This is a genomic window from Roseovarius sp. MMSF_3298, from assembly GCF_030733705.1.
Taxonomy (GTDB): Bacteria; Pseudomonadota; Alphaproteobacteria; order Rhodobacterales; family Rhodobacteraceae; genus Roseovarius; species Roseovarius confluentis.
Genome location: NZ_JASHIN010000015.1, coordinates 1 through 55,505 on the forward strand (window position 1 = coordinate 1; position 55,505 = coordinate 55,505).

General features: G+C 65.1%; 58 protein-coding genes (1 of these 58 running past the window's edge). 33 read left to right on the top strand and 25 right to left on the bottom strand.

From position 1 onward, the window contains the following. A partial coding sequence (locus tag RBB18_RS14020) for an AMP-binding protein (RefSeq protein WP_306111174.1) occupies positions 1-728 on the bottom strand: 728 nt, incomplete at its 3' end. A 579-nt stretch (positions 729-1,307) separates the two neighbouring features. Here RBB18_RS14020 and RBB18_RS14025 point away from each other — a divergent pair. Both RBB18_RS14025 and RBB18_RS14030 read left to right on the top strand, forming a co-directional pair. Continuing rightward, positions 1,308-2,624 (top strand): FAD-binding oxidoreductase, encoded by a 1,317-nt coding sequence (locus RBB18_RS14025; RefSeq protein WP_306111175.1) that lies wholly within the window; start codon positions 1,308-1,310, stop codon positions 2,622-2,624. Between the two features lie 116 nt (positions 2,625-2,740). Further along, positions 2,741-3,091, top strand: coding sequence for a hypothetical protein (locus RBB18_RS14030; protein ID WP_306111176.1), 351 nt, complete (start codon positions 2,741-2,743; stop codon positions 3,089-3,091). Positions 3,092-3,115: 24 nt separating this feature from the next. Here the strand turns inward: RBB18_RS14030 and RBB18_RS14035 are convergent, their stop codons facing one another. The 4 genes from RBB18_RS14035 to RBB18_RS14050 form a co-directional block, all read right to left on the bottom strand. Beyond that, entirely contained in the window at positions 3,116-4,018 is a 903-nt protein-coding gene (locus tag RBB18_RS14035; protein WP_306111177.1) for a DMT family transporter, read from the bottom strand. 125 nt (positions 4,019-4,143) lie between these two features. Next, entirely contained in the window at positions 4,144-4,374 is a 231-nt protein-coding gene (locus RBB18_RS14040) for a hypothetical protein (RefSeq protein ID WP_103765018.1), read from the bottom strand. Between the two features lie 13 nt (positions 4,375-4,387). Continuing rightward, positions 4,388-5,824, bottom strand: a complete 1,437-nt coding sequence (locus RBB18_RS14045) for an ammonium transporter (RefSeq protein ID WP_274594587.1) — start codon at positions 5,822-5,824, stop codon at positions 4,388-4,390. 358 nt (positions 5,825-6,182) lie between these two features. Then, positions 6,183-6,467 carry a cupin domain-containing protein gene (locus RBB18_RS14050; protein ID WP_274594588.1) on the bottom strand — a complete coding sequence of 95 codons (285 nt, stop codon included), beginning with the start codon at positions 6,465-6,467 and terminating at the stop codon, positions 6,183-6,185. A gap of 96 nt (positions 6,468-6,563) precedes the next feature. On the opposite strand from RBB18_RS14050, the gene RBB18_RS14055 reads away from it, so the two are divergent. From RBB18_RS14055 to RBB18_RS14080, 6 genes are all read left to right on the top strand, one after another. Continuing rightward, positions 6,564-7,784 carry a Coenzyme F420 hydrogenase/dehydrogenase, beta subunit C-terminal domain gene (locus RBB18_RS14055; RefSeq protein WP_306111178.1) on the top strand — a complete coding sequence of 407 codons (1,221 nt, stop codon included), beginning with the start codon at positions 6,564-6,566 and terminating at the stop codon, positions 7,782-7,784. Further along, positions 7,781-8,626: an ADP-ribosylglycohydrolase family protein gene (locus RBB18_RS14060; protein ID WP_274594590.1), complete on the top strand. Its 846-nt coding sequence runs from the start codon at positions 7,781-7,783 to the stop codon at positions 8,624-8,626. The genes RBB18_RS14055 and RBB18_RS14060 overlap by 4 nt, the downstream gene beginning before the upstream one ends. Before the next feature lie 15 nt (positions 8,627-8,641). Further along, positions 8,642-9,028 carry a carboxymuconolactone decarboxylase family protein gene (locus tag RBB18_RS14065; protein ID WP_057793788.1) on the top strand — a complete coding sequence of 129 codons (387 nt, stop codon included), beginning with the start codon at positions 8,642-8,644 and terminating at the stop codon, positions 9,026-9,028. Between the two features lie 470 nt (positions 9,029-9,498). After that, complete coding sequence (locus tag RBB18_RS14070; protein ID WP_306111179.1) at positions 9,499-10,611, top strand: porin; 1,113 nt, start codon at positions 9,499-9,501, stop codon at positions 10,609-10,611. Positions 10,612-10,715: 104 nt separating this feature from the next. After that, entirely contained in the window at positions 10,716-11,549 is an 834-nt protein-coding gene (locus RBB18_RS14075) for a sulfotransferase domain-containing protein (protein WP_306111180.1), read from the top strand. Beyond that, positions 11,542-12,408: a sulfotransferase domain-containing protein gene (locus RBB18_RS14080; RefSeq protein ID WP_274594593.1), complete on the top strand. Its 867-nt coding sequence runs from the start codon at positions 11,542-11,544 to the stop codon at positions 12,406-12,408. The genes RBB18_RS14075 and RBB18_RS14080 overlap by 8 nt, the downstream gene beginning before the upstream one ends. Positions 12,409-12,490: 82 nt before the next feature. Here the strand turns inward: RBB18_RS14080 and RBB18_RS14085 are convergent, their stop codons facing one another. Continuing rightward, positions 12,491-13,087, bottom strand: coding sequence for a YceI family protein (locus tag RBB18_RS14085; RefSeq protein ID WP_306111181.1), 597 nt, complete (start codon positions 13,085-13,087; stop codon positions 12,491-12,493). An 83-nt stretch (positions 13,088-13,170) separates the two neighbouring features. Between RBB18_RS14085 and RBB18_RS14090 the strand changes: the two genes are divergently transcribed. From RBB18_RS14090 to RBB18_RS14135, 10 genes are all read left to right on the top strand, one after another. Next, complete coding sequence (locus RBB18_RS14090; RefSeq protein ID WP_103765032.1) at positions 13,171-13,914, top strand: endonuclease/exonuclease/phosphatase family protein; 744 nt, start codon at positions 13,171-13,173, stop codon at positions 13,912-13,914. Between the two features lie 79 nt (positions 13,915-13,993). Further along, positions 13,994-14,719: a CDP-alcohol phosphatidyltransferase family protein gene (locus RBB18_RS14095; protein ID WP_306111182.1), complete on the top strand. Its 726-nt coding sequence runs from the start codon at positions 13,994-13,996 to the stop codon at positions 14,717-14,719. Positions 14,720-14,727: 8 nt separating this feature from the next. After that, a complete protein-coding gene (locus tag RBB18_RS14100; protein WP_306111183.1) occupies positions 14,728-16,329 on the top strand; it encodes a sulfatase-like hydrolase/transferase in 1,602 nt (533 codons plus the stop codon). Continuing rightward, entirely contained in the window at positions 16,326-17,225 is a 900-nt protein-coding gene (locus RBB18_RS14105) for a lysylphosphatidylglycerol synthase transmembrane domain-containing protein (RefSeq protein ID WP_274594597.1), read from the top strand. Before RBB18_RS14100 ends, RBB18_RS14105 begins: the two co-directional genes overlap by 4 nt. Further along, complete coding sequence (locus tag RBB18_RS14110) at positions 17,222-18,274, top strand: glycosyltransferase family 4 protein (RefSeq protein WP_306111184.1); 1,053 nt, start codon at positions 17,222-17,224, stop codon at positions 18,272-18,274. The genes RBB18_RS14105 and RBB18_RS14110 overlap by 4 nt, the downstream gene beginning before the upstream one ends. 63 nt (positions 18,275-18,337) lie before the next feature. Then, positions 18,338-18,733, top strand: coding sequence for a 6-carboxytetrahydropterin synthase (locus RBB18_RS14115; RefSeq protein ID WP_274594599.1), 396 nt, complete (start codon positions 18,338-18,340; stop codon positions 18,731-18,733). Further along, positions 18,717-19,517 carry a methyltransferase domain-containing protein gene (locus RBB18_RS14120; RefSeq protein ID WP_306111185.1) on the top strand — a complete coding sequence of 267 codons (801 nt, stop codon included), beginning with the start codon at positions 18,717-18,719 and terminating at the stop codon, positions 19,515-19,517. The genes RBB18_RS14115 and RBB18_RS14120 overlap by 17 nt, the downstream gene beginning before the upstream one ends. 12 nt (positions 19,518-19,529) lie before the next feature. Beyond that, positions 19,530-20,354: a RibD family protein gene (locus RBB18_RS14125; protein WP_306111186.1), complete on the top strand. Its 825-nt coding sequence runs from the start codon at positions 19,530-19,532 to the stop codon at positions 20,352-20,354. Between the two features lie 53 nt (positions 20,355-20,407). After that, complete coding sequence (gene ribA, locus RBB18_RS14130) at positions 20,408-21,523, top strand: GTP cyclohydrolase II (protein ID WP_306111187.1); 1,116 nt, start codon at positions 20,408-20,410, stop codon at positions 21,521-21,523. Positions 21,524-21,531: 8 nt separating this feature from the next. Continuing rightward, entirely contained in the window at positions 21,532-22,497 is a 966-nt protein-coding gene (locus RBB18_RS14135) for a zinc-binding alcohol dehydrogenase (protein WP_306111188.1), read from the top strand. A gap of 10 nt (positions 22,498-22,507) precedes the next feature. Here RBB18_RS14135 and RBB18_RS14140 read toward each other — a convergent pair whose 3' ends face one another. Genes RBB18_RS14140 through RBB18_RS14150 form a run of 3 tightly spaced genes read right to left on the bottom strand, consistent with a single transcriptional unit; the run spans position 22,508 to position 24,587 of the window. Then, a complete protein-coding gene (locus RBB18_RS14140; RefSeq protein WP_103765029.1) occupies positions 22,508-23,296 on the bottom strand; it encodes a metal ABC transporter permease in 789 nt (262 codons plus the stop codon). Beyond that, on the bottom strand, positions 23,296-24,072 hold the full coding sequence (locus RBB18_RS14145) for an ATP-binding cassette domain-containing protein (RefSeq protein ID WP_103765005.1): 777 nt from the start codon (positions 24,070-24,072) through the stop codon (positions 23,296-23,298). The genes RBB18_RS14140 and RBB18_RS14145 overlap by 1 nt, the downstream gene beginning before the upstream one ends. Beyond that, on the bottom strand, positions 24,069-24,587 hold the full coding sequence (locus tag RBB18_RS14150; RefSeq protein ID WP_103765004.1) for a Fur family transcriptional regulator: 519 nt from the start codon (positions 24,585-24,587) through the stop codon (positions 24,069-24,071). Before RBB18_RS14150 ends, RBB18_RS14145 begins: the two co-directional genes overlap by 4 nt. A gap of 56 nt (positions 24,588-24,643) precedes the next feature. Between RBB18_RS14150 and RBB18_RS14155 the strand changes: the two genes are divergently transcribed. After that, on the top strand, positions 24,644-25,723 hold the full coding sequence (locus RBB18_RS14155) for a zinc ABC transporter substrate-binding protein (RefSeq protein ID WP_306111189.1): 1,080 nt from the start codon (positions 24,644-24,646) through the stop codon (positions 25,721-25,723). Between the two features lie 6 nt (positions 25,724-25,729). Here RBB18_RS14155 and RBB18_RS14160 read toward each other — a convergent pair whose 3' ends face one another. Together RBB18_RS14160 and RBB18_RS14165 are read right to left on the bottom strand one after the other, a co-directional pair. Next, positions 25,730-26,431 (bottom strand): GntR family transcriptional regulator, encoded by a 702-nt coding sequence (locus RBB18_RS14160; protein ID WP_306111190.1) that lies wholly within the window; start codon positions 26,429-26,431, stop codon positions 25,730-25,732. Beyond that, a complete protein-coding gene (locus tag RBB18_RS14165; protein WP_306111191.1) occupies positions 26,428-27,792 on the bottom strand; it encodes a formimidoylglutamate deiminase in 1,365 nt (454 codons plus the stop codon). Before RBB18_RS14165 ends, RBB18_RS14160 begins: the two co-directional genes overlap by 4 nt. 72 nt (positions 27,793-27,864) lie before the next feature. Here RBB18_RS14165 and hutI point away from each other — a divergent pair, with 72 nt between their 5' ends. From hutI to RBB18_RS14200, 7 genes are all read left to right on the top strand, one after another. Further along, entirely contained in the window at positions 27,865-29,067 is a 1,203-nt protein-coding gene (gene hutI, locus RBB18_RS14170) for an imidazolonepropionase (RefSeq protein WP_371931657.1), read from the top strand. After that, on the top strand, positions 29,064-30,584 hold the full coding sequence (gene hutH / locus RBB18_RS14175; protein WP_306111192.1) for a histidine ammonia-lyase: 1,521 nt from the start codon (positions 29,064-29,066) through the stop codon (positions 30,582-30,584). The genes hutI and hutH overlap by 4 nt, the downstream gene beginning before the upstream one ends. Next, positions 30,581-31,369 carry an N-formylglutamate deformylase gene (hutG, locus tag RBB18_RS14180; protein ID WP_306111193.1) on the top strand — a complete coding sequence of 263 codons (789 nt, stop codon included), beginning with the start codon at positions 30,581-30,583 and terminating at the stop codon, positions 31,367-31,369. The genes hutH and hutG overlap by 4 nt, the downstream gene beginning before the upstream one ends. Next, positions 31,366-33,039, top strand: coding sequence for a urocanate hydratase (gene hutU / locus RBB18_RS14185; RefSeq protein WP_274594608.1), 1,674 nt, complete (start codon positions 31,366-31,368; stop codon positions 33,037-33,039). Before hutG ends, hutU begins: the two co-directional genes overlap by 4 nt. 233 nt (positions 33,040-33,272) lie before the next feature. Then, a complete protein-coding gene (locus RBB18_RS14190; protein ID WP_103765028.1) occupies positions 33,273-34,358 on the top strand; it encodes a TRAP transporter substrate-binding protein in 1,086 nt (361 codons plus the stop codon). Between the two features lie 62 nt (positions 34,359-34,420). Next, positions 34,421-34,918 carry a TRAP transporter small permease subunit gene (locus RBB18_RS14195; RefSeq protein WP_103764996.1) on the top strand — a complete coding sequence of 166 codons (498 nt, stop codon included), beginning with the start codon at positions 34,421-34,423 and terminating at the stop codon, positions 34,916-34,918. Then, positions 34,915-36,465 carry a TRAP transporter large permease subunit gene (locus tag RBB18_RS14200; protein WP_306111194.1) on the top strand — a complete coding sequence of 517 codons (1,551 nt, stop codon included), beginning with the start codon at positions 34,915-34,917 and terminating at the stop codon, positions 36,463-36,465. Before RBB18_RS14195 ends, RBB18_RS14200 begins: the two co-directional genes overlap by 4 nt. Positions 36,466-36,684: 219 nt before the next feature. Here the strand turns inward: RBB18_RS14200 and RBB18_RS14205 are convergent, their stop codons facing one another. The 11 genes from RBB18_RS14205 to RBB18_RS14255 all read right to left on the bottom strand — a co-directional run bounded on the left by RBB18_RS14205 (position 36,685) and on the right by RBB18_RS14255 (position 43,669). Continuing rightward, positions 36,685-37,155: a Dps family protein gene (locus RBB18_RS14205; protein ID WP_103764995.1), complete on the bottom strand. Its 471-nt coding sequence runs from the start codon at positions 37,153-37,155 to the stop codon at positions 36,685-36,687. Positions 37,156-37,274: 119 nt separating this feature from the next. Then, positions 37,275-37,697, bottom strand: a complete 423-nt coding sequence (locus RBB18_RS14210; RefSeq protein WP_274594610.1) for a hypothetical protein — start codon at positions 37,695-37,697, stop codon at positions 37,275-37,277. A gap of 67 nt (positions 37,698-37,764) precedes the next feature. After that, positions 37,765-38,025 carry a DUF1289 domain-containing protein gene (locus RBB18_RS14215; protein WP_274594611.1) on the bottom strand — a complete coding sequence of 87 codons (261 nt, stop codon included), beginning with the start codon at positions 38,023-38,025 and terminating at the stop codon, positions 37,765-37,767. A gap of 49 nt (positions 38,026-38,074) precedes the next feature. Next, positions 38,075-38,242 (bottom strand): hemin uptake protein HemP, encoded by a 168-nt coding sequence (hemP, locus tag RBB18_RS14220; RefSeq protein WP_103764992.1) that lies wholly within the window; start codon positions 38,240-38,242, stop codon positions 38,075-38,077. A 168-nt stretch (positions 38,243-38,410) separates the two neighbouring features. Then, positions 38,411-38,779, bottom strand: a complete 369-nt coding sequence (locus tag RBB18_RS14225) for a glyoxalase superfamily protein (RefSeq protein WP_306111195.1) — start codon at positions 38,777-38,779, stop codon at positions 38,411-38,413. Next, positions 38,776-39,102 (bottom strand): antibiotic biosynthesis monooxygenase, encoded by a 327-nt coding sequence (locus RBB18_RS14230; RefSeq protein ID WP_103764990.1) that lies wholly within the window; start codon positions 39,100-39,102, stop codon positions 38,776-38,778. The genes RBB18_RS14225 and RBB18_RS14230 overlap by 4 nt, the downstream gene beginning before the upstream one ends. Before the next feature lie 10 nt (positions 39,103-39,112). Further along, a complete protein-coding gene (locus tag RBB18_RS14235; RefSeq protein ID WP_306111196.1) occupies positions 39,113-39,862 on the bottom strand; it encodes a ChaN family lipoprotein in 750 nt (249 codons plus the stop codon). Positions 39,863-39,873: 11 nt separating this feature from the next. Further along, positions 39,874-40,656 carry a heme ABC transporter ATP-binding protein gene (locus tag RBB18_RS14240; RefSeq protein ID WP_306111197.1) on the bottom strand — a complete coding sequence of 261 codons (783 nt, stop codon included), beginning with the start codon at positions 40,654-40,656 and terminating at the stop codon, positions 39,874-39,876. Beyond that, positions 40,653-41,720: an iron ABC transporter permease gene (locus RBB18_RS14245; RefSeq protein WP_306111198.1), complete on the bottom strand. Its 1,068-nt coding sequence runs from the start codon at positions 41,718-41,720 to the stop codon at positions 40,653-40,655. The genes RBB18_RS14240 and RBB18_RS14245 overlap by 4 nt, the downstream gene beginning before the upstream one ends. 3 nt (positions 41,721-41,723) lie before the next feature. Beyond that, entirely contained in the window at positions 41,724-42,617 is an 894-nt protein-coding gene (locus RBB18_RS14250) for a hemin ABC transporter substrate-binding protein (protein WP_371931660.1), read from the bottom strand. Then, positions 42,617-43,669, bottom strand: a complete 1,053-nt coding sequence (locus tag RBB18_RS14255) for a hemin-degrading factor (protein ID WP_306111199.1) — start codon at positions 43,667-43,669, stop codon at positions 42,617-42,619. Before RBB18_RS14255 ends, RBB18_RS14250 begins: the two co-directional genes overlap by 1 nt. A 202-nt stretch (positions 43,670-43,871) precedes the next feature. On the opposite strand from RBB18_RS14255, the gene RBB18_RS14260 reads away from it, so the two are divergent. After that, positions 43,872-45,917 carry a TonB-dependent receptor domain-containing protein gene (locus RBB18_RS14260; RefSeq protein ID WP_103765024.1) on the top strand — a complete coding sequence of 682 codons (2,046 nt, stop codon included), beginning with the start codon at positions 43,872-43,874 and terminating at the stop codon, positions 45,915-45,917. 191 nt (positions 45,918-46,108) lie between these two features. Here the strand turns inward: RBB18_RS14260 and RBB18_RS14265 are convergent, their stop codons facing one another. Both RBB18_RS14265 and RBB18_RS14270 read right to left on the bottom strand, forming a co-directional pair. After that, on the bottom strand, positions 46,109-47,554 hold the full coding sequence (locus tag RBB18_RS14265) for an FAD-binding oxidoreductase (RefSeq protein WP_306111200.1): 1,446 nt from the start codon (positions 47,552-47,554) through the stop codon (positions 46,109-46,111). Positions 47,555-47,645: 91 nt separating this feature from the next. Continuing rightward, positions 47,646-48,551: a LysR family transcriptional regulator gene (locus tag RBB18_RS14270; RefSeq protein WP_103764985.1), complete on the bottom strand. Its 906-nt coding sequence runs from the start codon at positions 48,549-48,551 to the stop codon at positions 47,646-47,648. 142 nt (positions 48,552-48,693) lie between these two features. On the opposite strand from RBB18_RS14270, the gene comD reads away from it, so the two are divergent. The 6 genes from comD (at position 48,694) to RBB18_RS14300 (ending at position 53,980) form a co-directional block, all read left to right on the top strand. Next, a complete protein-coding gene (comD, locus tag RBB18_RS14275) occupies positions 48,694-49,191 on the top strand; it encodes a sulfopyruvate decarboxylase subunit alpha (protein ID WP_103764984.1) in 498 nt (165 codons plus the stop codon). 1 nt (position 49,192) lies between these two features. Further along, positions 49,193-49,756, top strand: coding sequence for a sulfopyruvate decarboxylase subunit beta (gene comE, locus RBB18_RS14280; protein WP_103764983.1), 564 nt, complete (start codon positions 49,193-49,195; stop codon positions 49,754-49,756). A gap of 46 nt (positions 49,757-49,802) precedes the next feature. Further along, a complete protein-coding gene (locus tag RBB18_RS14285; RefSeq protein WP_103764982.1) occupies positions 49,803-50,759 on the top strand; it encodes a tripartite tricarboxylate transporter substrate binding protein in 957 nt (318 codons plus the stop codon). Between the two features lie 26 nt (positions 50,760-50,785). Beyond that, the gene (locus RBB18_RS14290) at positions 50,786-52,288 is read left to right on the top strand and encodes a tripartite tricarboxylate transporter permease (protein WP_306111201.1); all 1,503 of its coding nucleotides are present in this window, start codon (positions 50,786-50,788) and stop codon (positions 52,286-52,288) included. Next, a complete protein-coding gene (locus RBB18_RS14295; RefSeq protein ID WP_103764980.1) occupies positions 52,288-52,743 on the top strand; it encodes a tripartite tricarboxylate transporter TctB family protein in 456 nt (151 codons plus the stop codon). Before RBB18_RS14290 ends, RBB18_RS14295 begins: the two co-directional genes overlap by 1 nt. A 73-nt stretch (positions 52,744-52,816) precedes the next feature. Then, positions 52,817-53,980 (top strand): mandelate racemase/muconate lactonizing enzyme family protein, encoded by a 1,164-nt coding sequence (locus tag RBB18_RS14300; RefSeq protein ID WP_103764979.1) that lies wholly within the window; start codon positions 52,817-52,819, stop codon positions 53,978-53,980. A 414-nt stretch (positions 53,981-54,394) separates the two neighbouring features. On the opposite strand, the gene RBB18_RS14305 is transcribed toward RBB18_RS14300, so the two are convergent. Continuing rightward, on the bottom strand, positions 54,395-55,505 hold the 3' portion of the coding sequence (locus RBB18_RS14305; protein ID WP_103764978.1) for an AMP-binding protein. It continues 389 nt past the right edge of the window; 1,111 of the gene's 1,500 nt are visible here — the last part of the coding sequence; its start codon lies off the right edge, out of view; its stop codon occupies positions 54,395-54,397.

Consider the following 55,505-nt stretch of genomic DNA (forward strand, 5'->3'; position numbering starts at 1 on the left):
TCGTGGAGCCAGAAGTCGAGGTCGCGGCGCCAGGCGATGGGATCGCCGGTGCGCTTGACGACGAGGCATTTGACGTCCGTGGTGTCGTGCAGGAGCGCCTGGTTGACGTTGTCCTTGAGCTTGGTCACGCGGCCGCCGCGCGGGGCGGTGTCGGCGGTGATGACGAGCTTGGCGTCGCAGCCGTTGACGCGCGCGCCAAGGGCGTCGGGGGAAAAGCCGGCGAAGACGATGGAATGGATGGCGCCGATGCGCGCGCAGGCGAGCATGGCATAGGCCGCCTCGGGGATCATCGGAAGGTAGAGCACGACGCGGTCGCCCTTTCCGACGCCGAGGTTTTTCAGCACGTTCGCCATCTTGCAGGTCTCGGCATGCAGCTGGCGGTAGGTGATGTGCTGGGCGTCCTCGGAGGGGTCGTCGGGTTCCCAGATGATGGCGGTCTGGTCGGCGCGGTCCTTCAAGTGGCGGTCGATGCAGTTGGCGGCGACGTTGAGCGTGCCATCCTCGAACCACTTGATGGAGACGTTCCCGTAGGTGTAATCGACATCTTTCACTTTCGAGTAAGGCTTGATCCAGTCGATGCGCTTGCCCTGCGCGCCCCAGAAGGCCTCGGGGTCCTTGATCGAGGCGGCGTACATCTCGTCGTACTTCGCCGCGTCGACATGGGCATTCGCCGCGAAATCGGCACTGGGCGGGTACGTGGACGCACCTGTTTCCGGTTGATTTGTCATATGTCTCCTCCTCCGCACGGAATGGTCCTCGACTTCGAGGCATATATCAATTCGCGCATTGGCGGCGTTATAAAACCTTTAGTAAAATTTTACACTTAGCCGTTGGGATCATTGACTTTTATTTGTAAATACTTTCCCCATCGCATCCGGCAGCTAGTAAAGTTATTTACGAATGCAAAAATTTCCCAGTGATTCCCGCGCTCTAGTATTCCGCGACTCTCGGCGAATGTATGCCGGTGTGTGCAGAAAGCGGCCGGGACAGGCGCAAAGGGGGCCTGTGACATGTTGTCAGGGCAACGACGGAGCGGTGCCGACAGAGGGGTGAATCACGCGTCCTGCGGCGCGGCGGGGCGGAAGACCGCGTGTTTCAGGCCAAGGCAGGTGGCGGCCAGCGCCAGGATGGGTTCCTGACGGCCGGGCGGCCGTCGCGCACCAGGGTTCCGATGGCGGGGCTGCTGCTTCTGAAGGTCGTGCGCCGAGGTTTCGGGCGCGTTCGGCAATGGGGTGCGCGCTGTCGGCAACGAGGCTTGACCGCAGGCCGCGTGCGGGCAATCTGGGCGCGGCAACAGGAGCGTGATCATGACGCAGTGGACAGGAGAGGCGGAACCGGGCCGCCCGTGGTGGTGGGAGGCGGTGGCGCCGGAGGCCACGCAGGACGCTTTGCCGAAGCATTGCGACGTGCTGGTGATCGGTGCGGGCTACACCGGGTTGTCGGCGGCGATTGCCGCCCATGACAGCGGTGCCAGGGTCGCGGTGGTCGAGGCGGGCGTGCCGGGAGAAGGCGCATCGAGCCGCAATGGCGGGATGGTGGGCGCGCATCCGCGGCTGAGCTGGGACAAGATGGCGGCAGCATTCGGAGCTGATGTGGCGGACGCGCTTTTGGCCGAGGCGGCCCCTGCGCTGGACTGGGCGCGGGAGTTCATCAAGCACGAGAAGATCGACTGTGACTTTCAGCAGACCGGGCGCGTACAGCTGGCCTATACGGCGTCGCATTTCGAAGGACAGAAGCGGCTGGCGGCAAAGGTGCGTGACAAGAGCCGGGTGAAGGTCGAGCTGCTGGAGCGCGAGGGGCTGGGGCGCGAAATCGACACCGGGATTTATCACGGCGGTATCCTGTTTCCCGAGCATGGCGCGCTGCATCCGGCGAAGTATCATCGCGGAATGCTGGAGGCGGTGCGGCGGCGCGGGGTGCCGGTGGTCAGCCATGCCCGCGTCGAGGCGATGGAGCGCGACGGCACCCGGCATGTGGCGCGCACGCCCAAGGGGCGCATCCGGGCCGACAAGGTGGTGTTGGCGACCAATGGATATACCACGCGGCCTTTCGGCTGGCACGTGAAGCGGGTGTTCCCGCTGCCCAGTTTCATCATCGCCACCGAGGAATTGCCGGAGAACCTGATCGGGCACCTGGCGCCGGGGCGGCGGATGATGGTCGAGACGCGGGCGCGGCACAGTTACTTCCGCATTTCGCCGGACGGCAAGCGAATCCTGTTCGGCGGACGAGCCGCGATGCGGGACGTGCCGCTGGCGGTCGCGGCGGAGCGGCAGAGGCAGACGATGGTGGAGGTCTGGCCGGAACTGGCCGAGGCCAAACTGAGCCATGTCTGGAGCGGCTATACCGGGTTCAGTTTCGCGCAGATGCCGCATGTGGGAGCGCGCGACGGCATCAGTTTCGCCATGGGCTTCAGCGGGTCGGGCACGGTGATGGCGCCTTACCTGGGGGCCAAGGCGGGATGGCTGGCGGTAGGCGACGCGCGGTCCGAGACGGCCTATGCGAAAACGCACCTGCCGCGGCATATGCTGCACCTGTTCGACAAGCCGCATTTCCTGAAGGCGGCGGATGTGGTTTATCGCCACTGGGTCGACCGGGTGGAGGCATGGCAGGCACGGCGTGGGTAGGGACCCGGCACCTGCCCTGGGCGTCGGCGGAATTCCGCCGTACAGGCTATACGCTAGTAGCCTCACTCGATCCGGAGGCGTAGCCTTTCCGCAAAAGTGGGCAGGGCAGAATATCGATGAAAAGCAGAGGGATGCCCTTTGGTCGTGCGGTCACGGTAATGGCCGCCGCGATCGGTGTGGCCGGCACAGGAGCGGCGGCGGCCACGGACCAGGAAGACGGTGGATGGACGGCCCGGAAGTGCAGCCTTTACGAAGTGTCGGTGCGTGATGCGATCAGCTTGCAAGGGTCAGAGGGGCTGCGGATGGAGTTCCTGACCGAGAATCAGGTTTTCATCGACGAAGGCTGTACCGCAAAGGCCGAAATCTGTCCGATGACCGACGAGGAATGGCGGTTGGCCGAGACGCTTCTGAAGATGACGGTGAACGAGGGAATGGCGAGCACCTTCGTACCGTTCGGCTGTCCCTGACACGGTGGGGCTGCGCTGCGCGACTCAGGTGTCGCGGGCGCGCACCAGCATCAGGAGGCCGATGGTCACCAGCGCGATGCCGGTCCATTCCAGCGGGCCGGGGATTTCCGACAGGACCGGAATGGCGAGCAGGGCCGCCGAGGCCGGAACTGCGGCGGAAAAGCCCGCGGTGTGCGTGGGGCCAAGGTGATTGGCTGCCAGCGCAAAGCACACCATGGCCAGGAGGCCGGGGCCAAGCCCCTGGTAGGCGGCCTGGAAGAGGATCGTGCCGGTCTCGGCCTGCGCCAAACCCGAGGGCAGGAAGAAGTACCAAAGTGGCAGGAAGCCCAAGGCGTTCGGAATGTTGATCGTCACCAGTGCCTGTCGCGGGGTGAGCCGCCAGCGGCGCACGCCGAAGATATAGATCGACTGGATCGCCGCGGCGGTCAGGAAGAACACGATGCCGAGCGCCGCGCCCTCGCCGGTGGACCGCAGGCCTGTGACTGCGACCAGCACGGCGCCCACGGTCACGATCACCAGGCTGACGATTTGCAGGCGGTTGGGCAGGGTGCCGGTGAAGGCGGTCACCAGCAGCACGGTGAAGAAGGGCAGCGCCCCATTGGTGAAAACCCCGGCATAGGCCGCCGACGTGTAGCGCAGGCCCATGTAGACCAGCATTGCGTAAAGGGCCCCCGACCCGCAGAGCACGATCAGCACGATTGGAACCGGGCCGAGGTGCCGGGGCCACCACGCCCAGGCGAAGGGCGCCAACAGGACCCCTGTCACCATGAACCGCAGCGCGGTGATGTCGCCGGGGGTTAGCGCCGTCTGCACGCCCGCGCGGGAAAAAACGATGAAACCCGACCAGATCACCAGCAGGCCCAGGGCCGCGGCAAGCCCGATCGAGCGGTTCTGGACGTCTTCGGGCATGGGGGTCTGGACGGTCATGGCGCGATCAGTGGCAGAGGGCCGCAGGCGTGTCCATAGCGGCAGATGCAAGGCCGGTATTCCCCGAGGCGTGAAACAAAGAACGCCGGCCCGAAGACCGGCGTTCAAGGCGCGCGGAAGAGGTCTTACTCCCGCGCCTCGTCCTCGAATACCCGCGCTATGCGTTCTTGACTGTGGGCCGCCGCCTCGTCGGCGTCGAGTTCACGGCGTTCGATCCTGGCTTGCAGGACGTGGAACGCCAACCAGAACAGGAGGCCGACGATCACGAGTATCATCTCGGTGCCGACCATGGGATAGATCGGGCCGATCTGGGACAGGTCGGCGCCTGCCCAGGTTTCTACAGCTGTCGTTGACATTTCGTGACCCTCCTCAAGTCAGCAGGCCAAGGCGCTTGGCCTCGGCGATGTCGGCTTCGGACACCTCTATGGCGTCCATTTCCTCGGCGATCTCCTCGGACATGTCGAGCCCGACGAGTTCGACCGCGGGCGGGACGCGCAACATGCCCATGCCCATCAGGATCTTGGACACGATGAAAGCGGGCAGAAAGCCCAGCACGCCGAACATGATGATCGCACCTGCGAACTGACCCCAGGGCGTGATGACCGCGACGGTTTCATGATAGGCCGCCGTCGCCGGATGGCCCCAGAGCATGAAGCCGCAGATCACCAGGCCGATGAAGCCCGCATAGCCGTGCACGGCCACCGCGCCCACCGGATCGTCGATCTTGAAGCGGCGCTCGACCCAGAAGTGAAGTTTGTACGCGCAGGCCGCCCCCACGGCGCCGATCAGCATCGCCTGGATCGGGTGGTAGAGGTCGTTGCCCGCGGAAGCGGTAATAACGCCGGCAAGGCCCGCCGAGTATGTCCAGAACGCCTCGCCCTTGGACACCACGTAGCCTGCCAGCAGGCCGCCCGACAGCGACATCAGGAAGTTGAACACGATGGCCGACAGGGTTGTGGGGGTGAGATAGATCGTCGTGGCCGTGAAGTTCACCACGCCTTCGGCACCGCCCAGCGTGCCATGGTCGATGATCGGCACGTTGCAGGCCACGTAGAAGCCCCAGAAGCCGCAATAGATCAGGAAGAGCCCGATCGTCACCAGCCACTTGTTGTGCGGGTTGATGTTGCGCGGTGTTCCGTCGGGAGAGAACTTGCCGATCCGCGGTCCCAGCACGACGATCACGCCGAGGGCAAAGCCACCCGCAATGGCGTGGATCACGCCCGAGGCATAGGCATCGTGATAGCCCAGCTGGGTGACCATCCAGCCGTCGGGGTGCCAGCCCCAGGCCGCGTCGATGATCCATGTGCCCGAGCCGATGACCACGGCCAAAATCCAGAAGGCGGTGGGCCGGATGCGTTCGATTGTGGCGCCCGATACGATCGAGGCCGCGGTCCAGCTGAACAGCAGGAAGGCCGCCCAGAACACACCGTTCAGGCGGTTCCAGAAGCCGTTGCCCAGTTCGGCGCCGTAGCCCTGCGCGCTTTCGAGCGCCGGTCCGGGGCCGCCCAGATGGGTGCCCATCAGTTCGGACCATGGCACGGCATTGTCGGATTGCGTGATGCCGCCGGTGATGCCGGGACCGTTGGGGAAGGCGAAGTAGATCCACCATCCGAAGAAGAAGAAGGTGATGGTCACCAGCGGCATGAGCATGGTGTTCTTCATAACGGTATGCATGTGGTTCTTGTGGCGGCTGGCGCCGACCTCGTACATGCAGAAGCCCACGTGGATCAGGAACATGAGTGGCACGGTCACCCAATAATAGAACTCGGTGAAGATCACCGTCAGTGCACCGATATCGGTATCCAATTTACTGTCCTCCCAGTGTGGTGCGACCCGTAAGGCGACAGGAGGATGGCGCCGACCGGGTGCACCTATTTTCATTTGCCGGCCGCTCTTGCGCGGGGCCGGTGTCCGGGTGGAGCTTTCCTTGAGACTGCCCGGATAAGGGCAGAATGCTTAATTGTTAGGCTGTTTGCCAATAATAAATTAACTCAGTGAATAAAAAATTCCCACTAAGAAATAAATTCTGCCGAATTGTCGCGGGGTTGCAGCAAAGGCTCTGGACAGCGGAGCACGGCGGACGCTCCGACGGGTGTCGTGTTTGGGTCAAGTTTTGTCGGATTCCATCGCCTTGCGAAGAATCGGGCGCCCGCGCGCTGCATAATCATTTGAGCTCCACCTCGACAAAGCTCATCAGGGCGGGGCCGGCGTTGATGACGTTGTGTTCCACGCCCTGTGCGCGGGCATAGGCGGTCCCGGCGGGCACGGTCACCTCGCGCGTCTGTCCATCGGGCTCCTCAAGGCGCATGTGGCAGTCGGTGATCGCGGTGATGACATAGTCGTGGTCATGGATGTGCCAGCCGGTCTGCTGATCCGGGGCGAAGTCGAACCGGGTGACACGGGTACGGGCGTCGTCGATGAGCACGGTTGCCGTGCAGGTCATGGTCATGGAGCGTCCCTTGTACTGGAAGCCGGACACGGGGGCTTGCGCGTGGCGGCAGGCCCCGTCACCAATATGATACGCCCCGAGCGAAAGGAAGACGGGATGACGGATGCACGACAGGCAAAGAGCGTGAGCGAGGTCGTGGAGTCCGGCCTGTGCATCGGCTGCGGTCTGTGTGAAGCGCTCGCCACGACGCGATGGGTCATGGTTATGAACCGGCACGGACGCTTGCGGCCTGCGCCGGTGTCCGCCGAGGATCCGGACGCCGACGCGGAAATCCTGGCCGCCTGTCCCGGCGTGGTTGCCGAGGCGCAGGCGCGAGGTGACCGGGCAGATCCGGTCTGGGGCAGCTATACGCATATGGGCGAGGCATGGGCCGGGGACCCGGACATCCGGTTTCGCGCGGCGACTGGCGGGGTGCTGACGGCGCTGGGCGTGCACCTTTTACGCACGGGCAAGGCCGCGTTTGTCCTGCATTGCGCCGCGGACCCGGAGCGGCCGATGCGGTCGCGCTGGGTGATGTCCGAGACGCCCGAGCAGGTCGCGGCACGCGCCGGGTCGCGCTATGGCCCGACAGATACGCTGGCAGGGCTGGAGGCGGCGCTGGCGCGGGGAGAGCCCTTTGCCATCATCGCCAAGCCCTGCGATGCGGGGGCTGTGCGGGCCCGGGCCAAGGCGGATGCGCGGCTGGACAGCCTGCTGGTAGCCGTCCTTGTGATGGTCTGCGGCGGGGCATCGGACATGGGCAAGTCGCAGGTGGTGCTGGACGAGTTGGGCGTGGCGGAGGATGACCTGACGCTTTTTCGCTATCGCGGGCATGGCAACCCGGGGCCGACCCGGATCGAGACGCGGGACGGACGGCATTTCGAGAAGACCTATAATGAGATGTGGGCGGACGAGGCGGGCTGGCGCATCCAGAGCCGCTGCAAGCTGTGCCCCGATGCGATCGGCGAGGCGGCGGATGTGGCGGCGGCCGATATCTGGCCCGATGCCGAGCCCGAGGGGGAAGACGAGGGGTTCAACGGCGTGATCGTGCGTTCGGCCGAGGGCCAGGCGCTGTTCGATGCCGCCGTCGCGGCCGGAGACCTTGTGTGCGGCGCCGATCTTGCGCCGCGTGACTATGACGGGTTTCAGCCGCACCAGGTGCACCGCAAGCGGGCGATGGCCGCGCGGTTGCGGGGATTGGCGGCGGCGGGGCGGCCCATTTATGCCCACGCGGGCCTGAGACTGGAGGCGCTGGATTCCAAGGACCCGGATGAAGAGGCGGGTGCCTTGCGCCGCGCCAGGATTGGCCGGTTCGATGACGAGGTTCCCGAAATATGATGCAGAAACCCTTTAGCGAAGACGAGGCCATCGGGATGCTGGTGGGGCTGGCCGTGGGCGACGCGGTGGGCACCACGCTGGAGTTCCGCGCGCGCGGAAGTTTCGAGCCGATCTCGGACATGGTGGGCGGCGGGCCGTTCAACCTGGCGCCCGGCAAGTGGACCGACGACACCTCGATGGCGATGTGCCTGGCGCAGATGTTGCGCTCGGCCAATGGCTGGGACGCCGAGGATGCGATGAGGCGCTTCGTGAACTGGCGCGACAACGGGTACCTGTCGTCGACGCGGGTGTGTTTCGATATCGGCAACCAGACCGACGCCGCGCTGACCCGGTTTCAGCAGACCGGCAACCCCTATGCCGGGCCGGTTGAGGATGAATATAGCGGCAATGGTGGACTCATGCGGCTGGCGCCGGTGGTGATCGCCTATGGCGCATCAAAGGAAAGCGCCATGGCGGTGGCGCAGCTGCAAAGCCGGCTGACCCATGCCAGCCCCCTTTGCCAGAGAGCGGCGGCGAATATGGCGGAGTTCCTTGTGACCGGGGATGTCGGTCTTTTGCCGCGCCCCGAGGCGCCGCCGGAGGAGGCCAGCGGTTACGTGGTGCACACGTTGCACGCGGCCTTCTGGGCGCTGACGCAGGGCGACACGTTTCGCGACGTGATTCTGGCCGGGGTGAACCTGGGCGGGGATGCTGACACGGTGGGCGCCGTGGTGGGGCAGCTGGCCGGGCGCATTTACGGATATGGCGGCATTCCCGAAGAATGGCGCGCCCGGCTATACGACCATGACAAGATCAGGACCGCGGCGGAGGACCTTTATGCCCTGCGCCCGATCGACATCTAATAGAGAGGAAAACTCATGAGCCTGTTCGACGAAGACCTGTTCCTGAAAGGGCTGGAGCAGCGCAAGGCCACGCTGGGGGCCGAATACGTGGAAAAGAACCTGGCGGCGGCGGATGAGTTCACCCGCCCGTTCCAGGAAGCGATGACGGCCTGGTGCTGGGGATTCGGCTGGGGCGACGAGGTGATCGACGCCAAGACGCGCAGCATGATGAACCTGAGCATGATCGGGGCGCTGGGCAAGATGAACGAGTTCGAGATCCATTGCCGCGGCGCGCTGAACAACGGCGTCACGAAAGAAGAGATTCGGGCGATCGTGCACGTTGTGGCGATTTACTGCGGGGTGCCGCAGGGGCTGGAATGCTTCCGTCACGCGCGCAAGGTGCTGGAGGAGCGCGGGCTCTGACGGGGCAGCCGCCGATCCAAACGCGGGAGCCGCGCGTCGTGCCGGACGTGCCGTCGGGTTATGGCGCGGCGTTGGTCACCGTCGCGCCCGCTCAGGGCCAGCCGGGGGATGGGACGGCCGGTTGCCTGAAAATAGTGTGACGGAAATGTCGCGGGCCCGCGACGACTCGCATTGCGCGTCGCGACGCGAGTCGCCTGAAGGTGCTGGCAGGGCCCGTGCGCCCGCTGCAAACCGCAGCCTGCGGTTGTAGGAAACCCTTAAAAACCGGGGGATATTTCGTTTTTCAGCGCGATTGCCCCGGCCCGTGGGAGATCTGTGTGTGAAATACGTCACAGAGCGTCCAACAACACGGCGCAAGGGGGGCGGTTCGTTGACAGTGAGGGGGCATTTACAGCATTCATCCTCCCAAGCCGTGTCCTGGATCGGGGGCGGTGGAACTTGTAACTTTCCTGCTTTAAGGAGGGATAACCTTGAAAAAGCAACTTCTCTGCACCAGCGCAATCGCCCTCGGCGTCGCTGCTGCCCCTGCCTCGGCCCAGGACTGGAACCTGGATTGGGGTGGTTTCTTCCAACAGCACGTGGCTTACACTGAAGTCAGCGGCAGCAACTTTGCTGCTCAGTTCGGTGCAGGCGGTGATCTGGACGGCATCCAGATGTTCACGAACGCTGAAATCATCTTCACCCCGAACATCACGCTGGACAACGGCATGACCTTCGGCGTGAACGTCCAGCTCGAAGCCCTGAACTCGGGCAACGCACAAATCGACGAATCGTACATGTCGATCTCGAGCGACACGTTTGGCCGCATCGACGCCGGTTACGAAAACTCGGCCGGTTACAAGATGATGGTTGGCGCACCGCAAGTCGGCTCCATGGCGATCAACTCGCCGTCCGCTTCGGCCTTCATCCCGTTCGTGACCGGTGGCGGCGCACCCGGCGCGTTCCGTCAGGCTGCTCTGTCCTCCTACACTGAGGTTGCAGGCAACAACGACATCGCACGGATCACCTACTACACGCCGAGCTTCAGCGGCTTCACGGCAGGTATTTCGTACGCTCCGGGCACAACCGGCAACGTTGCGGGCATCCTCGCTAACCGTGGCGGTCCTCTTGCTACTGCCGTTACCGACATCTTCGACCTTGGTGTGAACTACAGCCAGTCCTTCGGCACCACCGACATCACTGTGGCCGCCCGTTGGGGTACCGGCGACAGCAACGTTGTAGGTATTTCGGATCCCGAAACCTGGGGTGTCGGCTTCCAAGTCGGCTTCAGCGGCTTCACCTTCGGTGCATCCTACGCTGAAAACGACAACGGCGCTGCAACTGGTGACCAACAAGGTTACAGCGTTGGTGTGGCATACGACGCCGCAGGTCCCTGGACCTTTGGCCTCGAAGCCTACATCGGTGAAGTCGACAACGGCGCAGCACCCGACGGCGAATACGAGTACTACAAACTCGCCGCCAACCGGGACCTGGGACCGGGCGTCAGCTGGACCACCTACCTGCTTCAGGGTCAAACCCAGAACGCAGCTGGTGCAGACATCGACGGTACCGCAATCGGCACCGCGATCAACCTGAGCTTCTAAGCTTAGCTTGAACGACTTTGAACGGCGGGGGAGTGTACTCTCCCGCCGTTTTCTTTTAGGGAACGGGACACCGTTCCCTTTTTGATGTGCCTCGAAGGATGGACATGAAACGAAGTATTGTCTGGCTGGCCTCTTACCCGAAATCCGGAAATACGTGGATGCGGATTTTCCTGGCCAACTATCTTTCCGATGCGAAGAAACCGTTGGAAATCAACCAGATCCAGCGTTTTGGATTTGGGGATTCCAAGCCGAATCGATACATGGCGGCGGCAGGCCGAAAGATTGACATTACCGATCCCGAAGCAACGCTGCGCGTGCGTGATCGGGTCCTCCAGGGGATCGTGGCAAATAATGCGGATGTGAATTTCGTCAAAACGCACAACTGTCGCAACAAGGCGTTTGGTGTTGAGCTTATCCCGGCGCGCTATACCAGGCAGGCGATCTACATTCTGCGCAATCCTTTGGATATGGTTTTGTCCTACGCGCGCCATTACGGCTTGACACACGAGGAAACCGTTGAGGCCATCGGCCGGAAAGACAGTGCCAACCAGGCCGATGCGACAACCACCTGGCAGTTCCTGGGCAGTTGGAGCGATCACGTCAAGGACTGGACGCAAGGCGGTGCGTTCCCGGTTCTGGCGCTGCGCTACGAGGACCTGCTGGACGACCCACAGACGCATTTCGCCAAGACGCTGGAGTTCATGGGCGTGCCGGTGGTCCCCGACAGGCTGGACCGCGCGGTCCGCTTTGCCAGTTTTGATGAGCTGAAAAAGCAGGAAGACAAATCGGGCTTCCAGGAAAAGTCGCGCCATTCCGAACGGTTTTTTGCCAAGGGTCAGGCAGGGCAGTGGAAGGATGACCTGGATCCCGCTTTGGTCGCGAAGGTCCGGCGGGACCACAAGCGGATGATGAAGAAATACGGGTATTACAGTGTCTGACCTGAGACGGATCATCTGGCTGGCCTCGTTTCCGAAATCGGGCAATACGTGGCTGCGCAGCCTTTTGGCGCATTATTTCATGCCGCCGGGAATGGCGCCTGATATCAATAACTTGCGCCAGTTCACCACTGCCGATATTCGGCAGGATTTCTTTGACGCCGCCAACGGAGCGCCGTTCCGGGGCAAGAGCGTGGACGATTGGCTGAAGGTGCGCACCAAGGCGCTGCACATGATCGCGGGGGCCAAGCCGGGCAAGCATTTCGTCAAGACCCATTGCACGCCGATCCGGGTGGGCCCGGTGGACCTGATTCCGCCAGAGGTCACGGCGGGAGCGCTTTACATCATGCGCAATCCGTTCGACGTGGCGCCGTCCTTTGCCCGGCATACCTCCGTTTCGCTGGACGAGGCGATTGCGAAGATGTGCGACCCGGACAACGTGATGGGCACCGAAAGCGGCATTCTGGATGCGCTGGGGCGCTGGGACGATCACGTAAACCGGTGGGCCACGGTGCCGGGAATGCCGCGGCATTTGATCCGGTACGAAGACCTGCTGGACAAGCCGGCCAAGAGCATGGAGCGGTTGCTGGATTTCCTGAGCGTCAAGCCGGACCGGCCGAAGTTGGCCAAGGCGATCAAGGCCACCAGTTTCGAGGCGATGAAGAAACAGGAAGAAAAGCACGGTTTCACGGAGCGGCCCGAGGGCATGAAAAGCTTCTTCGCCAAGGGCAAGGCCGGCGGGTGGAAGGACGATTTGACGCCGGCGCAGGTGGGCCGTATCCGCGAGGCTTTCGCGCCGGTGCTGGAACGCTGGTATCCCGAGATGATGGACGAAACAGCTCAATTCGCCGCCTCGGCCTGACGCCGCCCGCATCAGGAGCGGGTGGCAACGCCATGTCAGATAACGAAATTTCGCGCTCGCGGCCTTTGGGCCGCCCGCCGTGTCAGTCCATCCGCATCGCTTCGGTTTCGATCCTGATGTCGACCGTATCGCCCACCAAGCCGTTCTCGACCCCGTAGGTCATGCCGAATTCGCTGCGCTGGATGCTGGTCTGCATCGACAGGCCCAATACGAAACGCTCGTGGCCGAACGGATACTCGGCGGCCTTGTTGAGCGTGACATTCAACGTCACCGGGCGGGTTTCGCCCAGGATCGTCAATTCGCCCTCGACGGTGCCTTCGGTGTCGGAGGTGGCGGTGCCGCCATTTGCGGTGAAGGTGATCTCGGGGTGGTTGGAGACGTCGAGGAAATCCGCCTTGCGGACATGCTCGTTACGGCCTTCGTGAAAGGTGTCGACACTGGTGGAGGCGATGGTGACGCTGACCTCGCCCAGTTCCCGGGTTTCGCTGTCGTAGTCGAAGCTGCCCTCGACGCCGGGAAAGATGCCCAGGGTTTTGGCATAGCCGACATGGTCGACGGTGAAAAAGACGGTAGTGTGGCTGGCATCGAGCTCGTACTGGGCCATTTCCGCTTGGGCGGTGACCGGAACGGCGGCGAGCGTGATCGCGGCCAAAGCGCAAGTCGGGAATTGAAGTCGCATGAGGTCTCCTGTCATTGAAAGAATATGAAAGGTTATCACGGAAAGGTAACGCAACAGGTGAGCCCAGCAAGATGGAAATGCCGATGAGCGGCCCGCGCCTGAGGTGTGCCAGCTGGAATGTGCACCGTGCGAAGGGCACCGATGGGCGTGTCGATCCCGGCCGGGTGCGTGCGGCCATCGCGTCGGCGCTGGCGCCCGGGGGGCTGGATGTGCTCGCGTTGCAGGAGGCGGACGCGGAGTGCCGCCCGCACGGGCGTATCCTGGATGTGGCGGGAATTTCAGCCGATACCGGTCTGATCTGGCAGCATGAGCGGCCCGAACTGCGCTGGGGTGCGCAGAGCGACGGGTTCCTGGGGACGATCCTGTTCCTGGCCCCCCGTCTGGAGGTCGGGTTTCGCGACGTCATCGACCTGCCGGGGCATTGTCATCGCGGCGCGGTGGTGGTTGAGGCGCGCGCGGAAGCGGTGCCGGTGCGGATCATGTCGATGCACCTGTCGCTGTCGCAGCCGTTGCGGGTGGTGCAGATGCGCATTATCGGCCAATACCTGCGCCGCAGGCCCGAGATGCAGACGATCCTGCTGGGCGATTTCAACGAATGGCGGCCCTGGGGCGGGCTGATGTTCAACGCGCGGCTTCTGGGGCGGCGCTTTCATGGTCCGGCGCGGCGCAGCTTTCCCTCGACCCGGCCATTGTTGCCGCTGGACCGGATCCTGACGGACAGGGCGGGGGCGCTGTCGGATATCGAGGTGGTCGACACGGGCCCGGTACGTGCGGCGTCCGATCACCTGCCGGTACGCGGTGACGTGCGTCTGCCGCGGCAGGGCTAAACCTCCGGCGTTGAACGATTTGTGATCTGGTCGCCGGTTCCGTGCGTTCTATCTAGTGCGGAACGCGCAAGGATACTAAATGGTCGACATAACCCAGCAGAAACGAACCGCGATGCCGTCGGCGCGACCGCCGATGGCGGAGGTCGTTGTAATCGCGGCAGTGCTTGCGCTTGCGCTGGCCGCGTTCGGCGCAGCGGTGCTGCCGTCACCGGGCTGGGCGATGGCGATGTTCGGGCTCTCCGTGGCGCTGGTGGTGCCGGGGGTTTGGCGCAGCTATCCGCACGCGGTGTTCGGCCTGTGCAACACCGTCACGCTGGGGCGTGCCGCGCTGCTGTCGTTGTTGGCCGGGGCGTTGTTCGATGCCGGGGCCGTGTCGCCGTGGCTGGTGTTCTGGGTCGGATTGACCATTCTGTCGCTGGACGGGGTGGACGGCTGGCTGGCGCGGCGGTCGCAGCTGAAATCCGACTTCGGGGCGCGGTTCGACATGGAAGTGGACGCGGCGCTGGGCGCGGTACTGGCAATGTGGCTGCTGCTGACGGGCAGGACGGGGGCGGAGATCCTGGTGCTGGGGTTCATGCGTTATGCGTTCGTGCTGGCCGGACTGATGTGGCCCGCGCTGCGTCGGGAGCTGCCCGAGTCGATGCGCCGCAAGACGATTTGCGTCGTGCAGATCGGCACGCTGATCGCATTGGCCTGCCCGCTCTTCCCGGCGGCGCTTGTGCCATGGGTCGCGGGACTGGCATCGGCGCTGCTGGTGCTGTCGTTTGGCATCGACACGGCATGGCTGGTGCGGCACAGTCGATGATCCGAACCGTGACCCTGTTCGCTTCGGCGGGCGTGATGCTCGTCGTGCTGGCGCTGCCCAATCATCCGGGGCAGATGAATTACAACGGGCTGGTCCATTGGCCGATCGAGTTGTCGGTGCTGCTGTTCGCGATGCTGGCGCTGGGGCGGACCCGCGGCGTGGCGTCGGGCTTGGCGCTGGTGCTTGTGTCGGTGACCTTGCTGAAGCTGGCGGACCTGGCGAGTTTCGCGGCCTACAACCGGGCCTTCAACCCTGTGTCGGACCTGTTCCTGGTCGAGGCGGGGGTCGGTTTGCTGAGTGACAGCGTGGGAGCGGCGAGCGCTTATTTCGTGGTAGCGAGCTGCGTCGTGGCGACCGGGTTCCTGTACATGCTGTTGCGCGGCGGGCTGAAGGCGTGGGAGCGCGTGGCGTTGCCCGGACCGGCGCGGGTCGTGGCGCTGGCGGCGGCATTGGCCACGGGCGGCTGGGCGGTGGCGGATACCGGGCACCACCTGGGCTATTGGACGTTCGAGAAAAGCCCGCCGGGATCGGCCCGGACCACCCGCGTGGCCGTGGCCCGGATTGGCGACGTCCGCGAGACGGTGGCGGATCTCGAGCGGTTCCGGCAGGCGGCGCAGGTCGATCCGATGCGCGATATTGTCGGCGCGTTCGACCGTCTGGAGGGGCGCGACATCCTTCTCATATGGATCGAAAGTTATGGCCGCGCCAGCATCGACAACCCGGAATATGCCCCGACGCATCTGGACACTCTGCGCCGCGCCGAACGGCAGATCGCCGGGGCGGGGCTTGAGATGAAAAGCGGGTGGGTGACCTCGCCCACGGCGGGCGGGCAAAGCTGGCTGGCGCATGGGGCGCTCGGCAGCGGGCTTTGGACTGCGGACAATGCGCGCTACAGGGCGATGATCGCAAGCGGGCAGAAATGGCTGTTTCACCTGGCCGCCGAGGCGGGCTATCGCACGGCGGCTGTGATGCCGGCGATCACGATGGCCTGGCCGGAAAGCGCGGCGATGGGATTCGAGCATGTGTTCGAGGCCAAGGACATTCCCTACGCGGGCGAGCCGTTCAACTGGGTCACGATGCCCGACCAGTTCACGCTGGCCGCCTATGACGCCCTTTTGCCCGACGATCCCCGCCCGGATTTCATCCAGGTCGCTCTGATCTCGTCGCACGCGCCGTGGACGCCGGTGCCGGAGATGCTGCCATGGGACGAGATCGGAAACGGGACGGAATTCAACGAGATGGCGGCACGGGGCCCGACGCCCCGCGACCTCTGGAAGGACCGGGATGCGGTGCGCGACGCCTATCGCCGGTCGGTGGACTATTCCCTGAACGCGGTTTTTTCCCACGTGGCGCGGCTGGGCGCGGACGCGCCGCTGGTGATCGTGGCGGGTGACCACCAGGCGGCGGGTCTCATAGCGGGCAGCGACAACCGCGATGTGCCGGTGCATATGATCGCGCCGCCCGGCGTGCTGTCGTTGATCGACGGCTGGGGCTGGACCGGGGGCATGATCCCGGCACGCGAGCTTGAGGCGCAGCGCATGGACGGGTTCCGCAACGCATTCATCCGCGCGTTCTCGTCGGTCGAGCAGGTGGCGGAGGTTGCGCCATGAAGGTGTGGGCGATCAAGCTTCTGGCCTCGGCGGCGCTGATGGCGGCAATGTTGTGGTGGACCGACACCGCCGAAGTGGGCGCCCGGCTGGCGCGGGCCGACTGGCCTTGGCTGGCGGTGAGCCTTGTGGCGCTGACGCTGGCCACGCTGTCGATGGCGCGCCGCTGGCAATTGACGGCGCAGGCGCTGGAGATACCGATCGGGTTCGGCGCGGCGGTGCGGGAATATTACCTGGCGCAGCTGATCAATTCGGTCTTGCCGGGTGGCGTGCTGGGCGATGTGGGCCGCGCGGTACGGGTGCGGCGGCAGGCCGACCTTGCGCGGGCCGGGCAATCGGTGGCGGCAGAGCGGCTGATGGGGCAGGTGGCGATGTTCGCGCTGTTGGCGCTGGGGCTGATCGGGGCGGTGCTGGTGCCGGGTGGAATCGCCTGGCCCGGCGGGGTGTGGGCGCTGCTGGCGGCCCTACCGGTTCTGGGTGCGGTGGTCGTGTGGGTGACGCGCCGGTTCGAGGCGACGCGGTCCTTTCCCGGGCTGGTGTGGCGGCTGATCGGGCACGGGCCAATCTTGATGCACGCGCTTTTGGGGGCAGTGTTGCTGATCGGCGGGCTTTATGCGGCGGCGCGGGCGACCGGGTCGGTCATTCCGCCGGAAGGCCTGTTGACGGTGCTGCCGCTGGTGTTCTGCGCGATGCTGGTGCCGCTGTCGGTCGCGGGCTGGGGCTGGCGCGAGGGGGCCGCGGCGGCGCTGTTTCCGGTCATCGGGCTGGACGCGAATGCGGGCGTGGCGATGGGGATTTGCTATGGCGCGATAATGCTGGTGTCGGCCCTGCCGGGCCTTGCGTTCCTGTGGGTGCCGGGGACCGTGCACGCGGCGCCGGAAGGAGCGGGCCCGTCATGAGCCGCGCGGTGTTTGCCATTCCCGGAGACAAGGACCAGCGCACCGGCGGGTACGTCTATGACGCGACGGTGTTGGAGCGGCTGAACGCGCTGGGGCACGAGACGGCGCATTTGGAATTGCCGGACAGTTTCCCCGCGCCGTCGGACGCGGACATGCAGGCCACGTTCGATGCGCTGGCGGCTGTGCCGCGCGGGCGGCCGATCATCGTGGACGGGCTGGCGCTGGGGGCGATGGACCCCGCGCGAATGGACCGGGTCGAGGCGCCGGTGGTGGGCATGGTGCACCATCCGCTGGGTTTGGAAAGTGGGCTGGAGGCCGGGCACGCGCGGGCGCTGTTGCGCAACGAGGCCGCGGTGCTGGGTCGGGTGGCGCATGTCATCGTGCCGAGTGAGCATATCGCGGCGACCGTTGTGCGGGATCTTGGCGTCGCGCGTGACAAGGTCACGGTCGCGCATCCGGGCTTCGAGCGGCCCGCGGACGGGACGCGGCCCGCCGCAAAGAAGGCGCATCCGCCGCTGATCCTGTCGGTGGGCCTGTTGGCGCGGCGCAAGGGGCATGACGTGTTGCTGGAGGCGCTGGGCCGGCTGACCGGGCTGGACTGGCAGGCCGAGATCGTGGGCAAGGCGCATGACGCGCTCACCGCGCGGGCTTTGGAGGCACAGGCCGCGAAGCTGGGGTTGCAGGACCGCGTGAGTTTTGCCGGAGAGATCGGCGCGGAGGCCTTGCAGGCCGCCTATGCCCGCGCCAGCCTGTTTGCGCTGGCCACGCGGTATGAAGGCTATGGCATGGTCCTGAGCGAGGCGATGCTGCACGGTTTGCCCGTGGTGTCGTGCCGGGTGGGTGCGGTGCCCGAGACGGTCGGAGAGGCCGCAGTGCTGGTGGCGCCGGATGATCCCGACGCGCTGGCCGGGGCAATCGAACGCCTGCTGACGGACCCCGGCTCGTCGGAGCGGTATGCCGCCGCCGCGCGGCAGCGCGCGAAGGCCCTGACCGACTGGGATCATACCGCCCGCATTTTCGCCGGCGTTCTGGAACGGATCACCTCATGAGCCGGTTGACCCATCGGATAAACGCGGGGTTTGCCCCGCATCACCCCAAGAAATGGAAGTGTTATGTTCGCTGTTGAAGTTCGTGATCACATCATGATCGCACATTCCCTGCCATCGCCTGTCTTCGGACCGGCACAGGGCCTGCACGGCGCGACCTTTGTCGTCGATGCCGCCTTTTACACCGAAGATCTAGACGAGAATGGTCTGGTCGTGGATATCGGGCTGGCGACCGAGGCCTTGAACGCCGCGCTGGAGCCGTTGAAATACGGTAACCTGGACGACAAGCCCGAGTTCGCGGGCAAGATCACCACGACCGAGTTCCTGTGCCATCACATCTGGGCGCAGTTGCGGGACCACACGAAAACCGAAGGGCTGGGCGATGGCGGGCGCGTGAAACGCATCCGCGTCCAGCTTCATGAAAGCCATGTGGCGCGTGGGTGGTATGAATCAGATATCTGACACCCAGTTCCAGGCCGACTGGCTGAGCCTGCGCGAGGCGGCGGATCACGCCGCGCGGGATGCCGCTCTTCTGGCGCGGGCGGCGCAATGCGTGCCGCCGGGTATGCGGGTGCTGGACCTTGGCAGCGGCACCGGATCGACCGCGCGGGCCTTTAACGGGGCAGGGTATGACAGGGTGCAGTGGTGTTTTCTCGATACGGACGAGGCGCATTTGCAGGTGGCCAAGGCGCGCCATCCCATGGCCGATTGCGTGATGGGCAGCGTGACCGATGTGGAGGCCCTGCCATTGGAACATGTGGGGCTGGTGACGGCCTCGGCCCTCTTGGACCTGATGAGCACGGCCTGGGTCGATGCGCTGGCGGCCCGGCTGGGGCAGGCGGGTATCCCGTTCTACGCCGCGCTGAGTTTTGACGGCCGGATGCGGTGGGAGCCGCCCATCGCGGCGGATGCGGACGTGACCGAGGCGTTCAACCGCCACCAGCGGGGCGACAAGGGCGGTCAGGCCGCGATGGGCCCCGATGCCGCGGCACTGACCGCGAAACGGTTCGAGGCGCGCGGCTTCGCGGTGACTTTGGCCGGGAGCGACTGGGTGCTGGGACCGGACGATGCCGCCTTGCAGGATGAATTCGTGGCCGGCGTCGCCCGGGCGGCCGCGGAGGCCGGGGAGGCGCAGGCAGAAAGCTGGGCCGGCGTCCGACGCAAGGCGGCGGGGCATACCGCGTTGCGGGTGGGGCACAAGGACCTGCTGGCGGTGCCCGCGGGACACGAGGCCACAGCAGGATGATCGGAGATGAGCATGGAACTGATTGATGTCACCCCCAGGGCCTGGGCCCGTATCCTGGCCGCGCGCAACGACGAGGCCTGTCTGTGCTGCGGCGACTGGAGTTCCGGCGAACGCGCCGCGCTGACGCTGTATGGCGGCATGACGCGCACGGTGTCGGGGCAAAGCGTGATCGCCCAGATCGGGCAGTCGCTTGATGGGCGTGTCGCCACGGAGTCGGGCGATGCGCAGGATATCTCTGGCAAGGACGGGCTGGCGCATCTTCACCGGCTGCGGGCACTGGCGGACGCGGTGGTGATCGGCGTGAAGACGGCGCTGCACGACAACCCGCGCCTGACGGTGCGCCTGGCCAAGGGGCGCAATCCGGCGCGGGTGGTGATCGATCCCAATGGCCGCTTGCCCAACGATGCCGGCCTGCTGCGCGACGCAAGCGCCCGGCGGATCGTGATCCAGGCGGTGGACAAGCCCCGGCCCGATGACGTGGAGGTGATCCGCCTGCCGCGCGGCGAATGGATTTCGCCGGCGCAGATCCTGGCCGCGCTGCGGGGGCTGGGCCTTGACCACGTGCTGATCGAGGGCGGCGGGATCACCATCGCGCAGTTCCTGGAGGCGGGGTTGCTGACGCGGTTGCACGTGGCCGTGGCGCCGCTGTTGATCGGGGCCGGGCCGACGGGGCTGAAAACTTCGCCGGTGCCGTGCCTGGCCGAAGCGTTGCGACCCAAGACCGAGGTGTATGGCCTGGGGTCGGACGTGCTGTTCGATTGTGCGCTGGCGCCCGAGCCCCCGGCGCAGGTGCTGTGGCCGCATCGCGTGCGGGAACGCCCCGCACTGCGGCACTGAGTGAAGCCTGCCCAATGCCAGATACCCTGTCCGTTCATCCGAAAGAGTCCCCAATGTCCCGAGTTGCCGAAAGCCTTCTTCCCAATGTCGCCGAACGTCTGAGCCGGGTGCAGTCCGACCTGCGGATGGGTCTGCCATGCCTTCTGACGGATGGACCGGACCGCGCCGTGGCGGTGGCGGTCGAGACGCTGAGCCAGGCGCGGCTGGACGGGTTGCGGGAGCTTTTCGGCGTGCCGGAGCTGGTTCTGACCAGCAACCGGGCGCGGGCCGCGATGGCGCCGGTCCAAAGCGCGGATATTTCGGACCTGCCGGTTCGGATCTGCCCGCCGAAGCACGCCGACATGGGCTGGTTCCTGCGGCTCGCCGATGCCGGGCAGGATGCTGCGGGGCCGGTGGCGCCACTGCACCGGATCCGCGACCGGGAGGTGCGTCTGCACGGGCTAGCGCTGAGCCTGGTGAAGTCGTCCGAATTGCTGCCTGCCGCGCTGATCTTCGGGCTGGCCGGGAATGCGCCACTGCCGGAGGGGCTGAGCATGGCGGCGGTGGAACATTCCGACGCGCTGGAGCACTTCGCGCAGACACCGGCGCTGTCGCCGGTGGCGGTGGCCGGCCTGCCGGTGGAGGCGCATGACGCCGGAAAGCTGCACGTATTCCGCGACCCAGATGGCCGGACCGAGCATTACGCCTTCGAGATCGGCACGCCCGATCCCGCGCGCCCGGTGCTGGCGCGGCTGCATTCGGCGTGCTTTACCGGGGACGTGCTGGGCAGTCTGAAATGCGATTGCGGTCCGCAACTTCGCGCGGCGATGCTGCGGATGGGCGAGGAGGGCGCGGGCCTGCTGCTTTACCTCAACCAGGAAGGGCGCGGGATCGGGCTAGCCAACAAGATGCGGGTCTATGACCTGCAATCGCGGGGGCTGGACACGGTGGACGCGAACCATGCGCTGGGGTTCGAGGATGACGAGCGGGATTTCCGCGTGGCGGCGGTGATGCTGCGCAACCTCGGGTTCGGGGCGGTGCGGCTGCTGACCAACAATCCCGCCAAGGTGCACACGTTCCGGGCGCAGGGCATCGAGGTGGTCGAGCAATTGCCGCTGAGGGTGGGCAAGAACATTCACAACAGCGGCTACCTCGCGGTGAAGGCGCTGAAATCCGGGCACGCGTTGTGAGGGAAGACGTGGCGCAGGCCCTGTGGATCACCGGCCCGGGTGCGGTCGAGATACGCGAGACGGAGTTCGGTGCCGGGTCGGGTATGGTCGAGGTTGAAACGCTCTACACGGGGATCAGCCGGGGTACGGAACGGCTGGTCTGGAGCGGCGGTGTGCCGGAGAGCGAGCACGAGACGATGAAGGCGCCGTTCCAAGAGGGGGAGTTCAGCTTTCCGGTGAAATATGGCTATGCCGCCGTGGGCCGCGTGGCGGGCGGAGAGCGCGAGGGCGAGACCGTGTTTGCCCTGCACCCGCATCAGGATCGGTTCGCCGTGCCGCAGGAAGCCGCCGTGCCGGTCCCGGCGCCTGTGCCGCCCAAGCGCGCCGTGCTGGCCGCCAACATGGAAACCGCCCTGAATATCGTCTGGGACGCGGGCGTTTTCGCCGGGGACAGGATAACGGTGGTTGGCGCAGGTATCGTCGGGGCGTTGGCCGGATACCTGTGCGCGCGGATGCCGGGCACGGAAGTGTGCCTTGTGGATGTTGATGAGCAAAAGGCTGCACTGGCAGAGGCCATGGGCTGCGAGTTCGCGGCACCGCGGCAAGCGGCGGGCGAGCGTGACGTGGTGATCCACGCCTCGGCCAGTTCGGACGGTCTGGCGACCGCGATCGGGCTGGCGGGGATGGAGGCGACGATCGTCGAGGCCAGCTGGTTCGGGACGCATCGTCCGGAGGTGCCGCTGGGCGGGGCGTTTCACCAGCGCCGCCTGCGGATCGTCGGCAGCCAGGTGGGACAGGTGCCGCCGGGCCGGCGCGCGCGGTGGAATTATCGTCGGCGACTGGAGAAGGCGTTGAGTCTGCTGGCGGACCCTGCGCTGGACGTGCTGATTTCGGGCGAGACGCCGTTCGACGGGCTTGCGACGGAGTACGGCGCGATCCTCGAGGATTCGGCGACGCTGTGTCACCGGGTCCGGTACGGGCCGGTGCGGGCTTGAGACGCCGAGATCAGGCGCGCAGGCCGCGCAGACCGCTGGTGAACGCGAAGAGGATTGCCGCAACGCAGACGATGGACGGCCCGGCGGGCGTATCCAGCACGTAGGCCGATTGCAGCCCCGCCACGGCCGAAACCGCACCGAGGGCCGCGGCGAAGAGGGCCATTTGCTCAGGCGTGCGCGACAAGGGGCGGGCGGCGGCGGCCGGAATGATCAGCATTGCGGCGATGAGCAGGACGCCGACCACCTTGATGGCGACGGCCACGGTGATGGCGAGGGCCAGCGTGAGGATCAGCTGTTCGCGGCGCGGGTCGATGCCGCTGGCATGGGCCAGGTCCTGGCTGAGGGTCGAGGTCAGCAGCGCCGACCAGCGCCAGCCGATCAGGCCGACCACCAGCGCCGCGCCGCCCCAGATCACCGCGAGATCGCCGCGTGAGACCGCGAGGATATCCCCGAAGAGATAAGCCATCAGGTCGATCCGGATGCCCGAGAGGAACGACACCGCCACCAGCCCGAAGGCCAGGGCGGAATGCGCCAGCACGCCCAGGAGCGTGTCCATCGCATAGCCGCGTCCGGTCAACAGGGTCACGGTCAGGGCCATGGCCAGAGCCACGGCCACGGCGCCGGCGAAGATCGATATCTGCAAGGCCAGCGACAGCGCCACGCCAAGGATCGCGGCATGGGCGGTGGCGTCGCCGAAATAGGCCATGCGCCGCCAGACGACGAAGCTGCCCAAGGGGGCGGCGGCGCAGGCCACGCCGATGCCGGCCAGCGTGGCGCGGGTCATGAAATCATCCAGCATCATTCGGCGGCCTTCGTCGTCGTGTCGTCGTGGGAATGGTCGTGCGCGTGATCATGCCCGCAGGTGGCGTCGTGGCTGTGGTCATGGTCGTGCCGGTAGAGCGCCAGCGCGCCCCCGGTGCCGGTGCCGAACAGGGCCTGGTATTCCGGGGCCGCCGACACGATTTCGGGCGTGCCTTCGCAGCAGACATGGCCGTTGAGGCAGATCACCCGGTCGGACGCGCTCATCACCACGTGCAATTCGTGGCTGATCATGACTACGCCGCAGCCGGTCGCGGCGCGGACCTCTTCGATCTGGCGGTAGAAGGCGGCGGAGCCGGGCTGGTCGAGGCCTTGCGTCGCCTCGTCGAGCAGGAGCAGGTTGGGTTGGCCGATCAGGGCGCGGGCCAGCAGGATGCGTTGCATCTGTCCGCCCGAGAGGCCCGACATCTGCCGGTCCGACAGGTCAGGTACGCCGGCGCGGTCGAGGGCGGCGGCGATCTGGGTCGGGGTCGCGCCGCCCGGCAGGCGGAGAAAGCGCGACACGGTCATCGGCAGGGTCGGGTCGATATGTAGCTTTTGCGGCACGTAGCCGATGCGCAGCCCGGCGTCACGGTCGATCCGGCCCACGCTTGGCGTGACCGCGCCGATAAGTGCGCGCAGCAAGGTCGTCTTGCCCGATCCGTTGGGGCCGACGATGGTGACGATCTCGCCCGCCTCGATCGCGAGGGTCACGTCGCGCAAAACCCGCGTGGCGCCGTAACCGACGCTGATATTCTGGACCGAGACAAGGCTCATGTGTCGGCCTTGTCCGAGCAGGTGGGGCAGAGGCCCTCGGCCTCGACGACGGTACGTTCGATCTGGAAACCGGCGGCGCGGGCGGCCGCGCCAAGGGCGCCTCGGGCGGGTGTTGCCTGTGCCTCGGCGACCGAATCGCAGGCGCGGCAGATCATGAAGGCGGGCGAGTGATGCGCGCCGGGATGGGCGCAGGCGATGAAGGCGTTGAGCCGCTCGATCTTGTGGGCGAAACCGTTGCCGACGAGGAACTCCAGCGCGCGGTAGGCGACGGGCGGCTGCGAGCCGAACCCGGCCTCGCGCAGGGCGTCGAGCATCTCGTAGGCGCCCAGGGCGCGATGTTCGCGCAGTAAGATTTCCAGCGCCTTGCGCCGGACGGGCGTGAAGCGTAGGCCTTCGCGGGCGCAATGCGCCTCGGCCTCGGCAATGGCGGCAGCGATGCAACTGGCGTGGTCATGCGACTCGAAGCCGACCGGATCGGTCGGATGCTCATCTTCTGGTCGGGAGGTGCTTGTCATATTATAACAGTTCGTGTATCCGCTGTGGAATGTTATATAATCACAAGAGGTCACCCATGTCCAGAAACCTTGTTCCATGTTTTTTCGCGTCCACCATCCTGGCTGGACCGGCCTTGGCAGAGGTGCCGCAGGTGGCGGTGGACATCGCGCCGGTGCATTCGCTGGTGGCGCGGGTGATGGACGGGGTGGGCGCGCCCGCGCTGATCGTGGCGCCGGGCGCCAGTCCGCATGAATACAGCCTGCGCCCCTCGGAAGCGGCGGCGATGCAGGACGCGGACCTGGTGTTCTGGATCGGACCGGACCTGACGCCCTGGCTGGAGGATGCGCTGGGCACGCTGTCGGGCGAGGCGCAGGTGGTGGGGCTGATGGAGGCCGATGGCACGGTCGCGTTGCCGATCCGGGAAAACGCGCTGTTCGAGGCGCATGATCACGGCGGGCACGGGGACGACGGTCATGATGATCACGCGGGTCATGATGAGCATGCGGATGATCATGACGACCACGCGCATAGTGACCATGATGACGATGAACATGCAGATCACGACCACGCCGACCATGACCACGCGGATCATGAAGGTCACGAAACGCACGAAGAGGACCACGCCGGCCACGGGCACGATCATGGGCACCAAGACCCGCACGCGTGGCTGTCGCCCGACAACGCGGAGACCTGGTTGAACGCGATTGCCGCGGCGCTGTCGTCGGCCGATCCGGACAATGCCGGCGCCTACTTCGCCAATGCCGCGGAGGGACGCGAGGAGATTGCCAGCCTCAGGGCCGAGATCGACGGCATTCTCGAGCCGGCGCGGGACGGCAACTTTATCGTCTTCCACGATGCCTACCAATATTTCGAGTTGGCGTTCGATTTTCCGGCCTCGGGGGCAATCTCGGTCTCTGACGCGTCCGATCCCAGCCCGGCACGCGTTGCGGAAATCCAGGAGCGGGTGAGCGCGCAAGGGGTGACCTGCGTGATGTCTGAGCCCCAGTTCGATCCGGGTATCGTGGCCGCCGTTACGGACGGGGCCGATGTCAAAACCGGCGTGATGGACCCGATGGGGTCGGATCTGGAGCCCGGCGCCGGGCTTTATCCTCAGCTTTTGCGCAACCTTGCGACGGCCCTGGCGGAGTGCCTTTAGCCCGGATCAGGTGCCTGTCAGAAGCTGGTAGCCGGGGGTGGTGATCGCCTTGACCGTGGTGATCGGGGCCTCGTCGACCCAGGTGGTGCGTTCGATGACCAGGAGCGCCGCGCCGGGCTCGGTGTCCAGCAGGTCGGCCTGGCGGGGATTGGCTGAGATGGCGTAGAATCGCAGGTCGAGGCGGGTGTAGGGCTTGTTCAGAACGAGCCATTCATTCGCGCTTTGCCCGGTGAAATCGAGGTCGCGCACCTCGGGCGAGGTTTCGGGGCAGATCCAGCGGTCTTCGAAGATGTAGGGGCGTCCGTCGGAAAGGTGCAGCGCCTCGACGCGAAGCATCGGGCGGGACGTGCTGAGCCCGAAGGCGGCGAGAACGCCGCGTGGTGCCGGGGCGGTGCGGCGGCTGATCAGCTGATAGTCATAGCGCGCGCCACGTTGTTCCACCTCGCGCCTTGTGATGGGAATGTCGAGCGTGGCGCGGGTTACGGGTTCGGCCCTGACCCGCGTACCGCCCTTGCGGCGGCGCTCCACGAGGCCGCTGTCTGAAAGATCCTGCATGGCACGCTGGACCGTGGAGCGGGCGCAGCTGAGGTCTTCGGCGATGTCGGCGTCGCGGGGCAGGCGGTCTCCGGGGCCGTAGCGACCGGTGAGGATCTGTTCGTGGATACGGTCGCGCACATCCTTCCACGACAGGCGGGAGTCGGAGGTCATATGTCCTGTCCCAGCGTGGTGACGACGTCGAGGAAAGCCCGCGTGATGCGGTCGCGGTCGGCGTGGCGGCCGTCCTTGACCATGTGACGGCCCGCGCTCCAGACATCTGTGACGCAAGCCCGCCCGCGCCCGGAGAAGATCAGGCTGTCGAGAACCACGTCGCCGGTACGGTTGCAGAGGAACTCGTTGTCGGTGGAGACCGCGATGAGATCGGCCAGCTGGCGCTCGGCGACCTGGCCCGAGGCGCGGCCGGCCGCCTGTGCCCCGGCGCGGGTGGCCGCGTCGAAAAGCACGCGGCCGGTGGAGTGGTCCGCCGTGGCCATCGCCGCGCGGCTGCGGTCGCGCAGGCGTTGTGAATAGTCGAGCGTCGCCAGTTCCTCCCACAGGGCGATGTGGATGTTGGAATCCGAGCCGATGCCGAACCTTCCGCCAGCGTCGCGATATGCGGTGCCGTTGAAGATACCGTCGCCGAGACTGGATTCGGTGATGGGGCAGAGCCCGGCCACGGCGCCGGTTTGCGCAAGGGCGCGGGTTTCAGCGTCGGTCATCTGGGTGCAGTGGATCAGGCACCATCTGTCGTCGATCGGGGCTGTGTCGAGCAGCCATTCGACCGGGCGGGCGCCGTGATGGGCCTCGACCTCCTCGACCTCGGCCACCTGTTCGGCAAGATGCATGTGGATCGGGCCATCGGGGCAGATGGACTGCGCCTGGGCCAGCGCCTCGGGGGGGACGGCGCGCAGGGAATGGGGCGCGACGCCGATGGCGAAATCGTCCGGCCCGTTGGCCACCAATGCGGCACTGTCGGCGTGCAACCGCGCGAAAAGGTCGAGGTCGCTGCCGAAGCGGCGCTGGCCGCCTTCGAGCGCGCGCCCGTCGCAGCCGCCTTGCATGTAGTGCACGGGCAGGAGGGTGAGGCCGATGCCGGTATCCTGCGCCGCCTGGGTGATACGCCCGGCCATTTCGGCCAGGTCGGTATAGGGGGCGCCGCCGATATCGTGGTGCAGGTAGTGGAATTCGGCCACCGCGCCGTAACCGGCCTCGAGCATTTCCATGAAGACAAGTTCCGCGATGGCCTGCACGTGGTCGGGCGTGAGGCGGTCGAGGAAACGGTACATCAGTTTCCGCCATGTCCAGAAACTGTCGCGCGGGTCGGGGCCGCGGGTTTCGGTCAGTCCGGCCATGGCGCGTTGAAAGGCGTGGCTGTGCAGGTTGACCGGGGCAGGCAGCAGCAGGTCGACGCACTGTGCGTCCGGCGAAGGCGTGCGGGAGATTCGCGTGATGCGTCCCTGCTCGATGGTGAGGCAAAGGTCGCTGACCCAGCCATCCGGAGTAAGGGTCTGGCGAGACTGGATTTCCTGCACGGGCGATCTCCATTGACAAAATATGTACATACATATTAACGTTATGTCGGCCACATTGCAAGGAAAGTACGAATGCCCGATCACCTGACGATCACCAACGCCACGATTGCCTGCATGGATGCGTCGGAGGACGGCTATGGCCTGCGGCGTGATGCGGCGCTGCGGGTGCAGGGTGAGCGGATCGACTGGGTCGGCCCGATGGCCGACTTGGAAGAGCTTCCGAAGGATGCACAGGTGATCGACGCCGAAGGTCGGTTGCTGACGCCGGGTCTGATCGACTGTCACACGCATATCGTGCATGGCGGCAACCGCGCGCGGGAATTCGAGATGCGGCTCGAGGGGGCGAGCTATGAAGAGGTGGCGCGCGCCGGGGGCGGGATCGTTTCGACCGTGACGGCGACGCGGGAGGCGGACGAAAGCCTGCTGCTTGCGCAGGCGCTGCGCCGCGCGGATGCGCTGATCGCGGAAGGGGTGACGACGATCGAGATCAAGTCGGGTTATGGCCTTGATATCGAAACGGAACTCAAGATGCTGCGCGTGGCGCGCGCGGTGGGCGAGGCACGTCCGGTGCGGGTGGTGACCTCGTTCCTGGGCGCGCACGCGGTGCCCAAGGGCGCGGATGCGGACAGTTATATCGACGAGGTTTGCCTGCCCGCGCTGGAGGCGGCCCATGCCCAGGGGCTGGTCGATGCCGTGGACGGGTTTTGCGAGGGGATCGCCTTTGACACCGCCCAGATTGCGCGGGTGTTCGACAAGGCCGCGGCGCTGGGCCTGCCGGTCAAGCTTCATGCCGAGCAGTTGAGCAATATCGGCGGGACGAAGCTGGCGGCGGAGCGTGGCGCGCTGTCGGCGGATCATGTGGAATATGCGAGCGGGGCCGACGCCAAGGCGTTGGCCGAAGGGGGCAGCGTGGCGGTCTTGCTGCCCGGGGCATTCTACACGCTGCACGAGACGCAAAAGCCGCCGGTTGCGGCGTTCCGCGCGCAGGGCGTGCCGATGGCGGTGGCGACGGATTGGAACCCCGGGTCGTCGCCGATGGGCTCGGTCCTGCTGGCGATGAACATGGCCTGCACGCTGTTCGGCCTGACCCCGGCCGAGGCGCTGGCGGGCACGACGCACCATGCCGCGCAGGCGCTGGGGCTGTATGACCGGGGCGAGATCGCGCCGGGGATGCGGGCGGACCTGGCCATCTGGGATGTCGAGGAACCGGCGGAGCTGAGCTATCGCATCGGGGTGAATCCACTGCACAAACGAATATTCGGAGGCCGAGCATGACCCTGACGCTGGTGCCGGGAGAGACCCGGCTGGAGACGCTGGAGCGGGTGTGGCGCGAGGGTGTGGCGGCGACGCTGATGCCGGACGCGCGGGCGGCAATCGAGGCGGCGGCGGAAAAGGTCGCCGAGGCGGCGCGGGGTGACGTGCCGGTTTACGGGGTGAACACCGGCTTTGGCAAGCTGGCCTCGGTGCGCATTCCGCCCGAGGACGTGGAAACGTTGCAGCGCAACCTGATCCTCAGCCATTGCTGCGGTGTAGGCGAGGTTATGGAAGCCGAGACCACGCGCCTGATGATGGCGCTGAAGCTCTTGTCGCTGGGGCGTGGCGCCTCGGGCGTGCGGTGGGAGATCTGTGCGCTGATCGAGGGAATGCTGGCGAACGGCGTGGTTCCGGTGATCCCGTCGCAAGGATCGGTTGGCGCGTCAGGCGACCTTGCGCCGCTGGCGCATATGGCCGCCACGATGATCGGTGAAGGCGAGGCGTTGCTGGACGGTGTGCGGATGCCCGCCGGCGAGGCGCTGAAGACGGCCGGGCTGAAGCCCGTGGTGCTGGGGGCCAAGGAGGGGCTGGCCCTGATCAACGGCACTCAGTTTTCGACCGCCTGCGCATTGGCGGCGTTGTTCGACGGCGTCCGCGCACTCAGGGCGTCGATCGTGACGTCGGCACTTTCGACGGATGCCATCATGGGCTCGACCCAGCCATTGCAGCCAGAGATCCACACCCTGCGCGGCCATGCGGGGCAGATCGACGTGGCCACGGCCATGTCGGCCCTGATGGCGGGCAGCGAGATCCGCGAAAGCCACCGCGAAGGCGACAGCCGCGTGCAGGATCCGTATTGCATCCGTTGCCAGCCGCAGGTGGCTGGCGCGGCGCTGGACCTGTTGCGCTTTGCCGCGAAAACGCTGGAGATCGAGGCGAATGCCGTCACGGATAATCCGCTGGTGATCGAGGCCGGGATCGTCTCGGGCGGGAATTTCCATGCCGAGCCGGTGGCCTTTGCCGCCGACCAGATCGCGCTGGCGCTGTCGGAAATCGGGGCCATCGCGCAGCGGCGCGTGGCGCTGATGGTGGACCCGGCCTTGAGCCATGACCTGCCGCCCTTCCTGACGCCGGTGCCGGGTCTGAACTCGGGCTTCATGATCGCCGAGGTGACGACGGCGGCGCTGATGAGCGAGAACAAGCACCTGGCGAACCCGTGTTCGACCGATAGCACGCCGACCTCTGCCAACCAGGAGGATCATGTGAGCATGGCCGCCCACGGCGCGCGGCGGCTGCGCCGGATGAACGCGAACCTGTCGATGATCCTTGGTGTCGAGGCGCTGTGCGCCGCGCAAGGGATCGAGGCGCGCGCGCCGCTGGTGACATCGGACGCGTTGCGGCGTGCAATTGCGACGATCCGGGCGGAGGTGCCGCGGCTGGAAGAAGATCGGATGATGGCGCCAGATATGGAAAAAGCCGCAGCGCTGGTGCGCGAGGACGCGCTGGCACGCGAGACGGGCGTGGAGGTCGGGCTGTGAGTTTTGTCGAGGTGACGCGCGGGCAGAGCCCGCTGGTTCTGGGCCTGCCCCATACGGGCACGGATGTTCCCGGTGATATCGCGGAAGGATTGAACGAGACCGGGCGCGAGCTGGCCGATACGGACTGGCATATTCACGAGCTTTACGCCGGGCTGGTGGGCGACGTGACCACGGTGCGCACGACCATCCACCGCTATGTCATCGACGTGAACCGCGACCCGGAGGGTGCGAGTCTCTATCCCGGTCAGAACACCACGTCGCTGTGTCCGGTGACCGACTTTGATGGACAGCCTATCTGGCGCAAGGGGGCGGAACCCGACGCGGCCGAGATCGCGCGGAGGCGAGCGGCGTATCATGCGCCTTATCACGCGGCGCTTTCGGCGGAGCTGGAGCGCGTGCGCGGGATTCACGGGTTCGCGGTGCTCTATGACTGCCACTCGATCCGCTCGGAAATTCCGTTCCTGTTCGAGGGTGTCTTACCTGACTTCAACGTGGGCACGGATGAAAGCCGGACCTGCGCGGCGTCGATCAAAGACAGCGTTTACGGCACGTGCGAGGCCGCCGAGGGGTACAGCGCCATCCTGAACGGACGCTTCAAGGGGGGCTGGACAACGCGGCACTACGGCCGGCCGGACGAGGGGCTGCACGCGATCCAGATGGAACTGGCGCAGTCCACCTACATGCTCGAAAGCCCGCCATGGGATTATGCGCCTGAGCGTGCGGACCTGTTGCGCGCTCACCTGAAAACCATTCTAGACGACCTGATCCGTTGGAGGCCCGAATGACCAATCCCCGCCATAACCTGCGCGACATTTACCCGCCGACCGGCACCGAGATCAGCGCGAAAAGCTGGCAGACCGAGGCGGCGATGCGGATGCTGATGAACAATCTGCACCCTGACGTGGCCGAGAACCCGCATGAACTGGTGGTTTATGGCGGCATCGGGCGTGCCGCGCGGACATGGGATGATTTCGACCGGATCGTTGCCGGGCTGAAGGACCTGGAGGCGGACGAGACGCTGGTGGTGCAGTCCGGCAAGCCCGTCGCCATCGTGAAAACCCATGCGGACGCGCCGCGCGTTCTGATCGCCAATTCCAATATCGTGCCGCATTGGGCCAACTGGGACCATTTCAACGCGCTCGATAAAAAGGGCCTGATGATGTACGGCCAGATGACGGCCGGGTCGTGGATCTATATCGGGTCGCAGGGCATCGTGCAGGGCACCTACGAGACCTTTGCCGAAGCCGGGCGTCAGCATTACGACGGAGACTTGACCGGCAAGTGGATCCTGACGGGAGGCCTGGGTGGCATGGGCGGGGCACAGCCCTTGGCCGCGGTGATGGCGGGGGCGTGCTGTCTGGCGGTGGAGTGCAACCCGGACAGCATAGATTTCCGTCTGCGCACGCGGTATGTCGATGAAAAGACGGACAGCCTGGATGAGGCGCTGGAGATGATCGAGCGCTGGACCAAGGCCGGCGAGGCGAAGTCGGTGGCGCTCTTGGGCAATGCGGCGGACATCTTTCCCGAGATCCACAAGCGGGGCGTGCGGCCCGATATCGTGACCGACCAGACCAGCGCGCATGACCCGGTGAACGGCTACCTGCCGCAGGGGTGGAGCATGGCCGAGTGGCGCGACAAGCGGGAGAGCGACCCCAAGGCGGTCGAAAAGGCCTCGCGCGCGTCGATGAAGGTGCATGTGAAAGCGATGGTGGATTTCTGGAACGATGGTGTTCCGACGCTGGATTACGGAAACAACATCCGGCAGGTGGCGCAAGAGGAAGGGCTGGAGAACGCCTTTGCCTTTCCCGGCTTCGTGCCGGCCTATATCCGGCCTTTGTTCTGCAAGGGGATCGGGCCGTTCCGCTGGTGTGCGTTGTCGGGCGATCCCGAGGATATCTACAAGACCGACCAGGCGATGAAGGAACTGTTTCCCGAGAACGAGAAGCTGCACACGTGGCTGGACATGGCGCGCGAGAGGATTTCCTTTCAGGGGTTGCCCGCGCGGATCTGCTGGATCGGGCTGGGCGACCGGCATCGCGCCGGGCTGAAGTTCAACGAGATGGTGGCCAGTGGCGAGTTGAAGGCGCCCGTGGTGATCGGGCGGGACCACCTCGACAGCGGCTCGGTGGCCAGCCCGAACCGCGAGACGGAAGCGATGAAGGACGGATCGGACGCGGTGAGCGACTGGCCCTTGCTGAACGCGCTGGTCAATACCGCGAGCGGCGCGACCTGGGTCAGCCTGCATCACGGCGGCGGCGTCGGTATGGGGTTCAGCCAGCACGCGGGCGTTGTGATCGTGGCCGATGGCACCGACGAGGCCGCGAAACGGTTGGAGCGGGTTCTGTGGAATGACCCGGCCTCGGGTGTGTGGCGGCATGCGGATGCGGGGTACGAGACCGCGATCGACTGCGCCAAGGATCATGGCTTGCGCTTGCCCGGCATCCTGGGGAACTGAGTCATGGACAGGGCCGCCAGCGTTGTGGAGGCAGCTTGCCAAGTTTGGCCACGTGCGTGCCGAGGCCTGAAATTTAGTCAGACGGGTTCCGGATCGGACTGCCGAGCGGGGCCGCTTGCTGCAAACCGCTTTGCAGCCTTGAAAAACCGCAGCTTCGGCGCGACTGCTAAGACAACGTGCGCGGCGCCGCGATGAAACAATACGAAACACCACCAACCAACAAGGAGAGACTCATGGACAGACGCAAATTTTTGACGACCGCCGCCATTGGCACTGCAGCCGCGCCGCTGGCCACCCCGGCCATCGCGCAGGACGTGCAGCAGTGGAAGATGGTCACCGCATGGCCCAAGAACCTGCCTGGCCCCGGTGTGGCCGCGCAAATGCTGGCCGACCGGATCACCACGCTGTCGGGCGGGCGGATCGAGGTGAAGCTGTTCGCCGCCGGCGAACTGGTACCCGGGCGCGGCGTGTTCGATGCCGTCAGCGAAGGCACGGCGGAACTTTACCACGCGGTGCCGGCCTATTGGGGCTCGAAATCCAAGGGTATCCTTCTGTTCGGCTCGCAACCCTTCGGATTGCGCGCGGACGAGCAGGTGGGTTGGCTTTACCACGGCGGCGGCCAGGCGCTTTATGACGAGATGTACGGCCAGTTCGGCATCAAACCGTTCCTGTGCGGCAACTCGGGCCCGCAATGGGGCGGCTGGTTCCGCAACGAGATCAACTCGGTCGAGGACCTGAAGGGGTTGAAGTTCCGCACCACGGGCCTTGCGTCCGAGATGTGCGCCAAGCTGGGCATGGCGGCCGAGGCCATGGGCGGGCCGGACATGTTCCAGGCGTTGCAGACCGGCGCATTGGACGCGGGCGAGTTCATCGGGCCGTGGACCGACAGCGCGCTGGGCTATCAGCAGGTGGCCAAGAACTATTACTGGCCCGGCGTGGGCGAGCCGTCCTCTGCCGAGGAATGCGGTGTGAATGCCGAGGTTTTCGGCGCGTTGCCTGACGACCTGAAAGAGGTCGTTTCGGTGGCTTGCGAAAGCCTCTACAACCCGGTCTGGACGGAATACACCACCAAGCACGCGGCGTCGCTGAAGAAGCTGGTCGAGGAAGACGGCGTGCAGGTCAAGAAGTTCCCGCAGGAGGTGATCGACGCCATGGGCGAGGCGGCCAAGGAAGTGATCGACGAGCTGCGCCAGGACAGCGACGACCTGGTCAAGCGGATCACCGAAAGCTTTGTCGCCTATCGCGACAGCGTCGGGGCCTACATGACCTATGCCGACAACGGGCAGATGAATGCTCGCGCGGCAGTGATGGGCTACTGAGAAAGCGGGCGCGCGGGGGTGGCCTCGCGCGCCATGACCAAAGGGGCAGGGAAGGCCGGAAAATGCTGGCACTCGCAGGGATCATCGACGCGATCAATCGCGGTATCGCGTCGGCCGTGCGCTGGTTTGCGCTGGTGATGGTGCTGGTTCAGTTCGGCATCGTGATCGGGCGCTATGTGTTCGGCGTCAATTCGATCTGGGTGCAGGAAAGCGTGCTGTACCTGCATGCCACTTTGTTCATGCTGGCCGCCGGCTACACCCTGCTGGTGGACAAGCATGTGCGGGTCGACATTTTCTATGCCAAGGCCGCGCCCGCCACGCGGCGGTGGATCGACATGGCCGGGCACCTTTTTCTGCTGTTGCCCGCGATGGTGGCGCTGGTCTGGTGGTCGTGGCCCTCGGTGCGCAATTCTTGGAAAATTCTTGAAGGGCCGATCTCGGTCGGAGGCATCGAGGCGGTTTTCCTGCTGAAATCGCTGATCCCGGTGTTCTGCGTGCTGGTGGCGTTGCAATCCATCGCGATCCTGCTGCGGCTCTTCGCAGGTGAGGAGCCGGCGTGACGGACTATCTTGACCTTCTGATGTTCGTGGCCCTCGTGGTGGCGATACTGTCGGGCTTTCCAGTGGCGTTCAGCATCGCCGGGATCGCGGTGCTGTTCGCCTACCTGGGCTGGGCCGTGGGGGCGATGGACATCTCGCTTTTGGGGGCGTTCGGGCAACGGGTGTACGGGCTGATCTCGAACCAGGTGCTGATCGCGATACCGCTGTTCGTGCTGATGGGCGCATTGCTGGAAAAGAGCCGCATCGCCGAGGAGTTGCTGGACACAATGGGCCGGGCCTGCGGGTCATTGCGCGGCGGACTTGGCATTTCCGTGATCCTGGTGGGGGCGCTGTTGGCGGCGTCGACCGGGATCGTGGGTGCGACGGTGGTGGCGATGGGGATGATCGCGCTGCCGACGATGCTACGCTCGGGGTACAATCCGAGCGTGTCGGCCGGGATCGTATGCACGGCGGGCACGCTGGGGCAGATCATTCCGCCGTCGACCCTGCTGATCATCCTCGCCGACGTGATGTCGAATGCCTATCAGCAGGCGCAGTACGAGCAGGGCAAGTTCTCGGTCGAGGCGCTTTCGGTGGGGCAGTTCTTTGCCGCTGCATTGATCCCAGGGTTGGTGCTTGTGTCGCTCTACCTGATCTACGTGCTGGTGCGCGGCGCGTTGCGCCCGCAAGACATGCCGCCCGCCGACGCGACGATGCCCCGCCCGAGCGGGCGTGAAGTGCTGGGGGCCATCGTGCCGCCCGTCCTGCTGATTTTCGCGGTGCTGGGCTCGATCCTGGGTGGGTTGGCCACACCGACCGAGGCCGCCGCCGTGGGGGCGGTGGGGGCGCTTTTGATGTCAGGTGCGCGGCTGGGCAGGTCCCGGGGCCTTATCCTGATCGCCGCCGCCGCGCTGATCGTGCTGGCCATCGCGGCGGGGGTCTTTCCGGTTCGGCTTCAGCGGGGGGATCTTGGCGTCGGATCCTACATTGCCGGTGGGATTTACATCGCGCTGGCGGTTCTCGGGCTGATCGGCGTTCTGGCCGCGCTGCGCAACGTGCTGGCCGAGCGCGTCGCGCATGATGCGGTCACGTCCACCATGACCATGACGGCGATGATCTTTGCCACGATCCTGGCTGCCGGTATGTTCTCGCTCGTCTTCATCGGATTGGGTGGAGAAGATCGCGTGGCCTATTGGCTGGCGAACCTGCCGGGCGGGGCGACCGGGGCGCTGATCGTCACGATGATCATCGTCTTCTTCATGGGGTTCTTCCTTGATTTCGTGGAAATCTCGGTGATCGTGCTGCCACTGGTGACGCCGTCGCTGATCCTGCTGGGGCATGATCCGATCTGGCTGGGGATCATCCTGGCGATCAACCTGCAAACCTCGTTCCTGACGCCGCCCTTCGGGTTCTCGTTGTTCTACCTGCGGGGCGCTGCGCCGCCGGAGATCACGACCGGCCATATCTATCGCGGCGTCATGCCCTTTATCGGCTTGCAAGCCGTGGGCGTGGCCGTGGTGTGGTTCTGGCCGTCGCTGGCGACATGGCTGCCGCGCGTGATGTTCTGAGACGCGGTGCCGCCCGGGGCAGCGCGGATCTCTGCCATGGCTGGCGGTGGTGGTGGCCTCAGGGTCTGCAGAAGGCATCGTTGGAAGGTCACGAAGCGATACTTGCAGGCCGCGCGCAGCAAAAAGCCCGGGTGGCAGGGATGTGCCATCCGGGCTGAAAGCAAAGTTTAACGACCGACCGGCCGGCCAGCGCGCCGGGCTTTGACGGCGCGCAGCCTATTATTTCAAGTGAGCGCGCAGCATCCAAGCGAATTTCTCGTGGGTCTGACCGCGGGCGATGCACAGGTCCTCGGTCAGCGTGTCACCATGCTTGGCGGCCAGTTCCCCGGCGCCCGCGATGGTTTCGGCCAGGGTTTCCTGCGCCTCTTTCAGAAGGCGGATCATCTCTTCGGCGGCGGGCGTGCCTTCGGCCTCGGGAACCTTGGAGCGCTTGATCATACCGGCAAGCACACCTTCGGCGTGTCCGTCGAGCGCCTTGATCCGCTCGGCCAAGTCATCCTGGGCCACGAAGTGATCTTCGTAGATGGTCTGGAACAGCTCGTGCAGCGGGCCGAAGGCCATGCCGGTGACGTTCCAGTGAAAATTCTGCGCCAGCATCGTGGTCACGGCGGTCTCGGCAACGCATTGGTTGAGAGCCTCGGAAATCTGGGCGTTGGCGTCGGTGGAAAGAGATTGTGCCGTTTCGGTCATACTCGCCTCCTTGGTTGTGTGGAAATGTCTGTTCGGAGCTATGCTGGCTGGCGATTGGCTGGCTTGCAGGCTCAAAATAGGGCCTGCACCAGCGTTCGGCAAGACAATTTAGAATCTTTCTAAATCTGAGGGAAATTGTCAGCCACGTTGCCCAGAAGAAAGACGAGATTGCGGTGTGCGTGTTTGGGAACGCGGGAATGCAGCAGGAAGGTGCAACTGGCCGTGTCTTCTCTCCGTATGCTGCGGGCAAGGGCCAGGAGCCAGTCCTCGTCGAATGAGATTTCGGGTTCGCCGGCGCGGAACAGGATCGGCCGACGGCCGAGCGCCTGCGACAGGCAGCGCATCAGCACGTCCGAGGCCGCTTGCCTGGCGATATCGCGATTTACAGACAGCGAGGCGCAGGCGCCGAAGAGGTCGACATAGCTTTTGCACCGCGCGTCACGCGCGGCGTGGCGCAGGTGGTCGAGCAGGGGCGTGTGGCCTGTCTCGGTCCGGTTGTCATGCAGGCCGTCATAGTGTGGGAGGCGCAGTGCTGAGGTCATGAGGGGTCGGTTGTCCTACGATCTGGTCTAGTGTCTTTCGCGGTGTTGGGCGTGGGGTGATCCCGCATCAGGCAGCCTTGCCGCCCTCGATCGCGGTGAGCGTCACTTTCTTCTTGCGGCATTTCTTTGCATAGGCGGCGTCCCAGTGCTTGTAGCGGCCCATCATGGCCTGCTGCGCCACCAGAAGTTCGACGAAGGCTTCGCGCTGCTTGTCCTTTTTCAGTTGCTTGAACAGGCTTTTCTGGGCCTTTGTCATCGAGCAGCCGATACAGTGACCCTCGCGCTTGAACTTGCAGACGTCGATGCAGGGACTTGGAACTTTCGGCATGGGGCCTCGCTGGAGTGCGGCTGGGACTGGCTTGGGATTGGATCGGGGGTCACTTGGTCAGGATCAGGTTGCCGGCTTGGGTGATGCGCAAGGTGTACACCTGGCCATCGAGCGCGATGTTGGCCGTGACACCGTTCGGAACCAGATCGCGGGCATCGTGGGTGGCAATGCCCTCCGTGTCCGGGGCGGGGCGTGAGGCGGGTTCAGATGTTGTCATTCAGCAACCTTTCCGGTGGCCTTGGCAGTACCGCGGGCGGTGTGCGGCTGCGCAGAGTTGGGCCAGAAGAAACCCGACTTTTCGAGTCGGGATTAAGGTTGTGATACCTTATTCCGATTGTTTCAGTCAAGAAATGTTCGCGGCAGGGTGGGCCCGGTCACGATGCGATTAAGTGCCTTCCGCTTGATCCAGGAACCGAAGGCGGTTTCCGAACGGGTCGGTCACTTCCATCTGAAGCCCCCAGGGCAGCGGCTCCAGGCCGGGGCGCATGTACGGCTTTGCGGGCAGGGTGGCGTGCCAGTCGCGCAGGTTTTCGACATGGACCATGGCGGTCGAACCTGGCGTGGCGTCGCCGTGGTGTTCGGTCAGATGAAGGTGGAATGCTCCCAATCGCAGGAACGCATAGAGCGGAGCGCCGTCGAACACGCGGACCTGACCCGTCCAGTCGAAGCCCAGCCAGTCGACGTAGAACGCACGCGCGCGGGCCTCGTCGAAGCTGCGGAACACGGGTGCGGTGCGCGTGACCTGCGGGGTCATGCCGGGGCGTCGGCGTCGATTTTCTGGATCGCGCGAAACCCTTCGAAACGCGGCGTGCCTTCGTGCAGTTTGCGGCTTTGGCCGGCACGGGCGTGGGAGGCGCGGAACTCCTCGCTGGTCGTCCAGGCGCGGAAATGCGCCTCGCTTTCCCAGACGGTGTGCGAAGCATAGAGCACGCGGCCGTCTTCCTCGGGGCCCTTGAGCATGTGGAACGACACGAAGCCGGCCATGTCCTTGAGGCGGCTTTCGCGGCTGAGCCACAGATCCTCGAACTCGGCGGCGTTCTCAAGGGGCACGGTGAAGCGGTTCATGGCAAGATACATCCTGGGGTCCTTACTGGTTGGTGAGCGAAGCACAGGGGTCGTCCCGCTGGGCCGTGGGCACGGTGCGGGTTTCATCGAAGGGCGTGTCGGTCCCGGCCTCGACAAAGCCGATGGAGTGCGTGCTGACGTCGGGTGCGGCCCGGGCGATCATCGCGGGGATGCCCCAGTCGGTGCGGGCGTGGCCGTTTCCGGCGATCACGACGATAGGCGCGCCGTGGGTGTCGAGCGCGTCGAGTGCTGCGCGGGCGAACACCGCGTCGCGGTAGCGTTGCACGGCGACCATCCCGGCCATCATGTCGCGTGGCATGGCCTCGCAATGGGCGGAGAATTGCATCTCTTCGCGCAAGGCCTGTTGATCGTCGGGCAGGGGCGTGTCCAGGCCAAAACGCGCGGCGTCGGTGCCGAAGATCTTGGCGGCACCCTCGGTATAGACCGTGCGCACGCTGTCGCGCGGGGCGGCGGCGCCGATGATCGTTACGCCCTCCAGAGCATCGAAGATGGGGGCGTAGAGGTCGAAATCGCTCCAGCCGCTGGCTGTCCATGCCTCTTCGGCCAAAGACCGGTCGGTATTGACGCGGGCACCCTCGCCAGCGGTCAGCATCTCGAAGACGACCGCGCTGGGCTGCAATTCGGAGATCGCAGCGGCCTGACCCAGATGGGCGTCGGGGTTGTCATGCACCTCGCCCAGGATGACGATATCCGCAGGGGCTTGCGCCAGCGCGGGCGCAGCAAGGCAGAACAAGAGCGTGGCAAGGCGCACAAGGTATCCTTTCAGGCAGAGGCCGCGTGCGGCAGTATATAGGGCACCCCGGCGGGCGGTGGAGAGCAAACACGCAGCTCGCAGCCATACGCCAGCGAGAGGGTTTCATCGGTCAGCACCTCGGCGGGCGTGCCGAAGGCCAGGCGCCGCCCTTCGGACAGGACGGCGACGCGGTCGGCAAAAAGGGCCGTCAGGTTCAGGTCGTGCATGACGGCAATCACGCCGCCGCCGGCGCGGGCGAAGGTACGGGCGATCTCCATCACCTGCAACTGGTGCGCGATATCGAGGCTGCTGACGGGTTCGTCCAGCAACAGCCAGCGGGGGCGACCATGCTCGACCGGGCTCCAGACCTGGGCCAGAACGCGGGCCAGCATGACGCGCTGCGCCTCGCCGCCGGACAGCTCTTGAAAGGTGCGGTTGGCGTAATGAGCGAGGCCGACGCGGGAGAGGGCCTGCATGGGCACCTCGGGGCGGTCGCCGGCGGTGCCCGATTGCAGGCCGAGGCGCACCACCTCGATTACCGTGAACGGGAAGGCCAGGCGCGCCGCTTGAGGCAGGACCGCACGTTCGGAGGCCAGTTCCCACGGTTTCATCGCCGCTATGTCGCGGCCGTTCAAGCGGACCGCGCCGGTATGGGGCAGGGAGGCCGTCATCGCCCCCAGCAGCGTGGACTTGCCCGAGCCGTTGGGGCCGACGATGGCAGTGAACGCGCCGGGATCGGCGTTGAAGGAAACGCCGCGCAGGGCCTCGCGTGCGCCATAGGAGACGCGGATATTCTCGGCGATGAAGCTCATAGATCGGCAAGCCCCCGGCGTGTCAGCAGGATCCACAGGAAGACCGGCGCCCCGAGCACCGCCGTGACGATCCCGATGGGCAGTTCGGCAGGGGCGATCACGACCCGTGCGATGACATCCGCGAGGATCAGCAGGATGGCGCCAAGCAGCGCTGAGTTCAGAAGCAGCGTGCGGTGGTCCGGGCCGGAGGCGAGCCGCAGAAGGTGCGGTACGACGATGCCGACGAAGCCGATGCCGCCAGAGACGGCGACGGCGGCACCGGTGGCCGCCGCGACAGCGAGGATCGCGATGGATTTCAGGCGCTGGACGCTGACGCCGATATGGGCCGCCGTCGCCTCGCCCAGGGCCAGCCCGTTCAGGCCGCGCCCCAGCGTCAGCGCGGCGCCTAGCGCCAGCAGGATCATCGGCCCCGCCGTCAGCACCTTGGCCCAGCTGGCCCCTGCCAGAGAGCCCAAGCCCCAGAAGGTCAGGTCGCGCAATTGCGTGTCGTCGGCGATATAGACCAGAATGCCCGACACCGCGCCGGCCAGCGCCCCGAGCGCGATGCCCGCCAGCAGCATCGTGGCCACAGACGTGTGTCCGTGGCTCGTGGCGACGCGGTAGAGCAGGAGGGTCGAGCCCCATCCACCGAGAAACGCGGCGAAGGGCGTCAACTGGTTGCCGGTGAGGGTATTGACCCACGGCGGCAGGAGCCCGCCCAGCACGATGGCGAGGATGGCCCCCAGCCCGGCGCCGGCACCCACGCCGACGATACCGGGATCGGCCAACGGGTTGCGAAAGAGCCCCTGCATCGCGGCCCCCGACACCGCAAGTGCCGCACCGACAAGGCCGCCCATGGCAAGGCGCGGCAGGCGGATATCCCACAGCACGACGCGATCCATCCGGGTCAGCGCCTCGCCCTGCGCCAGCTTGGCCGCGAGGTTCGAGAGGCTCACGTCGGTCGCGCCGACCTGAAGGCTGGCGAGGGACACGAGGATCAGCGCGGCCGCCAGCGCCCAATGCAGGGCGCGCGCGCGGGATGCGCGGTCACGTGGGGCGGCGTCGATATCGGTGACGGCGGCCATGGTCTAGCTGTCCGTGCCGTAAAGCGCGGCGTTGAGCTGGCGGATACCAGTCGCGGTGCGGGGGCCGAAGCCCAGCAGCAGAAGGCCGTCCATGCGCACCACTGTACGGTCCTGTGCCGCGGGCGTCAGGCGGATCGCGGGCATGGCAAAGAGCGTATCATCGTCGGCTGCATGATCGCCGGTGCGGTCCATCATCAGGATCACGTCAGGTGCGGCCGTGCCTATCGCCTCGTCGGTGACCTGCTTGTAGCCTTCGAATTCAGAGATCGCATTCACGCCGCCGGCCATGCGGATGATCGCGTCGGCGGCGGTGCCGGTGCCCGAGGTGTTGATCCGGCCGCCTTGGGTCGACAGCACGAAAAGCACGCGCTTCTTGTCGGCCTCGGGGCGGCGGGCGTCCTCGATGGCCGCCTGCATCTCGGCCTCGACCTCGGCGGCGAGCGCATCGGCCTGCTCGGGCACGCCAAGCGCGTCGCCCACGATGTCGATCTTGCGCAGGATGCCGTCGGTGGTCAGGGCGTCGGGCACCTCGACGAACTCGACATCGGCGGCACGGATCACGTCCAGCGCCTCGGGCGGGCCGGCGCCTTCGCCTGCGATGATGAGGGAGGGGCCAACCGACAGAACGCCCTCGGGCGAGAGCGCGCGCATGTAGCCCACGTCGGGCAGGTCCTGCACCGAGGGCGGGTAGGTCGAGGTGGTGTCGCGCGCCTTCAGCCGGTGGTCCTGCCCCAGCGCGACGACGATCTCGGTCACCGCGCTGCCGATGGACAGGATCTCGGCATGTGGATTGGCGGGGGTCTCGGCCTGCTGCGCGCTGACGGCCAGCGCAACGAAGGCACCGACCATCGACGTGCAGAGCGTGGCGATCGCGACGCTTTTCGACTTTCCGCACATCATGCCGGCACCTCCTCGAGCGAAGGCAGGTCCGCGACGATCCGGCCCCATTCGGGCCGCGAATCGCGTCCTTCCTTGCCCAGCCCGAAGGTCTGGAAGATCAGGCCGCCTTCGGCATCGAAAGCCTCGACCGAGATGGCGGGGCCGCGTTGGGTGGGTTTTTCGACCGCCCAGACCTCGGCCACCTTGTCACGCCGCAGGTGCAGGTTGAATCCGGGATCTATCACGTTCTGCCACGGTCCCATCGGGCGCAGGTTGCGGATCGGGCCGGAATGGATCTGGATGCAGCCGCGGTTGCCGACGAAAAGCATGATCTCGATCCCGGAATCGCGTACGGCGTGCAGCATCGCATCGACCGCGGTGGGATCGAGCTGTCGCACGAAGGGCGCGCCCGCGATGCGATAAGCGCCCAGCCGGTTCATCTTCAGCTTCGAGCACAGGCGCAGGAATTGGTGCGTGTCGGTCAGGCGCGCCCATTCCTCGCGCAGGATGTCGAGCTTGTCGGGCCGCGATTTTGGTGCTTCGACGGGTTGTCGCTGCGCGACTGTCTGACCTTCGGCCTGAGTCTCGTGCGCGAGGCCGCCCGTGATGCCTGCCCAGGCATCATGATGCGAGGTGTCACGCAGGTGGATCTTGTGCACGGCGTCGCCGGCGGCGTCGAACACCTGGAGCGACCGGCGCGGGCCTTCATCCGACGGGGTTTCCACGGCGAAGGCGTGAACCCAGTGCGACTGGAAAATCCGCAGGTCGATATCCTCGGTCAGGGTCATCGCGGCATGTTCGCCGGGATGGTAGTTGCCGTATTCGCCCACCTTTTCGTGCACGCAGGCCTCGACCCGGGTCAGGGCCATGACCTCGCCCAGCTTCTCGGCGGCGGGGATGATCCGGTCGGGATGCGCGGCAATCCGCACCGTGCCGCGACCGACATGGGCGGCGACAAGCTCGGCCTCGGAAATCCCGAGGGCGTCGGCCTGATCTCGGGTGCGCATCTTGGGGTTCTCGGCCTGGAAGGCGCGTATCGAAGCGGGGGTGGGGGCAGATCGCTCGCTCATTGGGCATCCTCGGAGTGAAGGTGGGTCCGATGGCTTGGCTCGCGATGCATTGGAGCGTGGCTGTCGATAAATTACTTGACTGTTTTACTTGGTTATGAGTAACGGTGCAACCCATCGTGGTGACCTTCACCGCAAACCAATCAATCTACCGCGCCAGCCCTTCGCAAGCACCGGTTACAAACGTGCAACAAGGATGGCGTTCATGCTTACCACATTCATGCGTGGGACGACCGCGCTCGTCTGCCTGTCCCTGGCCGGAACGGCCATGGCGCAGGACGAGCCCGGCTTTCTGGGGACCCTGGTCCTGACACCCGGCAAACGGGACCTGACATTCGGCACGGCGCTGCCGCGGACCGTTGTCGACGAAGAGGAAATCAAGGACCGGCAGGCCAGCACCGTCGCGCAGCTGATCGACTCGGTTCCCGGCGTGACGTTGGTGAACGGCACCACGCCGCAGGGGTCGGGGATCAACATCCGCGGGTTCGGGGCCAACACCACTTACGGTTCGGACCAGAAGATCGCGGTGCAGATCGACGGCGCCTCGGTCGGGTCGGAAGAGATCTATCGGCTGGGCACGCAGCTTTTCACCGATCCGCTGCTCTACAAGGAAGTCGAGGTGATCCGCGGCACGATCGGCAGTTTCGCCTATGGCTCGGGTATCGTGGGGGGCGTCGTGAAGCTGGAGACAAAGGACGCGTCGGATTTCACCGGCGGGGTGCCCGGGTTTGGCGGGTCGCAGACGCTGGAGTTCAGCTCGAACGGACATGGGTTCACCAGTTCGACGAACCTTGCGTGGATGCCCGCCGAGGGGGCCGAGTTCCTGTTGAACTACACCTGGCGCGAGCAGGGCACGCTGGAGGCCGGGGACGGTACGAAGATCGGCAACAGTTCGTTCGAGACGCCGTCCTTCCTGGCCAAGGCCCGGTTCACCTTTGGTCAGGACGATGCGCATTCGCTGATGTTCAGCCATTCACGGACCGAGGCCGACGACAAGGACGTGCCCTATGACCAGTTCCAGACGACATCGGGCGACTTTGGCCGGGTCGACCGCATCACCGACACGAAACAGACGACCGTCGAATACCGCTTCAACCCGGTCAACGACCTGATCGACCTGCGGGCGAACCTGTCCTATGCCGACCAGAAGATCGACACGACCTATATCGACGGAAGCTCGCCCTTCCAGGGCGGACAGCCCGTGGCGGTGTTCTGCGCCAATCCGTTCTTTGGCGTGATCTGTGCCGACAACCGTTACGAGACGACCAAGCTGACCCTCTCGAACCGGGCGCTGTTCACGACGGGGCAGGTCGAGCATGACATGCTGGCCGGGATCGAAGGCATCCACAAGAAGCGCCTTGACGCGGCTGCGGCACCAGGCGGCACGGATGACCGGTTTGCCGCCTTCGTGGTGAACGAGATGACGATCGGCCCGGTGACGGTAACGCCGGCGCTGCGCTATGAAAGCTCAAGGATCGAAAGTTCGGCGCCGCTGGCCGGGGTGCCCGACAGCTACAGCAACGATGCGCTGATGGGGGGGCTGGCGCTGGCCTATGATTTCGGCAACGGGATCTCGGTGTTCGGCAGCGCCGCTTATACCGAAGGCCTGCCGCTGATCGATGACCTTGATTCCACGCCCACCTCGCAGCGCCGGCTGGCCATGACGGAAAAGTCGCACACGTTCGAGATCGGGGCCGCCTATACCGGCACCGACGTGTTCGCAGGAGGCGACTCGTTCACCGTGCGCGGCAACCTTTACCAGACGAAGCTGTGGGACATCACCACCTATACGGTGGCCGGAGCGACCGGGACCGACCTTGACGGCGTGACGACCGAGGGGCTGGAGCTTGAGGCGTCCTATGGCACGGCGGGCGGTTTCTATGTCGATTTCGCCGGGCATGTCGGCGAGGGGCGGGAATACAACCCCGACGGCACCTCCGATACCTGGCGCAATAGTGCGGCGGACCGGCTGCAACTGACGGTCGGCCAGCGGGTCGGTGACGACCTCGACCTCAGCTGGGAGATTGTGCATGTCGCCGACCGTTTCGACGCGCTGGGCGCGGATCTGGGCGACACGACGGTGCATAACCTTCGCGCCACATGGAAGCCCGAGACAAACTGGCTGGAAGACACCGAGGTGCGGTTCGGGATCGAGAATGCGTTCGACAAGAATTATGTCGGGCATCTGTCCTCACCCACGCGCAAGGCGCCGGGGCGGACGTTCAGGGTCTCGCTTACGCAGGCGTTCTGAGGCGGCGCTTGGTGCTTTGCCTCCGACACCTATCGAAAAGGGCCGGTTCGCGCAGGATCGGCCCATAGTGGCAAACAACCATTCGCAAGAGGGGCCACTGTTCGCTGTCCTTCCCAAGCGTCACTCACGGCCCAAGCTGGACTATGCAAAGTCTTCCGAACTCCTTTGAGCGTCTTGCCGGGACTGACGTCTCAGTCCGCGCAGCCGCTCCAATCCACAAGTGCGCCGGGGTTCATGATGTTTTTCGGGTCGATGGCCTGCTTGATCTGTCGGAGGAGGACCATCTTGCTGGCACTTGCATGCCGCTTCAGATCATTCCGTTTCAGGCGACCGATCCCGTGTTCGGCACTGATCGATCCGCCCAGTGCCAAAGTCGCTTCGTTGATCGCCTCCCGTACGCGGTTGGCGATGGCGGGGTGAGCTTGCAAAAAGTCGGCCTTGGCGATGCCCTCCGGCGGAAAGACGTTGTGGTGAATGTTCCCGTCGCCGATGTGACCATAGCTGTTCGTCCGCAGCCCTTCGTGAACGCCGGTGATCGCCGCATGCGTCCCCGACACGAACGCCTCGATCTGGCCGATCGGCACCGCGGTATCGCTGCTGCAAAACGCGCCGGTCTTGCGGTTGGCGTCGGGCGTATGCTCGCGCAGCGACCAGAGTGCGCTGCGCTGAGCTTCGGATTCGGCCATCACGACGTCGAGCATGAACCCCTTCTCGATACAGTCCGCCAGCGCCGCCTCGGTCTCATCCCGCACGCCCGGGTTCCCCGCGGCATCGATCAGCAGGTACCAATGATGATCCTCGGCAAAGGGTTTCCTCAGCGTCGGGAAATGCGCGCAAACGAGGTCCACGCCGAAACCGCTCATCAATTCCATCCCGTTCATGCGATTGCCGATGGCCGTGCGCAGGGTCCGCAGGGTCCGCAACGCATCCGCCGGTGACGAGATGGCGCAAAAGGCGGTCACGGCCTCCGGGTCGAGCGGTTTCAAGGTCAGGCTGGCGGCGGTGATGATGCCAAGGGTGCCTTCGCTGCCGATCAAGAGGTGCCGCAGGTCATAGCCTGTGTTGTTCTTGCGCAGGGGGCTCAACTCCTCCAACACGTCGCCCGACGGCATTACCGCCTCGATCCCCAGGCAAAGGTCGCGGGCATTGCCATGGCGCAGCACCTGGATGCCGCCCGCGTTGGTGGCCAGGTTTCCGCCGATTGTGCAACTGCCCTTCGACGCCATACTGAGCGGGAACATCAGGTCGTGTCGTGCGGCCTCGGCGTGGATGTTTTCCAGCACGCAGCCGGCCTCGGCGACCATCACGAAATCATCCGGCGACACGCTGCGCACCCGGTTCATCCGCTCCAGCGACAGGATGATGGCCGCGTCGCTGTCCAGCGAAAGCTGTCCTGCGACCACGCCTGTGCCTCCGCCATAGGGAATGATCGCGATGCCGGCGGCGTTGCACAGCCGCACGATCTGTGACACCTGGTCGGTGGTTTCGGGCAGGACGACAACACAATCCTTGCCGGTGAAGCTGCCGCGTGGGTCTTCGTAATAGCGCGCGGCATCCTGACCGGACTTGCAGGCGGTCTCCCCGACGATCGCCCTGATATCATTCAGTGTTCTGTCATCCACGGTCTTGAACGCCACCAACTGCCCGGTGCTCCTGTCGTCTGATCCTCGTTCGGGCTCATTCTGTGGCAAAAGCGGCCTTTAGCAAGGCAAGATAATTTGCGATTATCTAAGCCATCTCTTTAGAAACCGTCCGCCCGCCATGGGCCTCGACAGTCTCGATGAGTTCGTCGAGGAACCGCTCGACCAGCCGGTATTTCGAGCAATCCGCCCGGCTCAGAATGCCTAATGTCCGAGACGGCGCCGTGGGCCCCAGCGACAGCTTGCGAAGGCTGCCGAAGATCGGGTCCGGAACGCAGAAATCCGGGCCGATCGACACGCCCAGATCATGCGCCACCATGCTCGCGATCGTGTCGAGAGAGCTCATCTCCATCATGTCGCGCACCTTCAGCCTGCGTCGCGCCAGCCAATCCTCGGCCATCACCCCGATGGCCGACAGCGCGCTGTGCCGGATGAAGGGTTTGGCGGACAGGATGCGCTCGGGGTCGGTTTCGGTTACTTCCACCGAGGTAAGCAGCACAAGCTTTTCCACCGCGAACGGCATCCAGGTCATCGTGGCCGGCGTCCGGCTTGGCTCGCTGACCAGCGCGGCGTCGACGGTGCCGGTCTCGACCATCTCCTGCAAGGTCGGGCTCAGCCCCGGCACCAACCGGATGCGCAGGTCCGGATACTGTCCAATCAGCCCCTTCATCGCCTTGGGCACAAGCCCGCGCAGTGTCGACGGCACCGCCCCCAGCACGATATCCCCGATCAGGCGCGGATCGCCGGTCAGGTCGTCGAGGATCGTCTCGTAGGAGGCGACGACCTCCTTGGCCTTGGGCACCATGGCGCGCCCCAGCTGGTTCAGGCGCGGGGACTTCTGCGAGCGGTCGAAGAGCGCCACGCCCAGCGTCTCTTCCAGTCGCTTCATCTGCTGGCCCACCGCCGCATGGGTGACGCAGACGCGGTCTGCCGCGGCATTGAAGCTGCCTTCCTCGGCGACGGCGATAAGGGTCTTGAATAGCGTGATCGACATGGCAGAACGCTTTCATAGCAGGACCAAAGGCGCGCTTTACTAAAGCAGAGATTTACAAATGAGAAAAGAATGTTGGTTTGTTAAAGCTTCTCTTATCGCGCAAGATCGTGGAACATGAACGCATCGAGGGGGAGGCCTGCGCGTGAGCATCGACGCAAAGATCGTCGCGGATCTGGTCAAGAACGACGTCAAACTGGTCACGACGGTCCCGTGCAAACAGCTTGCCGGTGTAATTGCCGAAATTGACCAATGCGAGGACATCCATCACATCCCCGCGAACAAGGAAGACGAAGGCATCGGCATCTGCGCCGGCGCCTTCATGGGCGGCAAGCGGTCCGCGATCATCATGCAGAACACCGCCCTGGGGGTGACGATCAACACGCTGGTGACGCTGACACAGTTCTACCGCATGCCGCTGCCCATGCTGATCTCCTATCGCGGAGAGTTGGGCGAGCCGGTGGCCTGCCAGGTGGAAATGGCGGTGCACACCAAGGCGCTGCTGAATCAGCTTCACATCCCGACCTATCACTTCCATCATGAATCCGACGCCGAAGAACTGGACCGGATCCTGGAATATACCTTCATGTGCAACAAACCGGTCGCGATCCTGACGGATGCCACCTTTTGGAAAGGGTACTGACATGATCCGATCTGACGTCCTGCGCACGCTGGTCCCGCTGATCTCGGATCATTTCGTGGTCTGCAATATCGGCCTGCCCAGCCAGGAATTGCACATGCTGGATGACCAGCCGACGAATTTCTACATGTTGGGCACCATGGGTCTCGCCTCGTCCATCGGGCTGGGCGTGGCCCTGGCCCAGTCGAAAAAGGTGATCTCGATCGACGGTGACGGCTCGGTCCTGACCAATTTCGGCACGCTGCCCACCATCGCCAACAACGTGGCCGACAATTTCATCCTGCTGATCATCGACAATGGCAGTTATGGCTCCACCGGCGACCAGCCGACTTATGCCGGCATGAAGACGTCGCTGGCCAGGGTGGCGGAGGCCTGCGGGTGCGAAAACGTCATCGAGTGCCAGGCCGAAGACTGCGCAGCCGTCATGAAAGACGCGCTGGACGGTGACAAGATGACCATAATCGTGTGCAAATGCGAAAGCGGGAACATCCCGGTTTCGGTCATCACGACCGATCCGGTGGTGATCCGCGACCGGTTCATGAACGCGTTGAAGGAGGCCAACGCATAATCAAGACGGCGAAAACGCCGATAGTAGGCAACTCTGGGAGGAATACATGCTGAAGAGAACATTTCTGAAGATGAGCGCGGCGCTGGCCGTGACCGCATCGCTGGCAACTGGTGCCGCTGCCGCCGAACTCAACGGGCCGGTCAACTATATCATCCCGTTCGGACCCGGGGGAGAGTCCGACATTTCCGCACGCTTTCAGCAACCGTTCTTCAAGGACACGTTCGGCCAGGACATGGTGATCTCGTACCAGCCCGGCGGCGGTGGCGCGGTCGCCTGGGCCACGCTTAACGGCCTCAGCGATGACGGTCAGACAATCATGGGCGTCAACCTGCCCCATATCATCATCAAGCCGGCGCAGAAGGATGTGGGGTTCAAGACCGAAGACCTGAACGTCTTCCACATGTTCCACTTCACGCCGGATGCGATCATCGTGCGGGCCGACAGCCCCTACCAGACGCTTGAAGACCTGGTCGAGGACGCCAAGGCGAATCCGGCGCAGGTCACCATGTCGGGCTCGGGCAAGGCCACAGCGAACCACCTTGCGCATATCAAGTTCGACAAGATGGCCGAAATCCAGACCACCTACGTTCCCTTCAAGGGCACCGGCGCGGCCGTGACGGCTCTGCTTGGCAACCAGGTCAAGGCGGAGTGGGGCTATTCCACCGTCGCCGCGACGCAGGGCGAAGAAGTTCGCATGCTGGCCGTCGCGATGGAAGAACGTCATCCGCTTTTCCCGGATGTTCCGACTTTCAAGGAGCTGGGCTATGACATGGTGGGCGGCGCCTATCGCGGGATCGCCTTGCCCAATTCCGCCAGCGACGAGGTCACCAAAATGTGGTCTGACATGATCGCCGAAATCAACAACGACCCCGAGTTCCGTCAGCAGATGCTGGATAACGGCTTTGCGATGCTGGATGTCGAGGCGGACGGCATGGACGATTTCATGGCCGCGCGCAGCGAGGAATATCTCAGCGATGCGCGCGAAGCGGGACTGATCGAATAAGCTGACCGCGCGCAAAGGCCCGACACATGGAATTCGGTCACTTCCTGTCCGCCCTGACACCCTTCAACCTGGTCCTGGCGTTGTTCGGTGTCGTGGCGGGCACGATCGTCGGCTCGATTCCGGGCCTTACCGCAACGATGGCGCTGGCCGTGCTGGTGCCGATCACGTTCAGCATGGATCCCGCCTCGGCGCTGATTCTGCTGGGGGCGATTTATACCGGGGCAATCTATGGCGGGGCCTACGCGGCGATCCTGCTGAACACGCCCGGCACGCCCTCGGCAATCGCCACCACGTTTGACGGCTACCCCATGGCGAAGCGCGGGGACGGCGACCTCGCGGTGGCACTCGCCTGCTTCGCCTCGGTTGTCGGTGGGCTTGTTGGGGCGTTCTCGCTCCTGCTGCTGGCGCCGCCCCTGTCGAAGGTGGCGCTGGCCTTCGGGCCGATCGAGTATTTCTGGCTGTCGATCTTCGGTCTCTCACTGATCGCGTCGCTGTCCACCGGGAACCTGATGAAGGGGCTGGCGGGTGGCGCCTTCGGCATGCTGCTTTCCACCGTCGGCGTGGCCGAGGTTTCGGCCGATATCCGGCTTACCTTCGGCAGCCAGATCCTGGTCGGCGGCTTCGGCGTTATCGGCGCGCTGATCGGGCTTTACTGTATCCCGGTGCTGATCGACCTTGTTGCGACGCCCGACCGCCACCTCAAGATGGAAGAGGACGTGCGCTCGGTCCGCATCGGCGAGGCGTTCCGCATCGCGACGCGCTCCAAGTTCAACCTGATCCGGTCGTCGGTCATCGGGACCCTGATCGGCATCCTGCCCGGCGCGGGCGGCTCGGTCGCTGGGCTCGTCGCCTATTCCGAGGCCAAGCGCACCGGCAAGCCCGACCAGAAATTCGGCGAGGGCGAACCCGACGGCATCCTCGCGACCGAATCCGCCAACAACGCCACCGTGGGCGGCGGCTTTATCCCGACGCTGGTTCTGGGCATTCCCGGCACGCCGCCCGATGCCATCGTGCTTGGTGCCCTGCTGGTGCAGGGTGTACGTACCGGCCCCACGATGTTCACCCAGAGCGGCTCTATCGTCTTTACCTTCATCTACGGCCTGCTGATCGCCACCGTCCTGATGCTGCCCGCGGGCCTTCTGATCGGGCGCTACGCTTACAAGTCGATCGTGAATATCCCCAAGGCCGTGCTCGTGCCGACGGTGGGTTTCATGACCATCATCGGCACCTTCTCGATCCGCAACAGCGTCACTGACGTGATCCTGATGCTGGGCCTCGGCGTCTTTGGCTGGGTCGTGGGACGCTTCGGCTTCGCCGCCTCGCCCATCGTGCTGGGCTTGATCCTGGGCCCCATTGCAGAACAGGGTTTCGTACAGGGCTGGACCATCGGTTCGGCCACGGGCAACCTCTTCGGCATGTTTTTCGGGCGTCCCATCTCGCAGGGGATTATCGCATTCACGCTGATCACCCTGTTTCTGCCGCTCTACACGGCCAGGCGGCGCCGCAAGAAAGCACGGGAGCAGACCTGATGCCAGACCAGCAACGCCACCGGGAAGGCCATATCGGATCGCTGGTGATTTCCGCGCTTTTCGTGATCATGGGGATCGTCGCGCTCTATGACACCACGGGGTATTCCGACCGTGACAGCCAGGTGTTTCCCCGCACCGTCGCGATCCTGATGATCCTGACGGCCGGGCTGTCGCTGGTCACGCGCTTCCTGCATCCGAGCGATAGCGGCGGCTTCGGAACCGGCACCTGGTGGCGCAGGGTCTTGTTGATGGTGGCCATGTTCGCGGGATGCCTCGCCATCCCTCATATCGGCTTTCTGGCCAGTGGCGCCATCGCCTTCGCGGGCGGCCTCGTCGCGGCGATGCATGACAAATGGACGCCGATGACTGCAATGCTCTACGCTGGCAGTGGCGCGGCGGTCATGATCGCGTTCTTCGCTCTTTTCCGCTACGTTCTGCACGTTCCGCTGCCGTGATATTAGGCCTCCGCTTACCAAGCGTACGTGCCAGAAACCAAGGCGACAGCAAGCCCGAACAAGGAACACGCCCATGAAAATCGTTGATATCCGTGAGGTGACCAAGCCGATCTCGTCACCCATCCGCAATGCCTATATCGACTTCAGCAAGATGACGGCGAGCCTGGTGGCCGTCGTGACGGACGTGGTCAGGGATGGACGCCGGGTGGTCGGCTATGGCTTCAACTCCAATGGCCGTTACGGCCAGGGCGGTCTCATCCGCGAGCGCTTCCGCGACCGCATCCTCGAGGCAGAACCCGCATCGCTCCTGAACGACGAGGGCAGCAATCTGGACGCGCACAAGGTCTGGGCGGCCATGATGCAGAACGAAAAGCCGGGCGGCCACGGCGAACGCTCGGTCGCGGTTGGCACCATCGACATGGCCGTCTGGGACGCAATTGCCAAGATCGAGGAAAAGCCCCTGTTCCGCCTGCTGGCCGACCGCAAGGGGCGCGAGGCGGACCCGCGCGTCTTCGTCTATGCCGCCGGTGGCTACTACTATCCGGGCAAGGACGACACCGCGCTTTGCAATGAGATGCGCGGCTACGTCAACCGCGGCTACAACGTCGTGAAGATGAAAATCGGGGGCGCGTCCATCGACGAAGACCAGCGCCGGATCGAAGCGGTGCTGACGGAGATCGGAACCGAGGCGCAACTGGCCGTGGATGCCAACGGGCGCTTCGATCTCGAGACCGCGATCTCCTATGCCAAGATGCTGCGGCAATACCCGCTCTTCTGGTTCGAGGAAATCGGTGATCCGCTTGACTATCAGCTTCAGGCCGCGATGGCTGAATTCTATCCCGGTCCCATGGCGACCGGTGAGAACCTGTTCTCGCATCAGGATGCGCGCAACCTGTTACGCCATGGCGGGATGCGGCCCGACCGGGACTGGCTGCAATTCGACTGTGCGCTGTCCTACGGGCTTGTCGAATACCTGCGTACGCTCGATGTTCTAAACGAACTCGGATGGTCGCCGTCGCGCTGCATCCCGCACGGCGGCCACCAGATGTCACTGAACATCGCGGCTGGGCTCGGTCTGGGCGGCAACGAAAGCTACCCGGATCTCTTCCAGCCCTACGGCGGCTTCCCAGACGGGGTGCAGGTCGAAAAGGGGCACATCCTCATGCCTGAACTGCCCGGTATCGGCTTTGAAGGCAAATCCGACCTGATAGAAGTGATGCGCGCGCTGGCAGAATGAATTCATTCAGGCGTTCAGCCAAATTAAGTTTAGACCGCATACCAATCGCACTCCCGTGAGTGCCGTGGCCACAGTGCCATAGCCTACATCGATGAGCGAAAGATTTAGCCGATGCCACTGCGCCATGTGAACCATCAGTATCCACGGGCGACGAAGATGAGGCCCATACCCATCCCGGCAACCCCAGGGGCAGGTTCGATGCTGTGCAGCACCCATAGAGCAAAACCGTATAGAGCGAGCGGGGCCGCGTAAGGCATCGCGGAATGGTGCCGTTCGCATGTTCCGCCCGGGCCCCCGAGCCGCGGCCTCTTGCCAAGAGACGTAAGAGGTCCCGGGTCTGGCCCGGGACGGGTGTTCGGAGAGGTATTCCCGGAACGCTGAAGGTTGGGTGCAGGTCGAGACGGGGATGTGCCGTCAGCGGTCGGCGGGTTCGAGGATTTCCGCGAGTTTCAGTCGCTGGATCTTGCCCGAGGGGCCTTTGGGCAGTTCGTCGAGGAAGTGGATCTCGTCGGGGGATTTGAACGCGCCGAGACGGTCGCGGCAGATATCGATCAGGTCGGCGCTCTTGAGGGTGGAGCCGTCGCGAACGCGCACCGCCGCCTCGACGGTTTCGCCATAGGTGGTGCAGGGCCTGGCGAAGGCGGCGGCCTCGATCACATCGGGATGGGTGTAAAGCGCCTCGTCCACTTCGCGGGGGGCGATGTTTTCGCCGCCCTTGATGATTAGTTCCTTGAGGCGCCCGGTGACGAAGACGTAGCCTTCGGCGTCCATGCGGGCGAGGTCGCCGGTGCGCAGCCAGCCGTTGCGGAACGTGTCGCGGGTGGCTTGCGCGTTTTTGAGATAGCCCTGCATCACGTTGGCGCCGCGCACGGTGATTTCGCCCTCCGTATCCGCGGGTACGGGGGCGCCGGTCGTGTCCTGGATCTGGATGTCGCAGCCATAGGCGATGCCCGAGGAGCCGATCTTGCGTGTGGCGGGGGGCAGTGGGTTGGAGAGGATCTGGGCGGCGGTTTCGGTGAGGCCCATGGTTTCAATGAGGGGCACGGAAAAGCGGCTCTCGAAGGCGGATTGCGTCTCGACCGCCAGCGCCGAGGAGGCGGAGCGACCGAAGCGAAGGCGGTTGCGGACCTCCGGGCTGGGCTCGTCAGTGCCGTGCAGCAGGTGCGAGATGATGGTTGGTACGGCGGAGAACCACGTGACCTGGGCCTGTGCCGCCTGATGCCAGAAGCGGGAGGCGGAGAACTTCGACGTGACGGCGAGGGAGCCGCCTGAGACAAGGCTGCCCATGACGGTCACGCAGAGGCCGTTGATGTGGTAGATCGGCAGAATGCAGAAGCCGCGGTCCGCCTGGGAGAGGTCGTGGGCGATGGCGGTGGTCCAGCCCCCGGCCAGAAGGCTGGCATGGGTGTGCAGCACACCCTTGGGGCGGCCCGTGGTGCCCGAGGTGTACATCAGGAGAGCATGGTTGTGGGGGGCGACATCGTGCAGGTCGGCGTCAGCCTGTTCGGAAAGGGCGACGGGAATG

What these genes read in the sequence shown, in the direction of transcription:
- RBB18_RS14110 (WP_306111184.1), top strand. Translation starts at nt 17,222, where the DNA reads ATGAGCCGCGCGGTGTTTGCCATTCCCGGAGACAAGGACCAGCGCACC.
- RBB18_RS14260 (WP_103765024.1), top strand. Translation starts at nt 43,872, where the DNA reads ATGCTTACCACATTCATGCGTGGGACGACCGCGCTCGTCTGCCTGTCC.
- RBB18_RS14140 (WP_103765029.1), bottom strand. Translation starts at nt 23,296, where the DNA reads ATGCTGGATGATTTCATGACCCGCGCCACGCTGGCCGGCATCGGCGTG.
- RBB18_RS14190 (WP_103765028.1), top strand. Translation starts at nt 33,273, where the DNA reads ATGGACAGACGCAAATTTTTGACGACCGCCGCCATTGGCACTGCAGCC.
- RBB18_RS14250 (WP_371931660.1), bottom strand. Translation starts at nt 42,617, where the DNA reads ATGTGCGGAAAGTCGAAAAGCGTCGCGATCGCCACGCTCTGCACGTCG.
- hutI (WP_371931657.1), top strand. Translation starts at nt 27,865, where the DNA reads ATGCCCGATCACCTGACGATCACCAACGCCACGATTGCCTGCATGGAT.
- RBB18_RS14300 (WP_103764979.1), top strand. Translation starts at nt 52,817, where the DNA reads ATGAAAATCGTTGATATCCGTGAGGTGACCAAGCCGATCTCGTCACCC.
- RBB18_RS14065 (WP_057793788.1), top strand. Translation starts at nt 8,642, where the DNA reads ATGAGCCTGTTCGACGAAGACCTGTTCCTGAAAGGGCTGGAGCAGCGC.
- RBB18_RS14160 (WP_306111190.1), bottom strand. Translation starts at nt 26,431, where the DNA reads ATGACCTCCGACTCCCGCCTGTCGTGGAAGGATGTGCGCGACCGTATC.
- RBB18_RS14115 (WP_274594599.1), top strand. Translation starts at nt 18,338, where the DNA reads ATGTTCGCTGTTGAAGTTCGTGATCACATCATGATCGCACATTCCCTG.
- RBB18_RS14105 (WP_274594597.1), top strand. Translation starts at nt 16,326, where the DNA reads ATGAAGGTGTGGGCGATCAAGCTTCTGGCCTCGGCGGCGCTGATGGCG.
- RBB18_RS14230 (WP_103764990.1), bottom strand. Translation starts at nt 39,102, where the DNA reads ATGTATCTTGCCATGAACCGCTTCACCGTGCCCCTTGAGAACGCCGCC.
- RBB18_RS14205 (WP_103764995.1), bottom strand. Translation starts at nt 37,155, where the DNA reads ATGACCGAAACGGCACAATCTCTTTCCACCGACGCCAACGCCCAGATT.
- RBB18_RS14085 (WP_306111181.1), bottom strand. Translation starts at nt 13,087, where the DNA reads ATGCGACTTCAATTCCCGACTTGCGCTTTGGCCGCGATCACGCTCGCC.
- RBB18_RS14050 (WP_274594588.1), bottom strand. Translation starts at nt 6,467, where the DNA reads ATGACCATGACCTGCACGGCAACCGTGCTCATCGACGACGCCCGTACC.
- ribA (WP_306111187.1), top strand. Translation starts at nt 20,408, where the DNA reads ATGTCCCGAGTTGCCGAAAGCCTTCTTCCCAATGTCGCCGAACGTCTG.
- RBB18_RS14240 (WP_306111197.1), bottom strand. Translation starts at nt 40,656, where the DNA reads ATGAGCTTCATCGCCGAGAATATCCGCGTCTCCTATGGCGCACGCGAG.
- RBB18_RS14150 (WP_103765004.1), bottom strand. Translation starts at nt 24,587, where the DNA reads ATGACAAGCACCTCCCGACCAGAAGATGAGCATCCGACCGATCCGGTC.
- RBB18_RS14125 (WP_306111186.1), top strand. Translation starts at nt 19,530, where the DNA reads ATGGAACTGATTGATGTCACCCCCAGGGCCTGGGCCCGTATCCTGGCC.
- RBB18_RS14035 (WP_306111177.1), bottom strand. Translation starts at nt 4,018, where the DNA reads ATGACCGTCCAGACCCCCATGCCCGAAGACGTCCAGAACCGCTCGATC.
- RBB18_RS14285 (WP_103764982.1), top strand. Translation starts at nt 49,803, where the DNA reads ATGCTGAAGAGAACATTTCTGAAGATGAGCGCGGCGCTGGCCGTGACC.
- hutH (WP_306111192.1), top strand. Translation starts at nt 29,064, where the DNA reads ATGACCCTGACGCTGGTGCCGGGAGAGACCCGGCTGGAGACGCTGGAG.
- RBB18_RS14030 (WP_306111176.1), top strand. Translation starts at nt 2,741, where the DNA reads ATGAAAAGCAGAGGGATGCCCTTTGGTCGTGCGGTCACGGTAATGGCC.
- RBB18_RS14055 (WP_306111178.1), top strand. Translation starts at nt 6,564, where the DNA reads ATGACGGATGCACGACAGGCAAAGAGCGTGAGCGAGGTCGTGGAGTCC.
- hutU (WP_274594608.1), top strand. Translation starts at nt 31,366, where the DNA reads ATGACCAATCCCCGCCATAACCTGCGCGACATTTACCCGCCGACCGGC.
- RBB18_RS14295 (WP_103764980.1), top strand. Translation starts at nt 52,288, where the DNA reads ATGCCAGACCAGCAACGCCACCGGGAAGGCCATATCGGATCGCTGGTG.
- RBB18_RS14090 (WP_103765032.1), top strand. Translation starts at nt 13,171, where the DNA reads ATGAGCGGCCCGCGCCTGAGGTGTGCCAGCTGGAATGTGCACCGTGCG.
- RBB18_RS14270 (WP_103764985.1), bottom strand. Translation starts at nt 48,551, where the DNA reads ATGTCGATCACGCTATTCAAGACCCTTATCGCCGTCGCCGAGGAAGGC.
- RBB18_RS14040 (WP_103765018.1), bottom strand. Translation starts at nt 4,374, where the DNA reads ATGTCAACGACAGCTGTAGAAACCTGGGCAGGCGCCGACCTGTCCCAG.
- RBB18_RS14195 (WP_103764996.1), top strand. Translation starts at nt 34,421, where the DNA reads ATGCTGGCACTCGCAGGGATCATCGACGCGATCAATCGCGGTATCGCG.
- RBB18_RS14245 (WP_306111198.1), bottom strand. Translation starts at nt 41,720, where the DNA reads ATGGCCGCCGTCACCGATATCGACGCCGCCCCACGTGACCGCGCATCC.
- RBB18_RS14145 (WP_103765005.1), bottom strand. Translation starts at nt 24,072, where the DNA reads ATGAGCCTTGTCTCGGTCCAGAATATCAGCGTCGGTTACGGCGCCACG.
- RBB18_RS14225 (WP_306111195.1), bottom strand. Translation starts at nt 38,779, where the DNA reads ATGACCCCGCAGGTCACGCGCACCGCACCCGTGTTCCGCAGCTTCGAC.
- RBB18_RS14060 (WP_274594590.1), top strand. Translation starts at nt 7,781, where the DNA reads ATGATGCAGAAACCCTTTAGCGAAGACGAGGCCATCGGGATGCTGGTG.
- RBB18_RS14025 (WP_306111175.1), top strand. Translation starts at nt 1,308, where the DNA reads ATGACGCAGTGGACAGGAGAGGCGGAACCGGGCCGCCCGTGGTGGTGG.
- RBB18_RS14095 (WP_306111182.1), top strand. Translation starts at nt 13,994, where the DNA reads ATGGTCGACATAACCCAGCAGAAACGAACCGCGATGCCGTCGGCGCGA.
- RBB18_RS14290 (WP_306111201.1), top strand. Translation starts at nt 50,786, where the DNA reads ATGGAATTCGGTCACTTCCTGTCCGCCCTGACACCCTTCAACCTGGTC.
- RBB18_RS14120 (WP_306111185.1), top strand. Translation starts at nt 18,717, where the DNA reads ATGAATCAGATATCTGACACCCAGTTCCAGGCCGACTGGCTGAGCCTG.
- RBB18_RS14155 (WP_306111189.1), top strand. Translation starts at nt 24,644, where the DNA reads ATGTCCAGAAACCTTGTTCCATGTTTTTTCGCGTCCACCATCCTGGCT.
- RBB18_RS14255 (WP_306111199.1), bottom strand. Translation starts at nt 43,669, where the DNA reads ATGAGCGAGCGATCTGCCCCCACCCCCGCTTCGATACGCGCCTTCCAG.
- RBB18_RS14215 (WP_274594611.1), bottom strand. Translation starts at nt 38,025, where the DNA reads ATGCCGAAAGTTCCAAGTCCCTGCATCGACGTCTGCAAGTTCAAGCGC.
- RBB18_RS14210 (WP_274594610.1), bottom strand. Translation starts at nt 37,697, where the DNA reads ATGACCTCAGCACTGCGCCTCCCACACTATGACGGCCTGCATGACAAC.
- RBB18_RS14075 (WP_306111180.1), top strand. Translation starts at nt 10,716, where the DNA reads ATGAAACGAAGTATTGTCTGGCTGGCCTCTTACCCGAAATCCGGAAAT.
- comE (WP_103764983.1), top strand. Translation starts at nt 49,193, where the DNA reads ATGATCCGATCTGACGTCCTGCGCACGCTGGTCCCGCTGATCTCGGAT.
- hemP (WP_103764992.1), bottom strand. Translation starts at nt 38,242, where the DNA reads ATGACAACATCTGAACCCGCCTCACGCCCCGCCCCGGACACGGAGGGC.